Genomic DNA, 55374 nt, shown 5'->3' with positions numbered 1-55374 from the left:
GCTGCCGCAGTATGCCGTGGGCCACGTGGACCTGGTCGCGCAGGTGCGGGAGGCGGTGGCCGAGGTGCCCGGACTGGCGGTCTGCGGCGCCACCTACGACGGCGTCGGGATCCCGGCCTGCATCGCCTCGGCCCGCCGGGCCGTGGCGGACCTGCACCCAGCACAATGAGGGACATGTCCGACTACACCCACCCCACCCCCGAGCAGGCCGAGGAGATCAACGCCTCGATCCGCTATGCCGCCTACTCCGTCTTCCGCGCCGCTGCCCCGCTGCCGCAGGGCAAGGCGCGCGCCGCGCTGGCGACGGAGGTCGGTGAGCTCTTCGCCGCGCTCGAGCAGGACGGTCTGGTCATCCGCGGGGTCTACGACGTGTCCGCCCTGCGGGCGGACGCGGACCTGCTCATCTGGTGGCACGCGGAGCGCGTCGAGACGGTGCAGACGGCATACCAGCGCTTCCGGCAGACCCACCTGGGCCAGCACCTGGAGCCGGTGTGGAGCAACGTGGCCATCCACCGGCCCGCGGAGTTCAACCGGGGCCACGTGCCGGCGTTCCTCTCCGGGGCGGAGCCGAAGGCCTACCTGTGCGTCTACCCCTTCGTGCGGTCCTACGACTGGTATGTCATGGATGCCGGGGAGCGCTCGCGGATGCTGCGGGAGCACGGGATGGCGGCGCGGGACTACAAGGACGTGCTCGCCAACACGCTGGCCAGCTTCGCCCTGGGTGACTACGAGTTCCTCCTGGCCTTCGAGGCCGACGAGCTGCACCGGATCGTGGACCTCATGCGCGAGCTGCGGGCCACCGACGCCAGGCTGCACGTGCGCGAGGAGACCCCCTTCTTCACCGGCCCGCGGGTGAGCCTGGACCAGGTCGTCGCCGCCCTGCCCTGAGGGCACGCGACGGAGCGGGTGGCGCCGCGTGCGAGGCTGACGTCATGACCTCAACCATCGGCATCCTCGGCGTCGGGGCGATCGCCTCCGCGATCGTCACCGGGTTGTGCGAGGGGGTCGACGACCCGCCACCGGTCGTGCTGTCGCCCCGCGGGGCGGAGGCAGGCGAGCGGCTGGCGCGGGCCTACCCCGGTGTCGAGGTCGGCCCGGACAACCAGGCCGTGCTCGACCGCGCCGACGTCGTGCTGGTGTGCCTGCGGCGACAGGATGCCGGTCTGCTCGCGGACCTGTCCTGGCGCCCGGACCAGACGGTGGTGAGCGCTGTGACGGGACTCTCCGCGCCGGACCTGGCCGCTGCGGTCGCGCCCGCCCACCGCACGGCCCGGGCGGTGCCGATGGTCGCCACCGCGGTCCGCGCCTGGTCGACCCCGCTGCGTCCCGACCTGCCGGAGGCGCGCACCGTCTTCGAGCGCACGGGAGGTGTGCTCGCGGTGGGCAGCGACGAGGAGTTCGACGCCGTCGCCACCGGCCTGGGCACCGTCGCGCCCTTCTTCGACTACCTCGGGACCGTCGCGACCTTCCTCACCGACCACGGGATGGCGCGGCCGGATGCGGAGCGGCTGCTCGGGCAGAGCTTCGCGCAGGTCGCGGCGCCCCTGGGGCAGGGCGACGTGGACCTGGGAGAGCTGCTGCGGGGGCACGCGACACCGGGTGGCGGCAACGAGCAGCTCGCCATTTTGATGCGGGAGGCTGGGGTCCCCAAGGCCACGCGCGCGGCGCTGGACGAGGTCTTCCGCCGACAGACCGGTGGGTCCTACGGCTGATTGCTCGATTTCGACCTCTCGAATCGTCGCCATGGCGACGATTCGAGAGGTCGAATTCGGGCAGTGGGGGCTCAGGCCTGCTTGGGGTGCAGCGTCATCGCGATGCTGTTCATGCAGAAACGCTGGTCGGTGGGGGTGTCGTAGCCCTCGCCCTCGAAGACGTGGCCCAGGTGGGACCCGCAGGAGGCGCAGCGCACCTCGGTGCGGGTGCTGCCCATCGAGTCGTCGACGAGGTACTCCACCCGGTCCTCGGCGAGCGGGGAGTAGAAGCTCGGCCACCCGCAGTGGCTCTCGAACTTGGTGTCGCTGCGGAAAAGCTCGGCGCCGCAGGCGCGGCAGGCGTAGACACCCTCGGTCGTGGTGTTGGTGTACTCACCCACGAACGGCCGCTCGGTGCCGGACTCCCGCAGGACGGCATACTCCGCCGGGGTGAGCCGCTCGCGCCACTCCTGCTCGCTCTTCGCGCTCTGGTATGCCGTGGCGTCGGGCTTGGTGGCGTCCGTCGCGGGGGTGCTGTGATGCCTCATGACGGGGACAACGACCGAGGAGCCGTATTGCTTCCTGACCGTCCCTTCTGGACATCGGATCCTGGGACCCGCTCCCCAGAAAGCGATGTCCAGAAGGGGAGGTCGGCGGGGGCGCCGGCACGCTAGATTCGGCGGTATGCCTGCGGACGCCCAGACCCTGACCGCCCCCGGCCCGGAGGGCGAGGAGCGGCAGGTGCGCCTGTCCAGCCCGGACAAGGTGGTGTGGCCGGCCACCGACGCCGGTGCGGAGATCACCAAGGCCGACCTGGCGGCATACCTCCGGGCCGTGGCCGAGCCGATGCTGCGCGGTCTGGCGGACCGTCCGGTGACGTTGCAGCGGGTGCGGGGCGGCATCGAGGGGGAGGAGTTCTACTCCAAGAACCCGCCCAAGGGCGTGCCCGAGTGGTCGCGCACCACCGTCTGCACCTACCCGTCCGGCCGCAGCCACCCGCAGCTGGTCATCGACGGGACCGACCTGGCGACCCTGCTGTGGACCGCGCAGATGGGGACGGTGACCTGGCACCCGTGGCCGGTGCGCTCCGCGGACAACGACCATCCCGACGAGGTGCGGATCGACCTCGACCCGCAGCCGGGCCGCGGCTTCGCCGACGTCGTGCGGGCGGCGCACGGTCTGCGCGAGGTGATGACCGACGTCGGTCTCACCCCCTTCGTCAAGACCACCGGCAACCGTGGCGTCCACGTCTTCGCGGCGATCCAGCCGCGGCTGGAGTTCCTCGAGGTCAGGCACGCCGTCATCGGGATCGCACGGGAGCTGGAGCGGCGGATGCCGGAGCTGGTCACGACGGCGTGGTGGAAGGAGGAGCGTGGCGAGCGCATCTTCGTCGACTTCAACCAGGCCACGCGCGACCGCACGCTGGCCGCGGCCTGGAGCACCCGGATCCTGCCGGGGGCGCCGGTCTCGGTGCCGCTCGCCTGGGAGCAGCTCGACGACGTCGACCCTGCCGCGCTGACCCTGCACACGGTGCCGGACTTCCTGGCCGAGCACGGGGACGCCTGGGCCGGCCTGCACGACGATCCGGGCACGATCGACGGCGCCTACGGGCTGTGGGAGGCCGACCTGGAGCGGGGACTGGGGGAGCTCAACTTCCCACCGGAGCACCCGAAGATGCCATGGGAGCCTCCGCGGGTGCAGCCCTCCAAGAAGGTGGCCGAGCACTGGGACGAGCAGGGCAACCGGGTGGAGGGCACCTGAGCGGACGGCGGCGATGACACCCCGCCGGAGCGTCCCGTGGGAGTCGGCACCGTGCCCCACATCCACGGGACCGTCCGTGCGTGTGGCGGCTCAGGACAGGGTCGTCGCGAGGTAGAGGTCGCCGGAGCCCGTCACCGCGAGCCGGCCGGGACGGTCGACGAAGCAGGCCTCGCCCCGGGACAGCGTGAGCGGGTCCCCGGTCGCGCCCGAGGTCTCCGCCCGGAGCCCGAACTCGCCGCCCAGCACGAGCGCGATCGACGGGCCACCCGTCTCGACCTCCGCCGGACCGGTGACCTGCAGCACCTGCCAGGGCACGTCCGCGCCGCTGGCCTGCGTGCTCGGACGGTATGCCCGCACCCCCGCCGCGACCTCGACCGGGGCCAGGCGCGGTGGTGGGCCCGGCGTGAAGTCCAGCACGCGCAGCAGCTCGGCGACGTCGACGTGCTTGCCGGTCAGGCCGCCGCGGAGCACGTTGTCGCTGGGACCCATGACCTCGACACCGAGCCCGGAGAGGTAGGCGTGCACGTTGCCGGCGGGCAGCCACAGCGCCTCGCCCGGGGCGAGCGTGACCCGGTTGAGCATGAGCGCCACCGCGATCCCCGGGTCGCCGGGGTGGTGCCGCGCCAGCAGCCGGACGAGGTCGGCGTCGCGCTCCGGGAGGGCGGACAGGTCCGTCCCGCCGAGGGTGCGGACCAGCCGCTGGACCGCCGGGTCGCCGGAGAGCAGCCACCCCACGGTGTCGCGCACCGCGGTCGCGGGGTCGCCGGTGTCCGCAGGCCCCGTCAGCCGGGCTCGCCAGCGCTCGAGGGCGGTCTCCTCGACCTGCGCGGCGAGGCCGTCGAGCACGGTCAGGACCTCGCCGACCGGCCGGAAGCCGCAGAGCGCGTCGAAGCCGTCCTCCACCGCGACGACGAGCTCGGGCTTGGCGTGCGGGTCCTTGTAGTTGCGGTGCGGGGCGTCGCCGGGGACCCCCTCGGCCTCCTCGCGGGCGAAGCCCTCGCGTGCCTGCTCCGTGCTCGGGTGGGCCTGCAGCGACAGCGGTGACGCCGCGGCGAGCAGCTTCAGCAGGAAGGGCAGGTGCTGCCCACGGTCCTCCTCCCACCCGGCCAGGTCGGACCACCCCCCGTGCTCGGGGTCGCCCGCGCGCCGGCTGGGCGCGCTGGGATGGGCGCCCAGCCACAGCTCGGCCTCCGGCTCGACGCCGGGCTCCCGGCCCAGGGCGGCGCTCACCCCACCCGGGCGGCCCCAGGCATACGCGCGCAGCTCGCCGGTGATCGGCACCAGCTCGGCCATGCTCACGACTCCTGCCCGGCGTCGTCGTCGTGCAGCCGGACCGTGCCACGGTCACCGTCGATCGTGAGGACGGTGCCGGAGGTGATCCGCTCGGTGGCGGCCCCGGTCCCCATGACGGCCGGTATGCCGTACTCCCGCGCCACGATGGAGCCGTGGGCCAGCGCGCCGCCGACATCGGTGACCAGCCCCGCGGCCTGGGCGAACAGCGGCGTCCAGGCGGGGGTGGTCGTGCGGGCGACGAGGATCGTGCCGGGCCGCATCAGGTGGAAGTCCGCGGTCGAGCCGATGACCGACGCGGGTGCGGTGACCTGCCCCGAGCTGACGGCGAACCCGGTGAGCACGTCGCCGTCCTCGCCGGAGTCCTCCGGGGTCGGGTGGAAGGCGGTGAGGGTGAACGGGCCGACCCTCAGCCCGCCCCGCTCGGGCACCACCGGGGGCGGCGCCAGGCGGGACCGTGCCGCGCGCAGCTCCCGCCGCTCGTGGGCCAGGTCGGCCAGCTCGGCGGCGTCGGGCACGTCCTGGTCCTGCCTGGCCTCGGCACCGCTGCGGGCGTCGTCCTCCGTCCGCGCCGGGAGGCCCAGCGCGGAGCGGATCTCGCCGTCGGTCAGGAAGTAGACGTCGTCGGCCTCGCGCAGGGCCCCGGTCTCGACCAGCCGCCGACCCAGCTCGGCTGCCAGCCGGCGCGCCGCCGGCCAGCCCGACCCGAGGTGGAAGACCACGTGCTCGCGCATGGGTGCATACCGCGCCGTCAGCCGCCACAACCGGTCGAAGACCGCCCGGCCGACCGGCCCCAGACCCTGCCGGGTCTGCTCGAGCAGCTCCTCGCGCCGCGCCGCGATCTCCTCCCGGCGGGCCTGGGCACCCTTCTCGGGCTCGGTGTCGACCAGCGTGCGCAGCGACGAGATCACGAGGGAGGGGTCCTCGCCCATGGTCGGGTCGGCGAAGTCGAGGTTGTAGATCTGGTGGCCGTAGGTCGTCAGGTGCCGGCCCAGCCTGGCCCGCACCGCGGCACCGTCCGGGTGATCGTCCAACGCCCCCAGCAGCTCCTCGGGCGCCGTGTCGAGCACCAGTGCGCGCAGCTCACGGGAGGAGCGGACCTGTGCCGCGAGGTCCTCCAGGTCGGCCTGGGCGTCGAGGGCGGGGGAGCCGAAGCCGCGCAGGAAGGCCGAGCTGCCCAGGCCGGGGTCGGGCAGCGCGCCGCGGAACGGCGGGAGCCGCAGGACCGCTCCGAAGAAGGGGTCGAGGAGCCGGGACATCCCCAGGTCCAGCGCCGAGCCGAACCAGTAGCGCGCGTCCTCGAGGGCCAGCTCGGCCAGGCCCTCCAGCAGCTCCTCGCTCGGTGCGGCGGGCACGTCGAGCTGCGTCCACCGGGCGCGGACCTGCTGGTAGCGGGGCAGCACCACCCCGTGCCAGTCGAAGGCCGGGCTGTGGAAGAGCCGTGGCATCCGGGCATACACGCCGACGATGGCCCGGACCGTGGGCCACCCGTAGTCGAAGCTCACCGTGGTGTAGGCGTAGCCGTTGATCGTCCGGCCGAAGCCGTGCGGCACCATGCGGTCGAAGTCGAACCTCACCCCACCGGCTCGGCCCATCTCCCGGCCGAGCTCGCCGATCGCCACGTGCAGGCCGCGACGCAGGTAGAGCTCCTCGAAGAGCGGCGACAGCGGCTCGGGCATGTGCTCCACCACCTGACGCCGCATCCAGACCGTGTCCGCGACGGGAGGCTCCCAGCGCACGTCGCGCAGCGGCGCCGGCGGCAGCGAGGTGATGGCCCGCGCCTGCAGGATGGCGATCCCCTCCTCCCCGGAGGCCCACTCGACGTCCATCGGTGCGCCGAAGTGCTCGGCGATGCGGACGCCGAGCGCGGCCAGGTCGAGCAGGGTCGACCGGTCCAGGGCGGGCTGGTCCGCCTGCCCGGCCGGGGTGGACTCCTCCTGCGTGCCCGTGCCGGAGGGCACGGTGCGGACGTCCTTGGTGGCGATGTCCTCGCGCACGACGCGTGGCGCGTCCGGGTCCGCGGTGCTCAGCAGGACGGTGTCCGGCGTGACCAGCCCGCCGACGACCGCCTCGCCGAGCCCCCAGGCGGCGTTGACGACCATCTCGTCGCGGGCGCCGGTGGAGGGGTTGGCGGTGAAGAGCACTCCCGCGGCGTGGGCCGGCACGAGGCGCTGGACGACGACGGCCATCGCCACGCCGTCCTCGTCGATGCCCTGCCTCCTGCGGTAGGCGGTCGCCCGCTCCGACCGCAGCCCCGCCCAGCAGTCGCGCACCGCGCGCAGCACCGCGTCGACCCCGATCACGTGCAGGAAGGTGTCCTGCTGCCCGGCGAAGCTCGCCTCCGGGAGGTCCTCGGCGGTGGCCGAGGAGCGGACCGCCACCGCCACGTCCTCGGTGCCGGCCCGCTCGCCCAGCTCCTCGTATGCCGCTGCGACCCGCTCCCGCACCTCGCCCGGCAGGGTCTCGCCCGGCCGGGTGGGGGCATACGCCGCCGTCGTGAGGACGAAGCCGTCCGGCACGGGCAGACCCGCGCGGAGCAGCTCGCCGAGGTTCGCCGCCTTGCCGCCGACCTCGCCCAGCATCGAGGCGTCGACGTCCGCGAGCCAGCGGATGACGTCGTCCGCCATGTCACCGTCCTTCGTCGTGCGGTCGCGGTCTGGCTCGCCAGTATGCCTCTCCGCCCCGACCGTCGTCAGTGCCCCCGGGCGTCTGTCGGTCCGATCAGGCACACTGGCGGCGTGGACCTGCCCGTGATGCCTCCGGTCAAGCCGATGCTGGCCAAGCCTGCCGCGACCCTGCCCGAGGGCTGGCGCTACGACCCGAAGTGGGACGGCTTCCGCTCGATCGTCTTCCGGGACGGCGAGGAGGTGGAGCTCGGCTCGCGCAACGAGAAGCCGATGACGCGCTACTTCCCCGAGCTCGTGGTGGCCGCCCGGGCCGAGCTGCCGCAGCGGTGCGTGGTCGACGGTGAGATCGTCGTCGCCTCCGCGGACGGCTCGCGGTTGGACTTCGAGGCGCTCGGGCAGCGGATCCACCCTGCCGAGTCGCGGGTGCGCATGCTGAGCGAGGCCACCCCGGCGGCCTTCGTCGCCTTCGACCTGCTGGCCCTGGGCGACGAGGACCTCACCGGTCAGCCGTTCCGCGTGCGGCGCGAGCGGCTGGAGTCGATCCTCCCGGCCGTCTCCGCGGGCTCGGTGCACCTGTCTCCGCTGACCGAGGACGCCGAGCTGGCGATGCGCTGGTTCCGGGACTTCGAGGGGGCCGGCCTGGACGGCATCATCGGCAAGGACCCGGAGGCCACCTACCAGCCGAACAAACGGGTCCTCACCAAGCTCAAGCACACCCGGACCGCCGACTGCGTGGTCGCCGGCTACCGCACGCACAAGTCGGGCGAGGACGCGATCGGGTCGCTGCTGCTGGGGATCTACACCGACGAGGGTCGGCTGGCGCACGTGGGGGTGTCCTCCTCGTTCACGATGGCCCGGCGCCGGGAGCTCTTCACCGAGCTGCAGCCACTGGTGACCGGGTTCGAGGGCCACCCGTGGGACTGGGCGGCCCAGCTGCAGGCGGACACCCCGCGCAAGAGCGAGGGGTCGCGGTGGGCGGCGGGCAAGGACCTGTCGTTCACGCCGCTGCGGCCCGAGCGGGTGGTCGAGGTGAAGTACGACTACCTCGAGGGCGACCGGTTCCGGCATACCGCGCAGTTCCTGCGGTGGCGGGAGGACCGCGAGCCGGGCAGCTGCACCTACGACCAGCTGGACCAGCCGGTCGACTACCCGCTGGCCGAGGTGCTCGGGGCACCGGTGACGGGGGACTGAGGGGGCCTGCGATGACGCGGATGACCAGCACGGCGAGCCGCGCGGCGGCGGTGGGCTCGGCCGTGGCCGGGGGAGCGGCCCTCGGCGGTGCGGTGTCGATGGGCACCGCGACCTACTTCGCGCACCGGATCATCACCCCCGAGCACGAGAAGAAGGACGACGTCACGGTCGTCGCCGTCGACCGGGAGGCCGGGACGGTGACCCTGCGGGCAGACCCGCAGACGACGTCGGCGGGGAGGTACGGCCTGTGGCTGGAGCGCGGGGCCGGGCACGCCCGGCTCGGGGAGATCGTCCCCGGCGACGACCACGACGCGGACGATCCCGCCCGCGGCGCCCGGCGGCAGGAGGTGGTGACCCGCCGGCTGCTGGGGGTCGACGAGGGTGACCTCGCGCCGGGTCCCGCGCGGTGGAACAAGTACTTCTACTGCGGCGACCCCACGAGCTCCCTGGGCCTGCAGCACGAGGACGTCGTCGTCACCTCCGACGTCGGCGACCTGCCGGCGTGGCGGGTGCCGGGGGACCCGCAGGCCCCGGCGCACCACGACGACTGGGCCATCCTGGTGCACGGTCGCAGCGCCCAGCGCGGCGAGACCCTGCGTGCCGTCCCGGTGCTGCACCGACTCGGCTACACCTGCCTGATTCCGATGTACCGCAACGACATCGGCGCGCCACCCTCCTCGGACGGGCGCTACAGCCTCGGGCTGTCCGAGTGGCGCGACATCGACGCCGCGATGCGGTATGCCCTCGCCCACGGCGCCCGGCGGATCGTCCTGCTCGGCTGGTCGATGGGCGGGGCGATCGTGCTGCAGGCGTTGAACCGCTCGGACGTCGCGCACCGGGTGCAGCGGGTCGTGCTCAACGGCCCGGTCATCGACTGGGGCTCGGTCCTCGCGCACCAGGCGGACCTGCACTTCATCCCGCGACCGATCGAGCAGCTGGCCCGGAGCCTGCTGCGCAGCAAGGCGTCCCGGCATCTGCTCCGGATCGCGGAGCCGGTCGACGTGGCCGCCACCAACTGGGTGGACCGGGCCGACGAGGTGAGCCACCGCATGTTCATCATCCACTCCGCGACCGACGAGACGGTGCCCTTCGGGCCCTCTCAGGACCTGGCCCGGCGCCGGCCGGGGCTGGTGCAGACCTTCGTCTGGCCGCAGGCCCGGCACTGCCAGGAGTGGAACACCAACGCCTCGCTGTGGGAGGACCTCGTGGCCTCCTTCCTGCGCTGAACCGCCCGATAAGCATGGAGATCTCCCGTGGTCCGGTGTCCGAGGCCGAGCTCGCCCGCTGGTATGCCCCGCCGGACGGGGTCGCGGACGACGCGGTGTGGGTGCGGGGGAGCTTCATCACCACCCTGGACGGCCGGGTGACCGGTCCCGGGGGGCGCAGCGGTGGGCTCAACGCCGGGTCGGAGGGCGACCACGCCGCCTTCGCCCACCTGCGCCGCTGGGCTGACGTGGTGGTGGTCGCGGCCGGGACGGCGCGGGCCGAGGGCTACGGCCCGCTCCAGGACTGCGCCCTGCTCGTGGTGACCCGGTCGGGGGACGTCCCGCCGCAGCTGCGCTCCGACCCGGGGGTGCTGGTCCTGGGCGGTGACGGGCAGGACGTCCCTCCTGACGCCGTGCTCGAGGTCTGCGCACGACGGGGGTGGCGGCGGGTCGTGGTCGAGGGTGGCCCGGAGCTGTTCGGGCCGTGGGTGGCGCAGGGGGCGGTGGACGAGCTGTGCCTCACCGTGCGTCCGGTGCTGACCGGAGGAGCAGGCCCGCTGGTGGTGCCCGCGGAGGTGGAGCTGGGTGGCCTGGTCGGCGAGGCCTCGCACCTGCTGGAGTGGGGCGGTGATCTGCTGCTGCGCGTCCGGCTGGACCCGTGACAGACTGCGGCGATGGGAAAGAAGTCGAAGAAGTCCGCAGGCACGAAGGACAAGGTCAAGGGGAAGGACAAGAGCAGGGACAAGGCCAAGAAGGCCTCGCCCGAGACCTCGGCATCGTCCTGGACCGAGGCCCTGCGGGCCAAGGACGGCTTCGTCCTGGCGGACCTGGATCCGCGGGCCACCCCGCACTTCGGCGGTGACAAGCAGGAGGGCAAGGACGCGCTGGCGGCCGCGGACGAGGAGCTGGACACGCTGCAGGAGCAGCTGTATGCCGAGTCCAAGGCGGGCGGGCGCAAGCGCGTGCTCCTCGTCGTCCAGGGGATGGACACCTCGGGCAAGGGCGGCATCATGCGGCACGTCGTCGGAGCGGTCGACCCTCAGGGGGTGGAGCTGACCGCGTTCAAGGCTCCGACGGCGGAGGAGAAGAAGCACCCGTTCCTGTGGCGCATCCGCAAGGCTCTACCCGGTCCGGGGATGATCGGCGTCTTCGACCGTTCGCACTACGAGGACGTGCTCATCGTCCGGGTGCACGACCTCGTCCCGCCCGGCCAGTGGAAGCGCCGCTACGCCACCATCAACGCCTTCGAGGAGAAGCTCGCGGCCGACGACGTCACGGTCATCAAGGTGATGCTGCACATCTCCGCGGAGGAGCAGAAGGAGCGGCTGGCCGAGCGCCTCGAGCGGCCCGACAAGCACTGGAAGTTCAACCCCGGCGATCTCGACGAGCGCGCCTACTGGGACGACTACCAGGAGGCATACCAGGCGCTGCTGGAGCGGTGCAGCACCGAGCACGCGCCGTGGTTCGTCGTGCCGGCGGACCGCAAGTGGTATGCCCGGCTCGCCGTCCAGCAGCTGCTGCTGGAGCACCTGCGCGGTCTCGACCTCGCCTGGCCGGAGGCCGACTTCGACGTCGCCGAGCAGCAGGAGCGGCTGGCCGACCTCTGAGACCTGCCGTTCTGGACATAACTTTCTGGGGGACGGGCCCCAGAAAGCTATGTCCAGAACGTCAGTCGGCGGCGAGCTCCGGCCGGGGCGTGGCCTGCAGGACCACCACCGCCCGCGCCGGCATCTGGTGCGTGCCGCCGGTCTCCCACGGCACGTCGTCGTCGAGGTCGTCGCCGCTGGTGTCGACGACCACCTGCCAGGTCGGGGTGTTCATCCCGCCCGGCACGGTGAAGTCGACCGCCTCGTGGTGGCCGTTGAAGAGCAGCAGGAAGTGGTCGTCGGTGACCGGCCGGCCGCGGTCGTCCCGCTCGCTGATCGCTTCGCCGTTGAGGAAGACCATGACGGCCTGCTCCCGGCTGTGCCACCGCTCCTCGTTCATCACCTCGCCGCCGGGGGAGTACCACTGGATGTCGCCGAGGTCGCTCTGCCCACCGTGGTCGGCGTCGCCGGCGTAGAAGCGGCGGCGACCGAAGGCGGGGTGCTCGCGGCGCAGCGCGATCAGCCGGGAGGTGAAGTCGAGCAGCTCGAGCTGGTGCGGGTCCAGGTCCCAGTCCATCCAGGCCAGCTCGTTGTCCTGGGCGTAGACGTTGTTGTTGCCCTGCTGGCTGCGGCCCATCTCGTCACCGTGCGCCAGCATCGGGACACCCTGGCTGAGCATGAGGGTGGCCAGGAAGTTCTTCTGCTGCCGCAGCCGCAACGCTTGGATCTCCGGGTCGTCGGTCGGGCCCTCGACGCCGCCGTTCCACGACCGGTTGTGGTCCTCCCCGTCTGCGCCGCCCTCGCCGTTCGCCTCGTTGTGCTTCTCGTTGTAGGACACGAGGTCGGCCAGGGTGAATCCGTCGTGCGCGACGACGAAGTTGATCGAGGCATACGGTCGGCGCCCGCTCTGCTCGTAGAGGTCGCTGGAGCCGGTGATGCGGGAGGCGAACTCGCCCATCGTGGCCGGGGCGCCGCGCCAGTAGTCGCGGACCGTGTCGCGGTACTTGCCGTTCCACTCGGTCCACAGCGGGGGGAAGTTGCCGACCTGGTAGCCGCCGTCGCCGAGGTCCCAGGGCTCGGCGATGAGCTTGACCTGGGAGATGACCGGGTCCTGCTGGACGATGTCGAAGAAGGCGGAGAGCTTGTCCACCTCGTGGAACTGCCGGGCCAGGGTCGCCGCGAGGTCGAAGCGGAAGCCGTCGACGTGCATCTCGGTGACCCAGTAGCGCAGGCTGTCCATGATGAGCTGCAGCACGTGCGGGCTGCGCATGAGCAGGCTGTTGCCGGTGCCCGTGGTGTCGTAGTAGTGCGCCCGGTCGAAGTCGACGAGGCGGTAGTAGCTCACGTTGTCGATGCCGCGGAAGGACAGCGTCGGCCCCAGGTGGTTGCCCTCGGCCGTGTGGTTGTAGACCACGTCGAGGATGACCTCGATGTCGGCCTCGTGCAGGGTCTTGACCATCGACTTGAACTCGGTGACCTGCTGGCCGCGGTGGCCGTAGGCGGAGTAGCCGTTGTGCGGGGCGAGGAAGCCGATCGTGTTGTAGCCCCAGTAGTTCGACATCCCGGCGTCCTGCAGGTGCGGGTCGTTGACGAACTGGTGCACGGGGAGCAGCTCGAGCGCGGTCACGCCGAGGCTGGTCAGGTGCTCGACCACCGCGGGGTGCGCGACGCCCGCGTAGGTGCCACGGATCTCCGGCGGGACGTCCGGGTGGTTCATCGTCAGGCCCTTGACGTGCGCCTCGTAGATGACGCTGTCGTGGTACTCGTGCCGGGGCGGCCGGTCGTGCCCCCAGTCGAAGAACGGGTTGACCACCACCGAGGTCATCGTGTGCAGGGCCGAGTCGTCGGTGTTGTATGACGTGGGGTCGCCGAAGTCGTAGGCGAACAGGCCCTGGTGCCCGCGGATCTGGCCGGCGATCGCCTTGGCGTAGGGGTCCAGCAGCAGCTTGTGCGGGTTGAAGCGGTGTCCGCGGGAGGGTTCGTAGGGGCCGTGCACCCGGAAGCCGTAGCGCTGGCCGGGCTGGCAGTTGGGCACGTAGCCGTGCCACACGTAGGCGTCGACCTCGGTCAACGGCAGCACGGTCTCGATAGCCCGGTCGTTGATGAGGCAGAGGTCGACGGCGGTCGCGTGCTCGGAGAACAGCGCGAAGTTGGTGCCGCTGCCGTCGAAGGTGGCGCCCAGGGGGTAGGCCGATCCGGGCCAGAGTTCCATCGGGTGGTCGGTGCCTTTCTGTCGCGGGTCCACGGAAGGGGCTGACCGCGTTGTCACCAGCACTCCAGTGTAGGCCCGAGGGGTGCAGCTCCCGCGCGCTGGGGCTCCTCGGCCCGCCTCCACGGGTTCTGGTATGCCTGGGGCTAACGTGACGGGTGTGATGACGGTCCCCACGACGTTCCGACGTCGCCTGCGCCGGGTCATCGCCCCGATCCCCGGGGCCGTCGCCTTCGTGCGGCTCACCGCCGAGACCGCCGTGGTGGCCTTCCGCTACCGGGCGACCGGGCTCGCCGCCGAGGCGGCCTTCTTCACCCTGCTGTCCCTGCCGCCGCTGCTCGTGGCCCTGGTCGCCGGGGCGGGCTTCGCCTCCGAGTGGCTCGGCCCGGAGACCCTGATGCGCATGAGCAGCGCGCTGGAGCGCTGGTCGCTGACCTTCCTCACGCCGGAGGCGGTGGAGGACGTCATCATGCCGACGTTCCAGCAGACCCTGACCGCCCGGCGCGGCGACTACCTGTCGGTGGGCTTCCTCATCGCGCTCTGGTCGGGGTCCCGGGCGCTGCACATCTTCCTCGACGCGATCTCGATCATGTATGGGCAGGGCGGCGACCGCGGTCCGGTGGGCGCCCGCGTGCTCTCGCTCACGGCATACCTCGCCTCGATCGTGGTCATGGGCCTGACCCTCCCGCTGCTGCTCATCGGGCCGGGCTATCTGCTGCGCTGGCTGCCGGACCAGATGGACATGCTCGTCGAGCTCTACTGGCCGCTCGTCGGTGTCCTCGGCGTGGTGAGCCTCACCGGGCTGTTCCACGTCGCGACCCCGGCGCGCTCGCCCTTCTGGCGCGACCTGCCCGGTGCCCTGCTCACCATCGCGTTCTGGGTGATCAGCTCCATCCTCATCCGCCGGTGGGCCGAGCTCGCGGCGGGCGGCTTCTCCGTCTTCGGCCCGCTGACAGCGCCGATCATCCTCATGGTCTACCTCTACTTCCTGTCCTTCGCCGTCCTGGTCGGGGCCTCGCTCAACGCGGCGATCCGCCGGCTCTGGCCGCCGCCGGAGTACCGCGGCCCCACGGCGCGGGTCAACGAGTGGTGGGAGGAGCGGCGCGCGAGCTGGGAGCTGCGCCGGGAGGAGCGGGCGCGGATGCGCGCGCAGGACGACGAGTCGGACGAGGACGAGCAGCGCCGGCTGGCGCAGCTGGACGGCATACCCGGACCTCGCTGAGCGGCCGGTGACGCGCCGCGTCGGTGATTTGGAATCGCCTGCCGCCGTCGGCTAATGTTTTCTCTCGCGCCGCTGGTGTCAGCGGCGCACGCGGATGTAGCTCAGTTGGTAGAGCGCAACCTTGCCAAGGTTGAGGTCGCCGGTTCGAGGCCGGTCATCCGCTCGGAGGCACGAACACCACCAGATGCCTCACGGTGGAGTGGCCGAGAGGCGAGGCAGCGGCCTGCAAAGCCGTATACACGGGTTCGAATCCCGTCTCCACCTCGCACTCGCGGTCTTCACCGCGCAGGGACGATTGGCGCAGCGGTAGCGCGCTTCCTTGACACGGAAGAGGTCACTGGTTCGATCCCAGTATCGTCCACCAGCACAGCAGGCCCCTGACCAGCGGAAACGCCAGTCAGGGGCGCTTTCGTCCTCGAAACGAGCAGGATACGTGCAGGATGGCCCGCCACCAAGAGGATCTGATCCGAGAGGGGCACGACGATCAGCGAGGCCTCCGGACCCCTACTACCTCGCCCGCGGTGACAGCCAAAGCAACGTGAGGGTGGTCAACCGTCTGTCCTGACGGTGTGAATCGCCCCGGGTCTGGTGGAGGCTCTCAATCCATGGAAGATGAGAGTTATGGCAGCACCCAGGAAGTACCCCGACGAGCTGCGTGAGCGTGCTACCCGTATGGCGGTGGAGCTGCGCCCAGACCCGGCGACGAAGCCGGGGGCGATCGCTCGGGTAGCCGAGCAGCTCGGGATGCACCGTGAGACCTTGCGCAACTGGGTCCGGCAGGCTGAGATCGATGGCGGTGCCCGGCCGGGCACTACCACCAGCGACTCGCAGCGCGTGGCCGAGCTCGAGCGGGAGGTCCGCGAGTTGCGGCGCGCGAATCACATCCTGAAGACGGCCTCGGCCTTCTTCGCGGCGGAGCTCGACCGCCCCACCAGCAGGTAGTGGCCTACCTTGACGCCCATCGCCACGACGTGGTCGATGGGCGTCAGGTCGGGGTCGAGCCGATCTGCGCCGTGTTGAAAGACGCCGGCGTGCAGATCGCCCCGAGCAGCTACTACGCGTCCAAGACCAGGCCGCCATCGGCGCGGGCGATTCGTGACGCCGAGCTCATCGTCGACATCAAGACCGCGCACCAGGCGAACCTGGGTGTCTACGGCGCGAGGAAGGTCCACGCCGAGCTCAACCGCGAAGGTATCCGCGTCGCACGGTGCACCGTGGAGCGGCTGATGCGCGCCGAGGGCCTGCGCGGCATCGCGCGGGACAAGACGCGCCGCACCACCTTCGGCGACGGTGCGCAGATCGAGCGGCCTGAGGACCTCGTCATGCGCACGTTCACCGCCACGGCTCCCAACCAGCTGTGGGTCGCCGACCTGACCTACGTCCGCACGCACGCCGGGTGGACCTACGTCGCGTTCGTCCTCGATGTCTTCTCCCGCAGGATCGTGGGGGCTGGCAGGTATCGACATCGCTGCGCACCGACCTCGCGTTGGACGCTCTCGACATGGGTCTGTGGACCCGCCATCGGTCCGGACAAGACCTCACCGGGCTCATTCATCACAGCGATCGCGGAGTCCAGTATCGAGCGATTCGCTACACCGAGCGGCTCGCCGAAGCCGACGCCGTCGCGTCCGTCGGATCGCGAGGGGAGATTCCTATGACAATGCCATGGCAGAGGCGCTGAACGCGCTGTTCAAGGCCGAGTGCATCCGCAACCCGGTCATGCGCCCCGGCCCCTACTCCGCTTGGTTCATGGGGGGATACCGTGCGTCGATCAGGTGAAGCACTGCCGAGACGAGTTCAGCCTCTTCCGTCCCGACTCCGATACCGTCGGGGCCGTACTGGAACGTGGCCGGGCCCACCCGCTCGAAGTCGACATCGAGTGCAGCGAGAACGGCTTCGACACGGTCGCCACGCTCCTTGATCGTGAGCCCATACCCCAGCATGGGTACTGATATGTCGCGCATCTTGCCCTCTGGCGGGCGCTGTGCACTGGTTGGCGTCGTCGGCATCTCTACGGGGCTTCCGCGACCATCGCCGCGCTCACCGTGCTGTCGACCTGACTGCTGTGCTCCCGGCCCGACTCCCGGTCCCGGGTCCGGTCCAGGCCAAATACGACCGGCAAGGGTCTCATCCGCACGGTGCCGGGTCTCAGGTCGCCGATGGGGGTCATGGGGGCGTCCTGCGTCATCCAAGCCTGCTTCCGTGGTGGTGATCCGAGACCACAGGAAGAACGTCATCTAGCCGGTTACGCAACTCGTCACATCTGTGGTTGGAGCCGTGGCCAGCTTGCCGGGCGAGGGGGACTGCTGGAGATCTCGCTGGACATGACTGGCGGGCTTGGGCTAGTGGGCGGCGTCGTAGGCGTTGACCACGGCCTGGGCGACGCGACCGCGGTCGCTGTGACCTGGTACCCGTTCTCTCGGCCCACTGCCGGACCTGGGCCAGGTCGTTGCGGCCGGACGAGTTGTTGGGCCGGCGATGAGTCTGCCGTCGGCCACCCGCCTGACGGGCATGCTCGATCCACTCGTCGAAGTCGTGGCGTAGCTGGGTGGCGTGCTGGTCGTGCAGGTCGATCTCGTAGGACACGCCGTCCAATGCGAATTCGACGGTCTGTTGCGCCTCGGTGCCGTCGAGGTCATCGACGAGCACCAGTTTCACGTTCTGCACCATCAGTGACTCTTCTTCCTGGGGTGCTGGGCTCCGTTGACCCGGTAGGGGGTTTGGTCGGGTTCGGTGGTGTCCCCGCCGCTGCGGCGCAGGGCGCGGGCTTTGTCCTGGTCCTCCAGCTCCTTCTCCTGCGCCGCGCGGATCTTGGCGTCGTCGCGCGGGGGCAGCTGGATGTCCTCCTCGGCCTCGATGCCGGCGATCAGCTGGCGGGACCGCTCCAGCTCGGCGTCGACCTCCGCCCCGAGCAGCAGGGCGAGGTTGGTGATCCACAGGTAGAGCAGGAAGATGATCACCCCGGCGAACGACCCGTAGGTGGCGCCGTAGCTGGAGAAGTTGGCGATGTAGAAGCCGAACGCGACCGAGATGAGGATCCACACGAGGATCGCGATCGCGGCACCGATGCTCAGCCACCGGAACTTGGGCTGCTGGACGTTCGGCGTGCTGTAGTACAGCAGCGCCACGAGCAGCATGACCAGCAGCAGCACGACCGGCCACTTGGCGATCTGCCAGACGGTGACCACGGTCGACCCGAGGCCGATGGCCTCGCCGAGCGCCGTCGCCACCGGTCCGGACACGATGAGCATCAGGGCGATGAGCACCACCATGAGCACCATGACCAGGGTGATGAGGAGCATGACCGGGCGCAGCTTCCACACCGGCCGACCCTCCTCGATCTCGTAGACCCGGTTCATCGCGCGGCTGAACGCGGTGACGTAGCCCGAGGCAGACCACAGCGCGGTGGCCAGACCGATGACCAGGGCCAGCCCGGCACCCGGGGAGGTGGCCAACGACTGCACCACCGGCTCGAGGGTGGAGGACCCGGACTCACCGAGCACGCCCTCCAGGACGGGCATCACGGTGTCGACCACCTGCTGGCTCTGCCCGACCAGTCCCAGCAGGGAGAAGATCGCGATGAGCGCCGGGAAGATGGCGAGCACGGCGTAGTAGGTCAGCGCCGCAGCCAGGTCGGTGCACTCGTCGTCCAGGAACTCCCGTAACGCCTTGCCCGCGGTGTACTTCCACGCCGGCCCGGTCATCTGCGCCGGCGAGTCCGGCTTGTCCTCCCGCTCCGGGTCCGGCGCGTCCACCTGCTCGGCCTTGCCGCCGGTTTCCTTACGGTTGGCTGCGCTGGAGCTCACCGGCGCGCCCGCCGGGCGACCCCGATGATCAGCACCACGGCGGCCACGGCACCCAGCGCCGGGGCGAGCACGCTGAGTACGTCCCGGTGGTCCTCACTGTTCAACCTGGCCTTGACCTCACCCACGCCAGCATTGGCGCGCGTCTGGGCCCACTCGACCTTGTTCGTGGCCTGCTTCTTGACCGCCTCGATTTTGTGCTGGGCCTGCTTCTTCACATCCAGACGCTCGGTGAGCTCGTCGACAGTCTCACCCAGCTCCGCGCGGTGACGGGCGATGTCGGCCTCGATCTGTGCCGGGTCGCCGCTGGCCTCGTCCTGGGTGTTTTCGCTGTCGGGAGTCTCGTGCGGTGTGGTGCTCATGACTGGGCGGCCCCTTTCACCTCGGCGATGTCCTGCTTGACGTTGTCCATCGCGCGTTCGGGCTTGGCCGGGGTGGCCTCCTGAACGCGCTTCTTGCCCACGAGCGACACCACCGCCGCCGCGGCGAGCAGCAGCAGGGTCACGATGCCCGCGGCGGCCCACGGGGGCAGCACCAGGGCGAGCACCAGGATGACCGTCGTGATGAGGGTGGCGATGCCGAAGAAGGCGAGCAGGCCACCGGCACCGAACATGCCGATGCCCACGCCCGCGTTCTTGGCCTTGGCGCTCAGCTCGGCCTGCGCCAGGCGCATCTCGTCCCGGATGAGGGTGCTCGTCTGCTCGCTCATCCGCGCGATGAGCTCACCCGTGGACGCGTGGTCGGTGTCCGGGGTGAACCGCTCAGCCACGGGGGTCCTCCAGGTCATCACCCGCGAGGGCGCTGTCCGTGTCGACGTCCCAAGGGCCGTCCATGCTGCCCTGGTCGCCGTCCTTGGCATCCTTCAACCGGCCCTTGGCCTGCTCGGTCACCCTCCCGGCCTGCTCCTTGGCCTTGTACGCCTGCTCCTGCACCTTCGGGTGCCCCCACAGTTCCTGCGCCTTCGCGCTCAGCTGCTCGTACCGCTCACGGCCCGCCTTGGCTCCTAGGACGTATCCGGCCCCGAACGCGGCGGCCATCATGATCTTGCTCATCGTCTGCTCCTGACTGCAGAGGTGTCTTGCGCGGACCCGGCTGGGTCAGCGTCGCCTTGCTGTGATGCTCAGCATGCGAATACGGTGTAAACGTACGGCGTAGTCCATGTCCGTGCAAGCGTGTCCTCGGGCGGGTCCGGGGCCCAGACGAGGAAGCGGTGAGCTCAGTGAGCGACAAGATGTGGAGCCTGGCGACGACGGTGGCGGCGATCGGCGGGGGAGTGCTAGCCAAGAATGTCACCGAGACGACATGGAAGTTCGTCACCGGCAGCAACTCCCCGAGCAACCCCGAGGACCCCGAGGTGGACTGGGGTGAAGCCATGGCCTTCGCGCTGGTCTCTGGGGCGATCGTGCAACTGGTGCGGGTGTGGATCAACCACAAGTCCACCGAGGCCTACACCAAGCGCAAGGGCCACCTGCCCGAGTCAGTCGCGGGTTGAAGCCGAGGGTGACAAGGAGCCAGCGCAGAGGGCGTGTGACACAGTGGGTACCCAGGAGGTGCCCTGATGAGCCCAGACGAGCGGGCGGGTACGCGCCGCTCGCGGCGACGCTTGAGCCGTGAGCGCATCGTGGATGCCGCCCTTGCCAGCATCGAGACACGGGGCGTTGAGCACACGACGATGCGCAGGCTTGGCCCTGATCTGCAAGTCGAAGCGATGGCGCTGTACCGGTACGTGTCTGGACGTGAGGACCTGCTGGAGGCGGTCGTGGTGAGACTGCTCGAGGGCCTGGTAGGTCGGGTGGACGCCGCCCGGCCGACGAGTTGGCAGCAGTACTTACAGCTGCTGGCTCACGAGATCCGCGATGTATCCCTTAGGCACCCGGCTGCTTTCCCGCTCGTGGTATCCCGCCACCCGGCTACCCCTTGGCTACGTCCGCCCCTGCGGGACATCGAGACGGTCGAGCACCTTCTCGCCACGCTGACCGACCACGGCTTTGACGATGGGCGCGCGGTCGACGCTTACAAGGCGTTCACCAGCTTTCTCGTCGGCTATCTTCTGCTAGAGGTATCCATGCGCGTCGAGAACGTCGCTGCCGTCGAAGAGCCCATGAACGAAGGAAGCGCCGACATCCCCGAGCAGGACGACCCGGACACCGGGCTGTATACGGCTCCGCACGTGCTGCGCATGCGCGAACTGCTCAGCCAGGACCGCGGTGAGGAAGAGTTCGAAATCGGACTTGAGATGCTGCTGAATCGCATCGAACAGTCCGTCTCCCACTAGCCAGACATCACCTCGCCCCCCGGGGCACCAGAGGCTTCCCGGAGGTGCATCACTCGCATACGGCCGGTGCCATCCGCGCTAGACGCGGTCACCGCCGCAGGCGGCCGGGCGATCCCAGTGCTCCACGACGTCGCGCCAACGGCAATGCCCCCAGTGCACATCGGCTGTGCTGCGCCTCCCGGTCATCTACCCCGTATGGGCGTTGCTGGCCGGCCACTGCAGCCGCCTCCCAGGTGCCGCCCCGGGGGCACGCCAGTCCGGGTTGCGGGCCACCAGTCGTAGATCTACCTTTACGGTGTAAGCGGACGGTGCATCAGGGCACCGTCCACCCACCACAGGAGTTCCCGCATGATGAACGAGGAACAGATCCAGTCCCTGCGGAACGACGGCGTAGTCGTCGACCAGGATGGGGAAAAGATCGGCAAGGTCGGCCAGGTCTATCTGGAGGACTCGACCGGAGAGCCCGCCTGGGTCACCATCAAGACCGGGCTCTTCGGGACCTCGGAGTCGTTCGTGCCCTTGCAGGGCGCGACCGTGCAACTCGACGAGATCCGTGTGCCCTACACCAAGGACCAGGTCAAGGACGCCCCGCGGGTGGAAGAGGACGGCCACATCTCGGTGGAGGAGGAGCGCGAGCTGTACTCCTACTATGGCGGCCGGGACGGGCAGCAGCACGCGAACAACGGTGCACCGGCGTCCCGCGACCGAGCCGACACCCGCACCACTCACGGGACCGTCGCCGGCACGGGCTCCCCAGGCAACAGGCGTCAGACCAGTGACCACGAGGCGGACGCGAGCATGGTCCGCTCCGAGGAGCAGCTCCAGGTCGGCACCGAGAAGGTAGACGCCGGCAGGGCCCGGCTGCGCAAGTACGTCGTCACCGAGAACGTGACCAAGACCGTTCCCGTCGAGCGGGAGGAAGTCCGCATCGAACGGGAACCGCTCGACGAGCAGGACAGGGCACGCCTGTCCGGGACTGACCTCGGCGAGGACGAGCAGGAAGTCACCCTCACCGAGGACCAGGTCCTCGTCGACAAGGAGACCGTGCCAGTCGAAGAGGTCCGCCTCGACACCGACACCGTCGCCGAGGAGCAGCAGGTGACCGACGAGGTTCACAAGGAGCAGATCGACACCGACCTGCCCGAGGAGCATCGCGGCCGCTGACCGATCACCGATCACCACCTACCCTCGGCCCCACCCATGTCCCGGGTGGGGCCGAGACTGTCCAAACCCTTGGGGGCTGCCCGTGCCGACAAGGCAGCCACGGACTGCGCCAAAGCGTCCATCACCAACGGCGCAGGCAGCTCACGGCAGACCTTTCGCAGGGCCCGACCAGACCCCACGCCAGTGGGGCGATCCCCAGTTCCGCGGCCAGTTGTCGGACCGGTGGCAGCTTCTCGTCGGCGACCAGGTCGCCGCCACGCACCCCTGGGGACCACTGGTCCCCGATCTGCTCGAAGACCGGCATGCTCGCCCCGGCGTCGATCCGGATCAGCATGCCTGCTCCCTCACGCGCACGCGGGGTCTGACGCTGTCCCTGCTGCTCATGCTCCACCGTCCGGAGACGGCTCGAGGTGTCCTTGAGGTGCGCCTTCGCGTGCTACTGCGTGGCGTAATACTACATATAGTAGTATATTGGGTGTGTTCGAAAAGGATCCGATGAGACAGGAGCGTGCCGACATGACGACCCACACGAGCACTGGCCAGAACCGGACGACAGGTTCGGTGGGGACCGGACGCCGAGAGCTGCCCGTCCTCGGTGGGATTGCCCTCGGGGTGATGCGACTGGCCTTCGGGTTCTACTTCTTGTGGGCTTTCCTGGACAAGACCTTCGGCCTCGGCTTCGCGACCCCGGCGGAGGGTTCGTGGCTGGGCGGGGGCAGCCCGACGACGGGCTACCTGTCTGGGGTCGAGGGCCCACTCGCTGTCTTCTACCAGGGGATGGCGGGCATCGTCGTCATCGACTGGCTGTTCATGCTCGGATTGCTGGGCATCGGGGTGACCTTGATGACCGGCATGGGCGCTCGGGTCGGTGCGTTGTGCGGCACGCTGATGTACCTGTTCATGTACGGAGCAGCGATCCCCACAAGCACCAACCCCTTCCTCGACGACCACCTCACCGGTGCAATTGTGCTGCTAGTGATCGCTGCTATCCCGGCATCCTGGTCCTACCTCGGACTCGGCGATCTCTGGCGCAAAGTGACGCCCTCGCCCGTGCTGCGCTGAGAGGCTCTGAGCTGGCCTGCTGGTCGGCGGGGTCGAGTAGTCGGCATTTTCGCCACCAGGGCCGGCTTGGTTATCGGGGGTCGGAACCGCTGGCGGTCAACCGCAGGTCGGCCATCTTCACCTATGGCGCCGGCGGTCAGCTCGTCCACCGGCGATTGCCTCGACGCGCGACGTCGTACTGACGGAACCTTGAGATCAGCAAGGACACGAGTGGCATCGTCAGGACAGGGCAGGTCAGCAACCCCTCGCTTCGACGGATCAGAGTCATCGACCACGTCCTCGTGATCTCCGAGAACGAGAAGCGACCCCGGGGTGGGAGAATCACACAGTTGGCCATCCGTCTGCGCGCATCCGGTGCAGCAGCCACAGGAAGTAGCGGGTGCCGAGCAGCGAGACCACGAGCCCAGCCAAGACTGACGCACCGACGGGCACGTGCAGGTCTCGTGCTGTCGATGCGTCAGCAGCGATAGCCGTGGCACGCTGCCTGGGTGATGCCGGCCACGTGCAGGAGCACCTCGACCGGGCCGAGCTCGGCCTCCACCTGGCGCACCACGTCCCGCACGGCCTGCCGGTCCGACACGTCGCACCGGGTGGCGACGATCCTCCCTGCCGCAGGCTCGCCCGCGGCGGCCCGCTGCTGGGCGACCTCGGCACCCTGGCGTGCCTGGTCCAGATGGCGCGAGCAGATCGCGACGTCGTAGCCGCGGCCAGCCAGCTCGGCGGCGACCAAGAGGTCGAGACCGCGCGAGCCGCCCGCGACGAGGGCGACGGGACGGGCAGGGGAGGAGTCTATCTGTCAACGGTAGGAGCCGATGACACGCTGCGCGAGCGCAAGGGCCACGAACTCACGGCGGCACCGCCACCCGACGTCGAGCGGACACCTCGCACGTAGTCGTGGGTGAGGATCGGGCGCGTAAGGGGCTTCCTCGACCGGCGGCGGATGACCAGGCGCCGATCGAGGTCGATCGGCAGACCTCTCATCTGTTCACTCATCCGTCCTGGGGTTGGTCGACGTGGTGACGACCGCAAGGTCTCAGCCCCCGAGGCAGCGGTCACAGGCCTGTCACAGGCGCGCTGCCTGAGGTGCCGGCGCAGGTCAGGAGGATGGGTAGGGAGGTTCCCGCCACTTCTCCCCACAGGCACCCACCAGCAGTGCCGACGCACCTAATCATCCAGGGTTGCCCTGTGCCATGGCGGAAAGAGCTGCAGCGATCTGGGCGTCTCGACCCTTCGCAGCATGTTGGTAGCGCATCGCTGCGGCTGGTGTGGAGTGCCCAAGCCGTCCCATGAGTTCGGCTAGCGTGGCGCCAGTCTGCGCTGCCAGCACCGCCCCGGTGTGGCGTAGGTCGTGCCACCTCAGGTCCGGGCGGTCGGCGGCCTCTCGGGCACGATAGAACGCGCCGTAAAGGGAGGCCGGGGCCAGGTGCTTCGCCGGATCCCCAGCCGAGGGGAACAGCAGGCCGTCCCTCCCGGTCATATTCGCGGCCAGGTGCTCGCGGACGGCAGGGACCAGGTGCGGGGGGATAGCGACGTCGCGGATTCCGGCGGCGCTCTTGGGTGTGCCGACCACGAACTGTCCTCTCACGCGGGTAACGGCACGTCGGACTTTGATCACACCGTTGGTGAGGTCGATGTCCTTGCGGCGCAGCTCGGTCAGCTCCCCGAACCGAAGGCCACACCACGCGGCCAGAAGAGTCATGACCTTGTAACGCTCGGGCATGGCATCGACCAGAGTGGCGAGTTGGTCCAGCGTCGCGGGCTCGGTTCGTGTCGCGCGCTTGGCGTTGCCCGCGCCGCGAATGTGCACGGGGTTCGCCGCGATCTTCTCGTCGAGCACTGCGCTGCCCAGGATCGTGCGCAGCAGCCCGTAAGCGTGAGACCGGATTGTTGGTTTTTGGGGATCGAGCTCGGCGTACCAGTTTCCGACCACCTCACTCGTGAGGGCGCGAAGGGGGAGAGCGCCGAGCGCTGGGAGGATGTGCCGGTCGAGAAGCTGCAAGTAGTGCTCGCGGGTGCGCGGCTTGAGGTCGCGATGCTTCATCCATCGCTCGACGTAAGCCGCGAGGGTGGTGGCCTCGCGCTGACGCTGGGTGCTCATGCGCTCCCTTGGGGTGGACCACTGATCTCCTGTCGTGAGTCGCCGCTCGGCGGCCAACCATGCTTCGGCGTCCTCGGCGGTCTCAAAGGTGGTGGGGGCGTAGTGCAAGTTGGAGTCTGGCCCCGTGTAGAACGCCTGCCACCGCTTGCTGGGGAGGCGACGCAGCTGACCGAAGCCGCGCTTCTTGCGAGCTGGCATGGGATGCCTTCCGTGCAGGATACGTGCAGGATCAGAGTACCTGTCTGTCCAGTTCTGGTACCATATGACACGCGATACTGTTCAACGTATACGCAGTTCAGAGTCCTTTAGTGCAGGCGAACCTCAGTATCGCAGCATCGTGCTCAAACTGGGTCGATCCCAGTATCGTCCACCAACGCAGCAGGCCCCTGACCAGCGAAAACGCCAGTCAGGGGCTGTGTTGTTACCAGCTGCGTGTGACCTACGTGTCACCTGGACCCGTGAGCACCAGCTCGACGGGTCAGATGTGCACGTGGCAGTACACCCGCACCGCCTTGGAGTTCATCCACTCCCCGGCCTGGCCGACCCGCTTCCAGTCGAAGTGGGCGCGGGCACGCACGAGCACATAGCCGTTCCCGTGGCAGCCGTGCAGGAGGTAGGTCCGAGACTTGTCCACGGACCGGTGCCAGCCGTCGTAGTCTCTGTCGGTCTGCAGGGTCACCCACTTGCCTCCGCTGCGCCGCTGCAGCTGGACGTCAGTAACGCGGACCTTGAAATCCAGCCCGTCGCCTTTCACGTCCCGGATGATGGCTCTAGCCCGGACGTCGTTGCCAGGCAACGCGACAGAGACACAGGTCCGCACCTGGCTGCCGTCGCAGCGTTGACCGGCCGCCGAGGCCGGCGCGGCCGTCATCATGCTCCCGGCCACGGCCAGTGCGGCAGCGGCGGACAGGACTCGCTTGGCGATGCTCATCTTCAATTCCTCCCGCGGACCGGCGGCTCTCGCCGGTCCGTGGCCGGACGAAGTCCGTTCCCCGCCCTGACCCGGATCCAACCGTAGCAGCGCCTCTCCCCCCGCCCCAGGACAGAGCAGCCACGTCGAGCCGACCTCGCAGCCTCGCGTATCTGAGGGCATACCAGCGGCTCCTACTCCTCGACGCACCGGCGCAGGGGCCGGTGCGCGCACACGAGGAGAGACACCATGTCGCACGACACCACGAACCCGCACGAGCCGGTGGCGCCGGAGCCGGAGCCGACCGACGAGGTCGGCACCGAGGAGCTCACCGAGGACCCGCAGACGGGGGACAACGCCCAGAAGCAGAGCGTCGAGGGGCTCGACCTCGAGCCGGTCGCGGCCGCCATGGCCGAGGCGCTCAGCGCGGAGGAGACCGCACCCGACACGTCGGGCCTGCGGCCGATCGGTGAGGCCACCTACGGCCCGCCGGACCCCTCGACCGAGTCGGTCCAGGGTCCGGACAACCGGGTGCAGATCACCGGCACCAGCAGCTACCCGTGGCGGGTGCACTGCTCGCTGCTCATCACCGCCAACGACGGCTCGCGCTGGATCGGCACCGGCTGGTTCAACGGCCCGAAGAGCGTCATCACCGCGGGCCACTGCGTGTTCATCCACGCCCCCGGGACCCAGCGGCACGGCTGGGTCCGCAGCGTCGAGGTCATGCCCGGGCGCAACGGCGCGAGCCTGCCCTACGGCAAGGTCGTCGTGCCCCGCGCGCAGCTGCGCAGCGTGCACGGCTGGACCAGCAGCCCGAACCACGAGTACGACTACGGCGCGATGCTGCTCAGCGAGCCCAAGGGCAACGAGACCGGCTGGCTCGGCTTCGCCAACTGGTCCGACGCCACGCTGAACGGCAAGACCCTCAACCTGTCGGGCTACCCGGGCGACAAGCCCAGCGGCACGCAGTGGTACCACTGGAGCGGCGTCGCCTCGCTCAGTGCCCGCAAGGTCTACTACACGCTCGACACGGCCGGAGGCCAGAGCGGCAGCGGGGTCTACGTCATCGAGAACGGCGGCCGGTATGCCGTGGCGATCCACGCCTACGGTGGCTCCAGCAGCAACAGCGGGACCCGGATCAACAAGCCGGTGTTCGACAACCTCAAGCTCTGGAAGGGCTGAGCCCACCATCATGACCGGACGGATCCGCGGCATCGTCCTCGATGCGAGCGGCAGCCCCGTCCCCGACGCCCGGGTGGCGTTGGAGGCGGGGCCCGTCCCGGTGCCCGACGTCGCGCTGCTCAGCGACGGCGACGGGCAGTTCTGGCTCGACGTGCCGCAGCCGGGGGAGTATGTCGTCGCCGCGCACGCCGACGACGGCTCGGGGCGGTGCACGGTGACCGTGCCCGGCGGAGGAGTCGTGCGGATCGTCCTCGGCCGGTGACCGCGGGGCGGGCCGTGGGCTCACCTGCGGTGCGTGCGGTCGCCTCCGGCGAGGTCGTCGGTGCCCTGGTGGGTGTCCGCCCGAGCCCGGCGCCGGCCCCGGGCATCGCCCGCCGCACGCACGCGCGGAGCCAGCCGCACGGCGAGCACCACGGCGCCGGGGAGCGTGGAGAGCAGGGCCATGATGCCGTAGCCGATGGACACGGTGACGCCGGTCCCGGCGTCGAGGCCGACCACGGTGAAGATCCAGCCGGCGGCCGCCTCCCGGGTGCCCCACCCGCCCACGGCGATCGGCACCGACATGCCCGCGATGGAGACCGCCGCGACACCTGGGGCCAGGGTCGGGTCGACCTCCGGTGCCACCACCGCCACGGCGAGGACGAACATCCCGACGAAGGCCGCCCACCCCGCGACCGACAGCAGCACCACCGCGCCCAGGTCCACCCGGGGCAGGACACGGAGCCAGCGCCACGCCACCACGGCGGTGACCACCGCGACGACCAGGCAGGCGAGCGCGGCGAGCGAGGCCAGGGGCACCAGAGCCACCGCCGCCGCCGCGAAGACCACCGTGGTGCCCGCGAGACGCTCCGCGGTGACCGCGGCGAATCCGCTGGCGAGGGCGCGCCGACCGGCGCTCACCTCGGCGTCACTGCTGTCGTCGGCGGCCCGCAGCACGTCGCCGGCGAGTCCTCCGGGCAGCAGGCTGTTGAGGAAGGCCGCCTGCCAGCACCGGGCGAGCGCCGGGCCCACCGGCATACGGATGTGGTGGTGCCGCGCCACCAGCCGCCAGCGCAACGCCTGGGCGAGCACCCCCACGGCGCCGAGCAGGATGCCGAGGGCGATGGCCCACCACGGCAGCGACCGAGCCGCCGTCGTGAAGGGCCTCAGGCCCCACTGGGAGACGATGAGGCCGAGCACCACCACCGTGACCAGGACCTGCAGGGTCGCGAGGACCACCAGGCGGGTCCGACCGGGTGCCGACCCGCCACCGTCGTGAGGCGGGGTCACCGGCCCGTCCGGGTCTGCTGCGGGGCGTCCGACGGCAGACTGAGCAGGTCCACGTGCCCGACGCGCACGGTGAGCGCACCGGCCTGCAGCTGCCACTCGCGCTCGGCACGCCAGGCGCGCGCGAGGGAGTCCAGGTCAGGACGCTCCTCGACGACGACCGCCGCACGGTCGTCGAGGTAGCGGCGGAGCAGGACCTCATCGGCGGGGCCGAGGACCCAGTCGGTCGCGGCCAGCTCGACGTGGGCCCCGCGACGTCGGAGCGCCGCCGCCATGGTGGTCGCCGCATCAGGGCCGAGCAGGCCGTCGCGTCGCTGATGGGCGTCGAAGGCGGCCGCGACCGTCGCGTCGTCGGGGTGCCCGGGGTCGAGCGCGACCTCCCCGGTGACGGTGAGGCTGAGCAGCGCCGGGACGCCGGGTCGACCGGCCGGGGCGATCACCTCGGCGAGCGCGTCGAGCTCGGCGGGCCGGAGCAGGTCCAGCAGGGCCGCGCAGGTCAGCACCACGTCGCGGTCGGGAGGCAGCACCTCAGCGAGGTCGCCCACCGTCGCGACCGCACGCTCGGTCTCGATCTCCCCGGAGACGCCGTCGGCCTCGACCGACCCCAGGAGGGCGGGGTCGTGGTCGACGAGGATCCAGTGCTGTGGTCCGGGCAGGCGAGGGGCCAGCCAGGCCTGGTTCGAGCCGGTGCCCGCGCCGACGTCGACGACGAGGAGCTCGTCCCGGTCCCTCAGGTGCCCGGTGAGCTCGTCCAGCAGGCCCTGCGCCCCCGCGCGGGCCTGGTGGTCGGCGGCCCGTCGCAGAGCCAGCCACTCGGGCGCGACCGGACGGGCTACCACCCCAGCACCGCCCGGAACTCGCTCGCGGCCGTGCCCCATCGTCGCAGTCTAGCCCGGTGGTCCAGGGCCGCCGCCCGCCACCGTCCGCGCAGGTCAGGGTGGTCGAGCCACCGTCCGAGGGCCTCGCCCCACGCTGCCGGCAGGTCGATGTCCACCACCGCACCGGCGTCGGGCAGCCCGTCCCGCTCGCCCGAGCCGCGGAGGGCCTCCACCGCCCCGGTTCCGCTCGCGACGACCCCGGGGACACCGTGGGCCAACGCCTCGCTCACCACCATGCCGTAGGTCTCGGCCGTCGAGGGGAGGACGAGCAGATCGGCGGTGCGCCACACCGCTTCGAGCTCGCCGTCGCTGCGGGTGCCGAGCACCCGGACCCGCTCCCTCAGGGCGGCCGCTGCGTCGCGGACGGCGTCGACGTAGGCCCGGTCGGCGCCGGCCGGCCCGACGAGTGACGCGGTCCAGGAGCGGTCGCGGACTCCTGCGAGTGCGTCGACGAGGGCGAGGGGGTTCTTCCGCCGGGTGAGGGCCCCGACGAAGAGCAGGTGAGGTGGGCTGCTGCCGCGGGACACCGGCGCGACGTCCACGCCTGGGGGCACGGCGTGCACGTGGCGGAGGTCGTACCGGCGCGCCAGATCCTCGCGCGCCCACCTGCTCGTCGCGACCACGGTGTCAGCGACGCGCAGCGCCTCGTGCTCGGAGGCCGAGATCCGGGCCTGCTCCCGGGCCCCTGCCCCGTTCTCGACGGGGAGCGGCAGGTGCACCAGCACGTGGACTCGGACGCCGCGTGCGCGGGCCGAGGCGAGCTCGGCCGGTGCAGCCGACCCGATGAGCCCGTCCACCACGACGTCGCCGTGCCTCGTCAGCGCCTGGTCCAGGGCGCGCCGGTCGTCCTCCGTCGCTCGCGGCCAGTCGCCGGGGATCCGCTCCTCGACGACCGCCACCCCCATCGCGGCCAGCTCGGCCAGCACGCGGGCGTTGTAGCGGTTGCCGCCGCTCGGCCCGACGAGGTCACCGGGCACGAGGATGGCACGAGACGGGCCGCGCTCAGGTCCGGAGGTCGAGGTCATAGGTCACCCACGCGTCGGGGTGCTCCCGCACCACCACGCCGATCCCGTCGATCCCGGTGTCGTCGCGCTCGGCCAGCGCGTGGGCCACGTGCGCCGCCACGGCCTCGGTGGTGCTGAGCCGGTCGGCGAAGGCGGGGTGGTCGTCCAGGTTGGTGTAGCGCAGCGACTCCAGCACCTCGGACAGGCTCTGCCCCGCCGCCCCGATGTCCACGACCACGCCGTGGGAGTCGAGCTCCCGTCGGCGCCAGGTGGCCTCGATCACGTAGGTCGCGCCGTGCAGCGCCTGCGCCGGACCGAAGAAGGGATCGGGCAGGCTGTGGGCGACCATGACGTGATCGCGGACGGTGAGTCCGAACATGGGGCTCCTTCGGAGTCAGGTGTGGTGCGGCCGGTCAGGTCCGGCCGGCGGAGTCGGCTGTGGATAGGTCAGGACGGGGCACCCGGCTGGTGCCCGGTGGTGGTCCAGGTCGTCGAACACGGCGGTGATGTCGCCGAACGGATGCTCGGCCCCGAGGAGTATGTCGAAGGCGGGGTCGGCGAGGAGCTCCAGGGCGGTCCGGAGCCTGGAGGCGGTGTCCCGGCGGCTCCGCCGGGCGGCGCCGACGCGGGAGACCTGGCTCGCCGTCAGGCTCAGCCGTCTCGCGTGGAAGTCCTCACCGAGGGGCACGCGCGGCGACGGCGACCCGAACCAGGACAGCTCCACGACCGTGCCGTCGTCACCGGCGATCGACAGTGCCAGGGCGAGGCCCGGCTCGCTGGCCGAGGCGTGGAAGACCAGGTCGCAGTCGGGGAGCGCCTCCGGGGGCGGCACCGCGTCCAGACCCACGGCGGCCAGCTGCGCCCGCCGCTCAGGGTCGTCCTCCACCACTTGCAGCCGGGCCAGCGGGAAGCGGCCGAGCAAGAGGGCGACGGCGCCCCCGACCAGCCCGCCACCCACCACGGCGATGCGGTCGCCAGCACAGGGCGGTGCGTCCCAGAGCGCGTTGAGGGCGGTCTCCGCGGTCCCGGCGAGCACCGCCCTTCCGGAAGGGACGTCGTCGGGGACCCGGGCCAGGGCGCTCACGGGCACGACATACAGGTCCTGGTGCGGGTGCAGGCAGAACACGCGCGCGCCCAGCCAGTCGTCCGGGCCGCGCTCGACCACGCCGACCGACAGGTAGCCGTACTTCACCGGGAAGGGGAAGGTGCCCGACTGGAAGGGCGCCCGCATCCGGTCCACCTGCGACGCCGGGACACCCCCTCGCCGCACGAGCATCTCGGTGCCCCTGCTCACGCCGCTCACCACGGTGCGGACGAGGGCCTCGTCCGGCCCGGGCTCGGGCAGGGTCTCGGTGCGCAGCTCGCCCGACCCCGGCCCGGTGGCCCAGTAGGCGAGCGCCGTCGCAGCGTCGGCGCTCACGTCCTCGCCTCCAGCGCCACCACGTCCCGGGCGAACGAACCGGCCAGCGCGACCAGGGCGAGAGCCGCCGCGACGGTCGCCAGCGGGACGGGCACGACCGGCACGAGGACGATGAGCAGCGCGACCCCCTGCAGCGCCGCGACGACCCGACGCAGCTCGCTGTAGGTCAGGTCCGCCTGCAGGGCCGGACGCACCCACGAGGCCAGGACGAACAGGTAGCGCATCGCCCCGATGCCCAGCACCCACCAGCTCACCGTGGGGACGGCGAGGAGGGACAGCACGAGGAGCAGCGCCGCATCCGACTCCATGTCCAGACGCGCACCCGCCAGCGTCGCGCTGCTGGTGCGTCGGGCGACCCATCCGTCCACGGCGTCCATGAGCAGCGCCAGCCCCACGACCGCGGCCACGGTCCAGGTGCGCTCGGCCAGCTCGTCGGCGAGGACGAGCACGGCCGCCGCCGAGAGGGCACCGGTCAGCACGACGCGCCCCAGGGTGATCGCGTCCGGTGCGCTGACCGCCCGGCGACGCAGCAGCGTGACCGCGACCGCGGCCGGCACCACGAGGGACGCGGCGACCGCCGCGGCACCGACCGCCGGAGAGGGCGCGACCAGCAGGACCAGGGCGAGGGCGAGGACGAGAGGGGTCAGGACGACGGCGCCCTCCACCGCGCCGAAGCCCACGGGGCGTGCTCCCGCGCGGTCCACCGGGGGTGCTGGCCTCATGCGGTCATCCTCGGTGCTGCGCCGACGTCAGCTCGCGTCGGGGACGTCGGCGGCCAGGGTCGAGCAGGTGGCGGGGCGGGGCGTGAGCTCGAGCTCGGTGACGACGTCCTCCCCGAGCTGGTAGCGCCGGGCCGGCGGGCGCAGCGCGTCGGTCAGCCGGTCCTGGCCCTCGACGCGCAGCCCGGGGACCCCGTCGCCGATGAGCACCGGGGCGGTGGTGAGGTAGAGCCGGTGCACGACCTCGGCGCGGACGAAGGCCGAGACCAGCCGCCCTCCGCCCTCGACGAGGACACGGCGCAGGTCCCGGGCGGCCAGCAGGTCGACCACCGCCCGGGGGTCCATCGGCCCGTCCGTCGGCCAGCGGACCACGTCGACGTGGTCGCCGGGCGCTCCGGCCTCGACCTCCGGCCCCACGACCCAGAGGGTCGGGGCGGCGCCGTCGGTCAGCACCGAGGCCGTCCGGGGGGTGACCCCCCGCGGGTCCAGGACCACCCTGGTGGGGTGCCGGCCGGTCACCGCCCGGACGGTGAGCCGCGGGTCGTCGCAGGCGACCGTCGCGCCACCCACGACGACCGCGTCGACCAGGGCACGCAGCCGGTGCAGGTGCTCGCGGTCCAGCTCGCCGGTGACGAAGGTCGCGTCGCCCGTCCGGGTCGCGATGAAGCCGTCCAGGCTCTGACCGAGCTGGGCCACCACGAGGGGACCCTCGCCCTGGGCCAGGTCGCCGTAGCGCTGCGCCAGCACCCCGGTCGCCGGCACCCTCCCGGCCAGCAGCTCCTCCCACTCGGGCGGGGCGGTCCGGTCGTGGCCCATCCGGGTGCGCTTGGTCGCAAGGTAGGCGGCATTCTCGTCCCGGTGGGGGACGACGATGGGGATCCGTTCGGACACCTGGATGCCCAGCGCCCGCAGCGCGATCTGCTTCGCCGGGTTGGACGAGAGCAGGCGGACCCGGTCGACACCCAGGTCGAGCAGCATGGCGGCGCAGTGGGCGTAGGTGCGGGCGTCCGCCGGGTGACCGAGGGCGAGATTGGCGTCGACGGTGTCCGCGCCGCGGTCCTGCAGGGCGTAGGCGCGCAGCTTCTCGCCGAGGCCGATGGCACGACCCTCGTGGTCCCGCACGTAGATCACCACGCCCCGTCCGGTCCGCCCCAGCAGGTGCAGGGAGGCCTGCAGCTGCTCGCCGCAGTCGCACCGCCGCGATCCCAGCGCGTCGCCGGTCAGGCACTCGGAGTGGATCCGCACCAGGGGCGGGTCGGCGTCGGGGCCGTCGTCGTCGCTCACGCCCTGGCTGAGGGCGACGTGGTCGGTGCCCCGGTCGTCCCGGTATGCCGTCATCCGGAAGGTGCCGTGGTCCGTCGGGAGCCAGGTGTCGGCCACCCGCTCGACCCGCTGCGGTGCGGTGCGTTCGTCATCGGCCACCCTTCCGAGTATGCCAGTCCGGCGCGGGTTCTCCCCGGTGAGGCAGCCAGGGCTACAGCTCCGGGGGCACCTCGAAGAGGTCGACCCGGGGACGGGCCAGGATCGAGCGGGAGACGTTCTTGAAGTCGAAGCGGTCCAGGATCCGCGCCGCGTCCTCGTCGCTCAGGTCGTAGGCGTGCGCGAGCATCCGCACGTGCTCGGTGTAGAACGCGTGCAGCTTGTCGACGCCCTTGATGAAGTCCAGCTCCTTGGCCACCGGGCGACGGTAGCGAGGCCGGATGGCCGCAGAGTAGACACCACGTGAACGGCGGGATCAGGGCAGGAACAGGGCGGAGTCGCCGAACTCGTGCCAGGCATACCCCTCCCGCAGCGCCGCGTCGTAGGCACGCTGAGCGAGCCGGGCGCCCGCCACCGCCTCGACCAGCAGCAGGTGCGAGGCACCGTCGTCGTGCCACCCGGTGACCAGGCCGCCCACCACGGCGGGCGGGTCCGAGGGCGTGATCACCCGCTCGGTCCAGCCGGAGGCCGGGACCACCCGGCCGTCGATCACCGCCGACTCGACCGCCCGGGTGGCGGTGGTGCCGACCGCGACGACCCGGCCGCGTGCCCGTGTCACGTGGTTGAGCAGCTCGGCGGTGCTGGCGGGGACCTCGAACCGCTCCGGCTGGGGCGGCTCACCCGCCTCCTGCGAGGACAGGCCGGTGTGGAGCACCACCGGCGCGAGGTGGACTCCGTGCGCGACGAGCCGCAGGGCCAGGTCCGGGGTGAAGGGTCGTCCGGCGGAGGCCATCTCGGCACTCCCGGGCACGGTGGAGAAGACCGTCTGGTAGGTGGACAGCGGCCAGGGCCGCTCGAGGTAGCCGTAGGCGATCGGCCGGCCGGCCCGGTCGAGGACGCCCCGGACGTCGCCCTCCGCGCGGGCTCGCCAGAGCCGGTTGCCCGTCGCCGTCGGCGAGCCGTGGTGCGGGTATGCCCCCAGCAGGGTGAGCGCGAAGCCGTCGGCCCGCACGCGGTCACCCTCGGTGGCGTCGAGGACCGCGCGGGCGGCGTCGGGAGCGGTGCGCAGCTCCACCACCCACTCGTCCTCACCGAGCGGGCTGGCGACGTGCAGCACCACCTCACGCGCCGGTGCCTGCACCTCCGGCCCACCGGGTCGCCACAGGTCGGCGTCGATCTCGCCCGCCACCGTGGCCGAGGTGTTGACCACGAGCGCGTCGCCGGGGTCCAGCTGGTCCGCGATGTCGCCGAAGGCGTGGTGCTCGATGCCGCTCGGCCGCGCCACGAGCAGGCGCACCGCGTCCCGTCCCGCACCGCGCTCCTCGGCGGGTCTCCCGGCGAAGGTCGGGACGGTCCCGTGGAAGGTCGTGCTCGGTCGCTCGGCGAGCCTGGTGACGGCGTGCGATGTCGTCATGCCCGGACCTCGCTCTCGGCGATCAGCTCGGCGGCGCGGTAGCGGCCGCTGTCCGGCCGGTCCCGCAGCAGGGCGAGGATGCCGGGGACGGCCAGGTCCTCCGGCAGGGGGCGGGCGGAGATGTCCTCGTTCGGGAAGGCGGCCTGGTGCATCGCGGTGCGCATGTCGCCCGGGTCGACGGCGTAGACGCGCAGCCCGGGGTGCTCGGCGCCCAGCGTGCCGGCGAGGTGGTCCAGGGCGGCCTTGCTCGCGCCGTAGCCGCCCCAGCTCTCGTAGTGCTCGACGGCGGCGTCCGAGGAGAGGGTGAGGACCGTCCCACCGGCCCGCTGCAGCTGGTCCAGCACAGCGGTGGTGAGGGCGTGCGGGGCGACCAGGTTGACCTCGAGCACGGCCCGCAGGGTGGTGTGGTCGAGCTGGGCCAGGTGGGGGAGGGGTGACCGGCCCAGGGTGCTGGCGTTGTGCACCAGCAGGTCCAGCCCGCGCCCGCCGACGGCGTCCACGAGCGCCTGACGGTGCTCGGGGTCCGTGACGTCGCCACCGATGACGGTGGCCCGCGGGAGGTCCGCCCGCAGCTCGTCCAGGCGTGCGGGGTCGCGACCGTCGAGGACGAGGTCGTGCCCGGCATCGTCCAGGGCGACGGCGAGCGCGCGCCCGAGGCCTGCGGTGGCTCCGGTGATGAGGCTGAGTGGCATGAGATGTCCTTTCGTGTGGTGCACCCAGCCTTCAACTTCACCTTAAGTTGAAGTCAAGCGTCGGGTGCGGCACGCTGACGTCAAGGGCGAGGAGCTGACCGTGACCCAGGTGTCGCGACGCGCGGGCGTGAGTGCGTCGGCGCTGCGCTTCTACGAGGCGCGCGGCCTGATCGAGGCGCACCGCACGCCCGGCAACCAGCGCCGCTACCCACGCCACGTGCTGCGCCGCCTCGCCGTCATCCGGGCGGCCCAGGCGGTCGGGCTGTCGCTCGCGGAGGTGTCGGAGGCGCTGGCGACGGTGCCGCTGGACCGGCCGGTGACCCGGGAGGAGTGGGCGCGCCTGTCCAGGTCGTGGCACGACACGCTCGACCTGCGCATCCGTGCCCTGCAGCAGCTGCGGGACGGGCTGACCGGCTGCATCGGGTGCGGATGCCTGTCGCAGCAGACCTGCCCGCTGCGCAACGCGGAGGACCGGTTGGCCGCCCAGGGCGCCGGCCCGCGCTTCCTGGACGCCGTGGTCGAGCTGGAGGAGCGTGACCGGGCCGGCGGCTGAGGGCTGTGCCCGGCCCGCAGCTCCTTCCGGGCCGCCCGCCGTCCTACTACGCTCTCGACATGGTGACCGCAGCCTTCGTCGCGCCGTTCCTGCTCGAGGCGACCCGACGCTTCGTGCTGGCCGCGGCCCGCGTCCCGGACGTGCGGCTCGCGGTGATCACGGCCTCGCCGCTGGACGACCTCGACCCCGAGCTGCGTGCCGCCGTCGCCGCGCACTGGCAGGTCACCGACGCGCTGGACCCGCAGCAGCTGGCCGACGCGGTGCGCGGACTGGGCCACCAGCTCGGCCCGGTGGAGCGGCTGATCGGGATCCTGGAGCAGCTCCAGGTGCCGCTGGGTCAGGTGAGGGACGCGCTGGGGATCCCCGGGATGGGGGAGCAGAGCGCCCGCAACGTGCGCGACAAGGCGCGGATGAAGACCGTCCTGGAGCAGGCGGGCCTGCCGTGCGCACGGCACCAGCGGGTGAGCCGGACCCAGCAGGCCGAGGACTTCCTCGAGCTCGTGGGGCTGCCGGTCGTGGCCAAACCGCCGGACGGCGCCGGCGCCACCGCCACCTACCGCCTGGACACCCGCGGGGACGTCGACGCCTGGCTCGAGCTGGCGCGCCGGGAGTCCGGCCAGGAGTGGCTGCTGGAGGAGTTCCTCACCGGCCGGGAGCACACCTTCGACTCGGTGACCGTGGGTGGCCAGACCGTGTTCTCCTCGGTCGCCGACTACCACCCCACCCCGCTGGAGGTGCTGCGCAACCCGTGGATGCAGTGGCAGGTGGTGCTGCCCCAGCGCGTCGACGGGCCGGAGTATGCCGAGATCCACCGGATCGGCCCGCAGGCGCTGGCCGCGCTCGGGGTGGACAACTCGGTGTCGCACATGGAGTGGTTCGCCCGCCCGGACGGCTCGGTCGCGATCTCCGAGGTCGGTGCCCGCCCGCCGGGCGCGCAGCTGGCCTCGATGATCGGGCTGGCCCACGACGTCGACTTCTTCGACCTGTGGTCGCGGCTGGTGCTGCGGGAGGAGTTCGTCCGCCCCGAGCGCGTGTATGCCTGCGGCACGGCATACCTGCGCGGGATGGGGCACGGACGGGTCCGCGGCGTCACCGGGCTGGAGGAGATCAACCGGGAGCTGGGCGAGCTCGTGGTGGACCACCGGCTGCCGCACCGGGGGCAGCAGGCGTCCAGCTCCTACGAGGGAGAAGGGTTCATCACCGTCCGGCACCACGACACCGGCGTGGTGCGTGAGGCGCTGGAACGCATCGTCTCCACGGTCCAGGTCACGCTGGTCGAGGCGGGATAGGAGGCACCCGTGAACATCGTCATGCTCAGCCCGGGCTTCCCGTTGGAGCAGGGCTACTTCACCCGGGCCCTGGCCCGGACCGGCGCGCGCGTGATCGGCGTCGGCGACCAGCCCGTCTCGGCCCTGCCGCACGAGGCGCGGGCGCACCTGGCGCACTACGAGCACGTGCCGCTCGCCGACACCGAGGCCGTGCTCGCAGCGCTCACCGGTCTGGCCCGGCACGTGGGCATCGACCAGGTCGAGTGCCTGTGGGAGCCCTACGTCGTGCTGGCCGCCACCATCCGGGAGCACCTGGGCCTGCCCGGGATGAGCGTCGAGCAGGCCACCTGGTTCCGCGACAAGGAGTCGATGAAGCAGGTGCTGGACGCCGCCGGCATCCGCACGCCGCGGCACGCCGCTGCCACCACCACGGCCCAGGTGTGGGAGGCCGCGGAGATGGTCGGCTACCCGCTCATCGTCAAGCCGATCGCCGGCGCGGGCTCGGCGGACACCTACCGGGTGGACTCCGCGACGCGGCTCGCCGAGGTGCAGCCGATGATCCGGCACGTCCCCAAGGTGAGCGTCGAGGAGTTCATCGAGGGCGAGGAGTTCACCTACGACACCATCTGCGGCGACGGCCAGGTGCACGTGGAGAACATCAGCTGGTATCTCCCGCGGCCGCTGGAGCAGCGCAGCCACGAGTGGGTCAGCCCGATGACCATCGCGTTGAAGGACACCGAGGCGCCCGAGCTCGCGGGCGGCCTGGCCATGGGCCGCGCGGTGCTCACCGCGCTGCAGTTCACCCACGGCTTCACCCACATGGAGTGGTACCGCAAGGCCGACGGCGAGGTGGTGTTCGGCGAGATCGGTGCCCGCCCGCCGGGGGCACGGACGGTGGACGTCATGAACTACGCCTGCGACGCGGACCTCTTCCGCACCTGGGCGGAGGCCGTCACGACCGGATCGCCGGAGCCGGTCACGCACCGCTACAACGCCGCCAGCATCTTCAAGCGGGCCCAGGGCTCGGGCCGGATCAGCCGGGTCGAGGGCCTCGAGCGGCTGGTCCGCGAGGAGGGGGAGCACGTCCGGGTCATCGACCTGCTCCCCGTCGGCTCGATGCGGCGGGACTGGCGGGCGACCCTGCTGTCCGACGGGATGGTGATCGTCCGGCACCCGGAGCTGCCCGAGCTGCTGCGCATCGGCCGCCGGTTCGCCGAGGAGCTGCAGATCTTCGCCGCCTGAGGAGGCCACCGGCCCGACTGGACACCGGGCCCGCCGGTGCAGTGGGGTGGTGGGGTGAGCACACTGCTGCACCTGCGCGCCGCAGGGACCTCCCTCGTCCTGGACCTCGCCGACCAGCTGCTGCCCGTGGTGCGCCACTGGGGCGCCGACCTCGGGGAGTTGGGCGAGGACGAGCTGCAGGCGCTCGCGCTGGCCGGCTGGGTGGCCCGGGGCGACAGCCCGTTCGACCGCGCCGACCAGGTGAGCATGCTCCCCGAGCACGCCCGGGGCTGGCTCGGGCGACCGGGGGTCGAGGGGTCCCGTGCGGGACGCGACTGGTCCCCGGCGTTCCGCACCAGCGGCGAGGCACCTGCGACCGTGACCACGGAGGCGGACGGCACCCGGCGGGTGGTCGTCCGCGGAGGCGACGCATGCGCATACCTCGAGGTCGAGCTGGAGCTCGAGCTGCACCCGGGCGGGCTGCTGCGCACCCGGACCACCCTGACCAACACCGGCGAGGAGGTCTATGACCTGGGCGCGCTCCGCACCACCCTGCCGGTGCCCGAGCGCGCCACCGAGCTGCTCGACTTCGCCGGCCGGCACACGATGGAGCGCGTCCCGCAGCGGCAGCCGTTCGACATCGGCGCGCACAGCCGCGAGGTGCGCACCGGCCGCACCGGCCTGGACGCCGTGCACCTGCTCTGCGCCGGTGAGCCGGGTTTCGGCTTCGGGAGCGGGCAGGTGTGGGCGGTGCACCTGGGCTGGAGCGGCAACCAGACGACCTATGCCGAGCGGCTGTTCAACGGCTCGCGGGTGCTCGGGTCCGGCGAGCGGCTGGAGCACGGCGAGGTGAGGATCGGTGCGGGCGAGCGCGTGACCACTCCCTGGCTGTATGCCGCGCACGGCACCGGGCTGGACGAGGTCGCCGGACGCTTCCACGCCTGGCTGCGCAGCCGCCCGCAGCACCCGGCGCGCCCGCGCCCGGTGACGATCAACAACTGGGAGGCGACCTACTTCGACCACGACCTGGCCCGGCTCACGGACCTGGTGGACCGCGGTGCCCGGGTCGGTGCGGAGCGCTTCGTGCTCGACGACGGGTGGTTCGGCGGCCGGCGTGACGACACCACCAGCCTCGGTGACTGGGTGGTCTCCGAGGACGCCTGGCCGGACGGTCTGGACCCGCTGATCGAGCACGTGCACGCGGCCGGGATGGAGTTCGGCCTCTGGGTGGAGCCGGAGATGGTCAGCCTGGACTCCGACCTCGCGCGTGCCCACCCGGAGTGGATCTTCGCCGCCGGGGGCCGTCGCGGCCTCGAGTCCCGGCAGCAGCACGTCCTGGACCTCGGTCACCCGGGGGCCTACGCGCACGTCCGGGACCAGCTGACGGCCCTGCTGGACCGGTATGCCATCGCCTACCTCAAGTGGGACCACAACCGCTACCTCAACGACGCCGGGCACACACCCGGTGGGGAGCCCGGGGTGCGGGCGCACACGCTCGCCGTCTACCGACTCATGGACGAGCTGCTCGCCGCGCACCCCGGGCTGGAGATCGAGTCCTGCTCGGCCGGTGGCGGTCGGGTCGACCTCGGGGTGCTGGAGCGGACCGTCCGGGTGTGGGCCTCGGACTGCATCGACCCCCTGGAGCGGCAGCAGATCCAGCGCGGGACGATGCTGCTCGTGCCGCCGGAGCTCGTCGGCACGCACGTCGCCTCGCGGGAGTCGCACACCACCGGTCGGCGGCACGACCTCGACTTCCGCGCGGGCACCGCCCTGTGGGGCCACCTCGGGATCGAGTGGGACCTGGCCACCTGCTCCGAGGAGGAGCTGACCGAGCTGAGCCACTGGGTGGCCTTCCACACCTCGCACCGCGAGCTGCTGCATACCGGCCGGGTCGTGAACGGCGACCACCACGACGACGCGACCTGGGTCCACGGGACCGTCGCCCAGGACCGGTCCGAGGCGCTCTACCAGGTCGCCTCGCTCCGCCGCCCCGACACCACCGGGCCGCACCGGGTGCGGCTGCCCGGGCTGGACCCGGCGGTGCGCTACCGGGTCACCCTCGAGAGTCCGGGCCAGGACCCGCTGCCGGCCGGTCTGGGCGTCGTGCCGTGGGCGGTGGACGGGATCACGCTGACCGGTCGCCTCCTCGCCGAGGCCGGCCTCCCGGTGCAGCCGACGGACCCCGAGCACAGCCAGATCTGGCGGGCCGTCGCGGTCGGCGGCTCCGGTGGTGCGACGCCTAGGATGACGGCATGACCGCTGCGGGGAGCACCTGGGCCAAGAACTACGCCTACTCGGCTCGCGAGCTGGTCGAGCCCGCCAGCCTCGACGAGCTCGCCGAGGTGATGGCGTCCGCGGACGCGGTGCGCCTGCTGGGCTCGCGCCACTCGTTCAACCGGATCGCGGACACGACCGGGACCATGGTCGGCCTGGGCCGGCTGCCCGTGGACGTGAGCGTCGACGGGGACCGGCGGCTCGCGCGGGTCGAGGGCGGCGCCGCCTACGGCGTCGTGGCGCAGCGGCTGGCCGCGCTGGGCTGGGGCCTGCATGCGATGGCCTCGCTGCCGCACATCACCGTCGCGGGCGCGGTGGCGACCGACACGCACGGCTCGGGCGACGGCATACCGTCCCTGGCGGAGGGGGTCGCGGCGGTCGAGCTGGTGACGACCGAGGGGGAGCAGGTCCGCCTCGAGCGGGGCGAGGACGACTTCGGCGGGGCGGTCGTCTCGCTCGGGACCCTCGGTGCGGTGACCGCGCTGGAGCTGGACGTGGAGCCGAGCTATGACGTCGCGCAGACGGTCTACGAAGGCCTGACCTGGGACGCGGTCGCCGCCGACCTGGACGCCGTGACCGGGCTCGGCACCAGCGTGTCCGTCTTCACCTGGTGGAAGGACGCGGACCGGGTCGACCAGGTCTGGGTCAAGCAGCGCACCGACACCGAGGGAGGTGACCCCGCCGCGCTGGGTCTGGTGGCCGCGGACGGGCAGCGTCACATGCTGCCGGGCGGGCCGGGGGAGCGGTGCACCCGGCAGGGCGGGGTGCCGGGGCCCTGGCTGGACCGGCTGCCGCACTTCCGGATGGACTTCACGCCCTCCAACGGCGCGGAAGTGCAGTCCGAGTGGTTGCTGCCGAGGGAGCGTGCCGGCGAGGCGATCGACGCCCTGCGAGGGCTCGCGGCGCGGATGGAGCCGGTGCTCCAGGTGTGCGAGATGCGCGCCGTCGCGGCGGGTCGGCAGTGGCTGGGGCTCACGCAGGGCGTGGACTGCGTCGCCTTCCACTTCACCTGGGGGCCGGACCAGGGCGCCGTGGAGCGGCTGATCCCGCACATCGAGGAGGGGCTCACGCCCCTGGGGGCGCGGCCGCACTGGGGCAAGCTCTTCGGCGAGGACGCGCTCGCCGGGCGGGTCGACGAGGCCTATCCGCACCGGCACCGGCTAGGCTCGCTGCGGCGCCGACTCGACCCCCGCGGCGCGCTGCGCAACGACTTCCTCGACCGCCTGGGGATCTGATCCGCCCGCCGACCACCCGCAGGAGAGCGTCCCGGCCATGAGCGAGCTGATCTGGACCCCCACGGCCGACGACGAGCAGGTGGCGGAGGCGTTGACCGAGGAGGCCGCGGGTCTGCTCGGCGGGCCCGTGCAGGGTGTGTGGGCCGCCCCCGGTCGGGTCAACCTCATCGGCGAGCACACCGACTACAACGGTGGCTGGTGCCTGCCGTTCGCGCTGTCCCACCGGACCTATGTCGCGGTGCGCCGGCGGGACGACGGGCGCCTGCGGATCGCCTCCCGGCAGGCCAGCGGACAGGCGTGGGAGGGGTCCGTGGCCGAGGTTGGGCCGGCGACCCCCGGGGGGTGGGCGTCCTACGTCGCAGGAGTGGCCTCGGTCCTGGCCGAGCGCGTCGGGGCGCAGGCGCTCGGCGCCGACGTCCTCGTCGACGGGCACGTGCCGCTCGGGGCGGGGCTGTCGTCCTCGGCGGCGCTGTCCTGCTCGGTCGCTCTCGCGCTGCACGACCTGGTGCCGGAGCTGTCCGGGCTGGACCGGGCCGACCTGGCGTCGACGTGCGTGCGGGCCGAGAACGAGGTGGCCGGGGCCGCGACCGGCGGGATGGACCAGAGTGTCTCCCTGCGGGCCGTGGACGGGCACGCGCTGCTCATCGACTGCCGTGACTTCTCCCTCACGCCGGTGGCCTGGACGCTGCCCGACCACGACGTCCTGGTCATCGACACCCGGGCGCACCACAGCCTCGCCGACGGGCAGTACGCCTCCCGCCGGGCCGCGTGCGAGCGCGCCTGCTCGGTGCTCGGCGTGGCCAGCCTGCGGGAGGTCGACGGGGTCGACCTGGAGGAGGTGCTGGGCCGGCTGGCCGACGACCCGGAGGTGGCGCGGCGGGTCCGGCACGTGCTCACCGAGAACGCCAGGGTGCTCGACCTCGTCGCGGCCCTGGCCGAGCGCGAGGCGGCGGAGGTCGGCCGGCTGATGGGCGCCTCGCACGACTCCCTGCGGGACGACTACGAGGTGTCCTGCCCCGAGCTCGACCTGGCCGTGGAGTCCGCGGTCGCCGGCGGCGCGGTGGGGGCGCGGATGACCGGCGGCGGCTTCGGGGGGTCGGCGATCGCGCTGGTCCCGCGTGGGCAGGAGGAGGGGGTGGCCGGGTCGGTGGCCACGGCCTTCGCCGACCGGGGCTGGGAGGCGCCGCACTTCCTCACCGCCACCCCCAGCGCCCCGGCATGCCGCGTCCGCTGACCCCTCCCCAACCCCGACCGAGCGTCGCCTGTGGTCACCCCTGGGGCGACCGAGCGTCGCCTGTGGTCACTCCTGGGGTGACCGAGCGTCGCCTGTGGTGAGGGGGCAACCAGAGGCGACGCCCGGTGGGGCGTGAGGGAACCACAAGCGACGCTCGGTGGGGCGTGAGGGAACCACAAGCGACGCCCGGTGGGGCGTGGGGCAACCACAAGCGACGCCCGGTGGTCAGGTGACGAGGGCGGCGGCCTGCCGGGCGATCTCCCACTCCTCGTTGGTCGGTATGACGTAGGCCGCCACCGGGCTGTCCGCGGTGGTGATGAGGGTCTCGCCGGCCGTGGTCGCGTTGGCGTCGGGGTCCAGCAGGACGCCGAGGCCGCTCAGCCGCTCCAGCACCGCGGCCCGCAGCTCGGCGTTGTTCTCGCCCACCCCGGCGGTGAAGGCGATGGCGTCGACCCGGCCGAGCACGGCGGTGAAGGCACCGACATACCGCAGCAGGCGGTGCACGACGACGTCGAAGGCGAGCACGGCGGCCTCCTCGCCCTCCGCGCGCCGGGCCATGACGCCGCGGAAGTCGGCCGAGCCGGTGAGCCCGAGCAGGCCGGACTCCTTGGACAGCGCGCGCTCCACCTCCTCCGCCGACAGGCCGGAGACCCGCCCCACGTGCCCGGCGACGCCGGGGTCCAGGTCGCCCGGCCGGGTGCCCATGACCAGCCCCTCCAACGGGGTCAGGCCCATCGAGGTGTCCACGCTGGCGCCGCCGGCCACCGCGGTCGCACTGGCCCCGTTGCCGAGGTGCAGCACGATCGAGTGGACCTCCGCGAGCGGTCGGCCGAGCAGCTCGGCGACCCGGCGGGAGACGTAGGCGTGCGAGGTCCCGTGGAAGCCGTAGCGGCGGACCAGGTGCTCGTCGCGCCAGGCCCGCGGCACGGCGTAGGTGGACGCGGCCGCCGGCATGGTCTGGTGGAAGGCGGTGTCGAAGACCGCGACCTGCGGCACGTCGGGGAAGGCCTCCTGGGTCGCGGCGATGCCCTGCAGGTTGCCCGGGTTGTGCAGCGGCGCCAGCGGGACCAGCCGCTCCACCGCCGCCACGACCTCGGGGGTGATGAGTGTGGGGTCGGCGAAGTCGGGGCCTCCGTGCACGACCCGGTGGCCGACGGCGAGCAGGTCGACGTCCTCGAGCACGGGGCCGTGCTCGGCGAAGGCCTCGGTCGCGAGGGCGATGGCGGTGGCGTGGTCCGGGATGTCCCGGACCAGCTCGTGCGTGCTGCCGCCCACCGTGTGGTGGACGACCCCGTCGGCGAGCCCGATCCGCTCGATCAGGCCGGTGGCGTGGGACTCGCCGGTCTCCGGGTCGACCAGCTGGTACTTCACCGAGGAGGAGCCGGCGTTGACGACCAGGACGACGGGCGAGCCGGTGCCGGGGGTGCTCATGGCGTCAGCCCTTCGCCTGGATGCCGGTGATCGCGACCGTGTTGATGATGTCGCGGACCGTCGCACCGCGGGACAGGTCGTTGACCGGTGCGTTCAGCCCCTGGAGCACCGGCCCGATCGCGACGGCCGACGCGCTGCGCTGGACCGCCTTGTAGGTGTTGTTGCCGGTGTTGAGGTCCGGGAAGACGAGCACCGTGGCCCGGCCGGCGACGGGGGAGTCCTTGAGCTTGGTGGCGGCCACGCTCGGGTCGACGGCGGCGTCGTACTGGATCGGCCCCTCGACCTGCAGATCCGGCTGCCGCTCCCGCACGATCTCGGTCGCCGTCCGCACCTTGTCGACGTCGGCCCCGCTGCCCGAGCCGCCGGTGCTGTAGGACAGCATCGCGACCCGGGGCTCGACGCCGAACTGCGCTGCCGTCCCCGCCGAGGAGATCGCGATGTCGGCGAGCTGCTCCGCGCTGGGGTCCGGGTTGATCGCGCAGTCGCCGTAGACGAGCACCTTGTCCGCGAGGCACATGAAGAAGACGCTGCTGACCACGGACACGCCCGCCGAGGTGCGGATCACCTCCAGCGCGGGCCGGATGGTGTGGGCCGTCGTCGTGATCGACCCGGACACCATGCCGTCGGCCGCCCCGGCCTTGACCATGAGGGTGCCGAAGTATGCCGGGTCCACCACGATGTCGTGCGCCTGCTCGGCGGTGACGCCCTTGTGCGCCCGCAGCTCGGCATACGTCGCCGCGAACTGCTCCCGCAGCTCGCTGGTCTGCGGGTCGACCACCTGCGCGTCGTCGATCCGCAGCCCCAGGCTGCCGGCGCGGTCGCGCACCTGCGCCTCGTCGCCGAGCAGGGTGAGCCGGGCGACCTTGCGCGCGAGCAGCGTGTCCGCGGCCCGCAGGATGCGGTCCTCGCCACCCTCGGGGAGCACGATGTGGGCATCGGCCGCACGCGAGCGCGCCATGATCTGGTGCTCGAACATCAGCGGGGTCACGACCGTGGACCGGGACCGGCCCGTCGCCCCGTCGGAGGGGAGCAGCCGCTCCGTGTCGACGTGGGTATGCACGAGCGCCCGCGCGTGCTCGATCTTGCGGGTGGAGGCGGGCGAGATCCGGCCGACCACGTCGTGCATGGTCATGGCGGTGCTCATGGTGCCGCCCTGGCAGGCGACCACGGGCAGCTCCACGGCGATGCCCTCGATCAGGCGGGACACCTGGGTGCTCGGCTGGAGCCCGCCGTTGAGCACGATCGCCGCGAGGGAGGGGAAGGTGGACGAGCGGTGCGCGAGGATCGCCGCCAGCAGCACTTCCTCCCGGTCGCCGGGGCAGATGAGCACGTTGCCCTCGCGGAGCCGGTCGAGCACGTTGGGCATGGTCATGCCGGCGACGATGAGGTCGGTCACCTCGCGCTCCAGCAGCTCCTCCTGCCCGGCCTGGAGCGTCCCGTCGGTGGCGAGCATGAGGTCGCGCACGGTCGGCGCGGCGAGCAGCGGATCGGCGGGCACACCGATCACCTGGGGGGTGGCGTCGGGGACGTCCTGCGCCAACCTGTCGCGCACCGCGTCGGCGACCTCCTCGACCTGTTCCTGGGTGACGCGGTTGGCCAGGACCGCGACGACGGAGGCGTGCCGACTGACGGCCTCCTGGACCGAGATGAGCGCCGCGGTCGCGGTGTCCTCGGCGGGTCGGTCGGCGCCGGGGACGATGAGGACCATCGGTGCCCCGAGGTGGGCGGCGATGCTGGCGTTGGTGGAGAACTCGGTGGGCGTGGGCACCCCGGTGAAGTCGGAGCCGACCACCAGCACGGTGTCGTGCTGCGCGGCATACCGGTGGAAGCGGTCGACGACCTCGTTGATCGCCTCGTCGCGACGGGTGTTGACGTCGTCGTAGGTGACGCCCACCGCCTCCTCGGGGCTCGCGGTCGAGGTCGACAGCGGGTGCAGCAGCTCGATCAGCGGGTCCTGGGCCGCCTCGATGACGACCGGTCGGAAGACCCCGACGCGCCCGCCCCGGGCGCACAGCTCGGCGAGCAGACCGACGGCGACGGCCGACTTGCCTGATCGGGACTCGGCGGAGGCGACATACAGGCTGGTGCTCACGGGGCCACGATAGCGACGGCATACGCTGCGTCCATGGAAACTTCGAGCTCGCTCACCGCTGCCGGGGGACTGGCGGCGGTGCGTGTCTGGGTGGACGGTGCCCTGGTCGGTCCGGAGGGCGCGGTGCGTGCGCTGGACCACGGCCTCACGGTGGGCGACGGTGTCTTCGAGACCTGCAAGGTGGTCGACGACGCGACCTTCGCGCTGACCCGGCACCACGATCGGATGGATCGCTCGCTGGCGGCGCTGGGGCTGGCGCCGTTGAACCGGGAGCGCATCGGCGAGGGGATCCAGGCGGTCCTCGCCGAGGGAGGTATGCCGTTCGGCCGGTTGCGCTACACGGTGACCGCGGGGCTGGGGCCGCTGGGCAGTGACCGGGTCGAGGGGGCGGCGACCTACGTCGTCACCGCGGTGCCGCAGGAGCCGATGGGGCCCACGACGAGCGTGCTGGTGGTGCCCTGGACACGCAACGAGCGGGGGGCCCTGACCGGGGTGAAGTCGACGTCCTACGCGGAGAACGTCGTCGCCCTCGGGGCGGCCAAGGCGGCGGGGCACTCCGAGGCGATCCTGGCCAACTCGTCCGGCCTGCTGTGCGAGGGGACGGGCACCAACGTCTTCGTCGTGACCGACGGGGTGGTCCGCACCCCCGACCTGGCCTCCGGGCCGCTGGCCGGGGTCACCCGCGGGCTGGCGATCGAGTGGTTGCGGCAGGAGGGGCTGGAGGTGCTGGAGGAGCCGCTGCCCCTGTCCGTGCTGGATGAGGCGGATGAGGTCTGGATCACGAGCAGCATCCGCGACCTCACCGCCGTGACGAGGCTCGACGTGGCCGACGGCGTCGAGCTGACCTCCGGGCGGTCGCTGGAGAGGCCGCAGGTGAGCCCGCGAGTCGTCAGCGAGGGGGCGGGTGAGGTGACGGCCCGTGCCCAGGAGATCTTCGCCCGGCGGGCCGCTGAGCGGCGCGATCCTTGACGCTGCGTCACTTGACCCGGGCCTGACCCAACTTTTGCCAAAGGCTTGTCCACGACTGGGTCGATCTTGACCCAGATCCGCCTAGCGTCAAGTGTCGGGCGCCGAAAGACGGTGCTCGAGACCTAAGGAGAATGTGGATGCGTCCAGTTCGCACGAAGGCCCTGTCCCTGGCCGGCGCCGCAGCGCTGACCATGTCCGTCATCGGTGCCACCGGCGCCGGAGCCGTCCCCGAGGTCGGTGAGGGTGAGAGCGACGTGGTGGTGACGCACTCGCTCGCCACGACGATGGCCCAGCAGAGCTCGGTGGAGCAGTACTGGACGCCGGAGCGGATGAAGGAGGCCACGCCGCGCGAGCTGACCGGCACTGGCAAGGGTGAGGCCTCGACCTCCTCGTCCATGGCACCGATGCAGCAGGCCGTCCGGGTCAACCCGCAGCCGCGCTTCGGCAAGGTCTTCTTCACCATCGCCGGCAGCGACTACGTCTGCTCCGGCACCGCGACCCAGAGTGTGAACCGCGACGTCGTGACCACGGCGGGGCACTGCCTCAACGACGGTCCGGGCAACTGGGCCACCAACTTCGCCTTCGTGCCGGCATACGACAACGGGTCGGCTCCCTACGGCACCTGGGTGGCGGAGAACCTGGTCGCTCCCTCGCAGTGGGTCAACAGCGGCGACTTCAACTACGACGTCGCGTTCGCCGTGATGGGCGAGCAGGGCGGCGAGAGCCTGGTCGACGCGGTCGGCTCCTACCCGATCGGGTTCAACATGGGCTACAACCGCAACTTCAGCGCCTTCGGCTACCCCGCGGCCAGCCCCTACAACGGGCAGTACCTCTACCGCTGCTCCGGCACCGCCGGGCGCGACACCCGCGGCACCAACGACCACCGGCTGCCCTGCTCGATGACCGGTGGCTCCAGCGGTGGCGGCTGGATCACGAACGGCACCCTCAACTCGGTGAACTCCTTCGGCTACCGGGACGAGAGCAACGTGATGTACGGCCCGTACTTCGGCAACGTCGCGCAGCAGGTCTACGACGCCGCGCAGAACGACTGACACCACGGATCGCGCTGCGATTTCGCCGCTCGGGCACGGGGAGGATACACTTCCTCCCCGTGCCCGAGGGCATGTTCCGGACGTGTAGCTCAGCTGGTTAGAGCGTTCGCTTCACACGCGAGAGGTCAGGGGTTCGAGTCCCTTCACGTCCACCCTTCTCCGCTGAGGACGGAGCCCGCTGCCTGTGCAGGTGGCGGGCTCTCGCCGTTCAGGTCCCACTCTCAGGCCGACCAGGGTGTCGCCGTTCCTCGGCGTCGGTGAGCATGTCATCCAACGACCTGAGGATGAGGGCCCGGTTCTTGGCGGACTTCATCCATGCCGGTAGGCGTGACAGATAGCTCCGGTTGCGCCAGGTCGGCGCGGCGATACGTGACCGTTGGGGGGCGGCGACGAAGGCGCGGAGATCCTCGAGGTGGAGCCGGTGGTAGGCCCACACCGTTCCCTTGGCCGTCTCCTTCCGGAACCAGAGCGGGTAGCCGAAGCACGGGTCTCGCCCGTCGTCGGCGAAGGAGAGGACGATCCCGTCGTGGTGGCGGGCGAAGCCGCACGCCGAGCAGGTGAGCCTGCGCGGCGTGCTGGTGCCCTCGGCCGGGGTGCCAGGCGCCAGCCGGGCCCGGTGGTCGCACCGGGGGCAACGGACGTCGACCGGCTCCTGGACGAGGTCGTGGAGCGAGTGCCCTCGATCGGTATGCCGTGACGTCATCTCGGTGGACGTGAGGCGGGTTCGGGTGCGGTCGGGGGTGTCACGTGGTCCGGTCCGCGAGCTCGACCTCCACGTCGTCGACCACCCGGGCCAGCGCGTTGCGCCACTCGTTCGGCTCGCCCGTGCCGAAGAATGCCCACTCCGACGTGCGGACCGGGTCGTGCGACGCACGCTGGTGGTGCAGCACGATCGTCCCCAGCTCCTCGCACCGGTCCCCGGGGTCGTCGGCCGGTCCCCAGCCGACACCGCCCTGGAAGCTGGCCACGACAGCGACGTCGAGCGTCGACCCGTCCGGCAGGGCGACGACGCGGGGCGAGATCGCCAGGCCGACCACGTCGACGGGAAACACATTCAGCTGGGTCGTCTGCGGGGGGACTGTGGAGGAGTCGACATCCACGAGATCGACGTTGAGGGGGCCGTCGTACTCGACGTCCACGAGGTCGTCGAAACTGCCCTGAGCCAAGCCATCATCGCCACGACCGTAGAGCGTCAGGACGCCGTCCTGTCCCAACGTCTCCGAGGTGATGAACTCATACCCCTGGAAGAAGTTCTGGAAGTACGGACTGTCGCCGTCAGCGAACAGGAGCTCGGCCTGCTCCTGGTAGAACCGCGTCAGGGCGGTGACGTCACCGGCATCGAAGGCCTCCAGGTGCTGATTGGCAGCATCACCTCCACCGGCGGCCCCCTGGCGGCCGAAGCTGAGACCGGACGATCCGCCACCGGGGACCGCGATGCCGAGCGAGATGCTCAGGGGGTCCGCCGAGGGGCACGGGCCGATCGGCAGCTCCAGCCGGCAACCGTCGTCGAGCACGCTCTCCCCTGTGCCGGCGGTCACGGTGAAGGTCAGGAAGGTGCTGCCGTCGAAGGTGATCTCCTGGCACTGGACTGCGGTGGCGTCCGCGTCGAGGTTCCACCGCTCGGTGTCGAACTGGCCGTCGCCGTCGGAGTCGACCAGCTCCACGTCCTCGACGCCATCACCGTCGCGGTCGCGCGTGAACCGGTCGAACTCGCCGTCGCCGTCGAGGTCGTACTTCCAGGCATCGATCACCCCGTCGCCGTCGGAGTCGTAGGCGATGGTCGTCGTGCCGTCCGGAGAGCGGGTCTCGACCAGGGACGGTGTGCCGTCGTCGTCGAACTCGGCGCGGACCTCGTCCCAGGACCCGTCGCCATCAGAGTCGACCCATTCCTCGGCCACCGAGCCGTCGTCGTTGAGCAGACGCACGCGCCGTTCCTCTCCGGGGTCGGGTCGTCCGTTGCCGTTCTCGTCGACGACGATCTGTTCCTCGTGGACCCCGGGATACCTGATCTCGTTGATCCGGCCGTCACCGTCGACGTCCTCCAAGGTGAAGGTGACCTCGCCGCTGCTGTCGAGGTGGGAGATCGTCAGGATCGTCCCGTCCGGCGCGAGGGTGTACCTCACGTCCAGCCCTGGCACACCGTCGATGTCCTTGCCGATCTCGTCCCACTGCTGGTCTCCGTCGTGGTCGAACCGCACGATCTCGCCGGCGCCCCCGATGTCGGTCCAGTGGACGTGAGACTCCCCAGGGTCCCGCCGACCGTTGGGAGGTGGGAGCTCCGCGACGATGTGGCTGCCCGAGGAGCCGTCGTTCCAGGCGAGCAGCGTCGGCCACTCACCATCTGTCTCGCGGCGCTCCGAGCGGGCGTCGAAGGAACCGTCGCCGTCGGTGTCCCAGTCGATCGACTCGCGCTGGTATCCCCCCTGCGCGTCCGGGGTCCAGCTGATGGACTCCTCGGGGTTGCCGTCGAGGTCTCGATCATGGTCGAGGCGCTCGTAGAAGGAGTCGCCGTCGGAGTCGTACTGGGTCGTCCGGTAGCCCCCGACACCGTCCTGCCCGAACCTGACCTCGACAGGCTCGCCGGGCTCCCGCAGGATCCCATCTCCGTCGGAGTCGGTCATTCGCAGCTGGGTCGGCTCGCCGTCCACGTCTCGGATGGAGGTCCACGTGTCCAGCTGCTGGTCGCCATCGGTGTCCTCGCCCACGGCATCGTCCGGCACCGGGACCTGCGCGTGTGCGACCTGGGCGGCCAGCAGACATGCTGCGGTACCGACCCCCAGCGCCGTCCGCGAGACGGTCCGAAGCCTCACGGGTCGACCTCGATCGGTGCCAGCTCTGGCACGGGTGGCGCGTCACCGGACGGCGCGATCTGCGGGGGTATGGTCAAAGTGAGGTCCTCCTCACCCAGGTCCACCCCGTCGAAAATGCTGGCGTCGAAAGACGGTGCGGAGAGCCGAGCACGCATCCGGTCGATCTCCGCGCTGACCGCCTGATCCTCAGCCAGCTGTTCCGGGTCCGCCTCGGCGTCGGGTTCGTCCTCGGCTATCGGTTCGATCTCGGGCTCGACCGACGGTGACTCTGTCCTGGTGAGGACCGAGTCGTCGTCGCCTGTGCAGGCCGCCAGAACCATCACGACGGCAACTCCTAGCCCGACGGCGCGCAGGCATAACCTCAGACCTGAAGCGGTGCCGCCGACACTGCCAGCACGGTCGTCCGAGAGTTCGAGCAACGACATCGGGCTCACCTCGTCACGCTCACGGGCCGGGGTGACGCCACCGTAGAGGCCTTCACGGGCTTCCTGAGGGCTGGGCGCTGATGGCTTCGTACCTCGACCTCGCTCCGCCGCAGGATAGCAGTCGGGGCGCCGGGCAGGGGTGGAGTTTTTCCTGACGCCGCCAAGAGCACGAGTGATCGGACATTTGGCTGGGTGTCACGTGATCGGACGCAGGATCACCAGGCCGCTGCTGCGGTGGCTTCTCTGACATGCTCTGGTCCATGCTTCTGGGTGCGCACCGGCAGGTGGTCGAGGACTTGCTGGCCCGGGTCGATGAGGTGTCCGGGGGTGACACGTCGAGGCCTCGGATCGTGGTGCTGACGGGGGAGTCCGGGGTGGGGAAGTCGAGGGTCGTGCAGGAGCTGTACGGGAGGTTGCAGGGTCGGCAGCCGGAACCCGCGTACTGGCCGTTGCTGCTTGGACCCGTGCGCGAAGATCACGGGGGTGGGGCTGACCCGATGCCGGGCCGGAAGGTGTTGGGTCCGGATCCCGGGACGTTCGTGCGGGCCGGGGGTGCTCTGCCGACGTTCGGGTGGTGGTCGTTCGGGTGTGAGCGGCTGCAGACGGGGTCGAGCATGGATGTGGTGGCCGCCGCGTACCCGCAGCTGGCAGCCCATGTGCAGGGGCTGGCGCATGCCAAGCTCGAGGCGACGGGCGCGCTTCAGCGGTGGGGTGAGCGCGCGAAGCAGGTCACCAAGGCCCTGAGCGTCGACCTAGCCGGTGAAGGTGTGGACATGCTGGCCGATGTGGCGGGGATCGTGCCCGGGGCCAACCTGGTGGTGAAGTGGTCTGTCCGCGGTGCGCGGCAGGCTCAGCAGCACCTGCAGACCCGGGCCGAGCTCGCCGACACCATGGATATGGGCCGGCGGGTCGATCAGACCCGTGTCTCCGCGGCGGAGGAGTTGGCGGGCACCATACGTGACCTGGCCCACCCCGGCATACCGCAGATCGTGGTGATCGAGGATCTGCACCGGATGGGACCGGACCTCACGCAGCTGCTCCAGGCGTTGGCGCCCGCCGTGCCGGATCGTCCGGTCCTGGTCGTCGGCACGGCCTGGCCAGAGGGCGCCCACAACCGTGAGTACCGCGAATGGATGGAGTCCGCCAGCAGCGCCGGGCACCTGGAGCTGGTCGCGATCGCCCCACTGGTCGAGGCCGATCTCGTGAAGCTCGTCCTCGAGCACGCGCCCGCGACAGACATGGAGGCGGCTCGGGTGCTGGCTGCGCGTATGCCCAGTCCGCACCTGGTCAAGCTGTGGCTCACCTCGGCACAGGTGCAACGTCGTATCGCCCGAACGGGCGGGAGGATCGACCTTGCACCTGGGGAGCTCGATCGGCTGCCTGCGTCGGCCCGGGACGTCGTGCAGATGCGCTGGAACGAGCTCCCGGCATCGGTGAGAAGCGCGCTCATCCGGGCCGTGGCGAGCCGCATCGGGGACGCGACCTCTGACAGCGGGACCGCTGCGATCCCTGCCTACGACCCCTTGACTGTCGCGAGGGCAGCGGAGCTGGCGGGGGTGGGCCACGACGAGCTGATGGACTCCTTGCAGCACGCGGTGGCTCCGCTGTCGTGGTGCCTCAACGAGGACGACAGCCACTGGCTTCGTGAGCACCTCTTGCTCGACACCGTCCGCGAGTCGCTCGAGGATGACGAGCTCGGCCTCGCCCGTGACGAGATTGCGGACCTCACCGATGCAGCACGACAGGTTCTGGACGAGGAGATCACTCGGCGTGCCGACGGTCAACCGGCGATGCCGACGACGCCACACAACCTGACCCTGGCGCAGTGGCTCCTGGACCTCGCTCCACCGCGCGAGGAGGGTCCAACTGCGGTGCAAGCTGCGGCGTTCACCATCGCATTGCAGCGAGGTGCACAGTATCGCTACGTGGAGGCGCTTGACCTGGTTCAGGAACGTTTTCCCCACCCGTCGGATGTCCTGTTTCCGGTTCGCTACAAGGTGGCGGAGTGGCTCGGGGAAACAGGGCGCGTGAACGAGGCGGTCACTCATTTCACAGAGTTGCTGTCTGAGTGCACCCGTGTCGTCGGACCGGACCACCCGAGCACTCTGGACATCCGAGGAAAGTTGGCGTCTGGGTTCGGCGAACTGGGGCGGGTGCAGGAGGCGGTCGCTCAGTTCGAGAGCCTGTTGGCGGATTGCGTTCGAGTTCTGGGTGCGGACCATCTGAAGACGCTGTCCGTCCGCAACAACCTCGCGATCTGGCTAGGTCGTGCGGGGCGGATGCAGGAGTCGGTCGCCCAACTCGAGCAGCTGCTCGCCGACCACGGCAGACTGCTCGGTCTGAGTCACCCGGGCACGCTGTCGATGCGGAGCAACGTGGCGTCGGGGCTTGCTCGCGTGGGTCGGGTGGGCGAAGCCCTCGCGCGGTCCGAGGAGTTGCTCATCGATCGCAGCCGGATTCTGGGCTCGGAACACCCCGACACCCTTGCCACGCGTGACGACTTGGCGATCTTGACTGGTGAGGTGGGTCGGGTGGGAGAGGCGGTCGCCCGTCTCGAGGAGTTGCTGGTCGACCGCGTTCGCGTCCTGGGTTCGGACCACCCCCTTACGCTCATCACCCGGAACAATCTCGCGTACTGGTGTGGTCAGGCGGGTCGGGTGGGAGAGGCGGTTGTGCAGTTCGAGCAGTTGCTGGTCGACCGCACTCGCGTCCTGGGTTCGGA

55 protein-coding genes and 4 tRNA genes (1 of these 59 cut by a window edge) are annotated in these 55374 nt (G+C 71.4%); 30 read left to right on the top strand and 29 right to left on the bottom strand.

Going from position 1 to position 55374, the window contains the following annotated elements; translation table 11 throughout:
* The 3 genes in view from hemG to FXF60_RS01835 are tightly spaced (at most 44 nt apart) and all read left to right on the top strand, a layout consistent with a single transcriptional unit that may run on beyond the window.
* Nucleotides 1-169: the final stretch of a protoporphyrinogen oxidase gene (hemG, locus tag FXF60_RS01845; protein ID WP_151523523.1), read on the top strand. The gene continues 1247 nt to the left of window position 1, outside the view; 169 of the gene's 1416 nt are visible here — the last part of the coding sequence; its start codon lies beyond the left edge, outside the window; its stop codon occupies nucleotides 167-169.
* Between the two features lie 5 nt (nucleotides 170-174).
* Nucleotides 175-888, top strand: coding sequence for a hydrogen peroxide-dependent heme synthase (gene hemQ, locus FXF60_RS01840; RefSeq protein ID WP_151523522.1), 714 nt, complete (start codon nucleotides 175-177; stop codon nucleotides 886-888).
* A gap of 44 nt (nucleotides 889-932) precedes the next feature.
* Nucleotides 933-1712, top strand: a complete 780-nt coding sequence (locus FXF60_RS01835; RefSeq protein ID WP_151523521.1) for an NAD(P)-binding domain-containing protein — start codon at nucleotides 933-935, stop codon at nucleotides 1710-1712.
* A 71-nt stretch (nucleotides 1713-1783) separates the two neighbouring features.
* On the opposite strand, the gene msrB is transcribed toward FXF60_RS01835, so the two are convergent.
* On the bottom strand, nucleotides 1784-2239 hold the full coding sequence (msrB, locus tag FXF60_RS01830) for a peptide-methionine (R)-S-oxide reductase MsrB (RefSeq protein ID WP_151523520.1): 456 nt from the start codon (nucleotides 2237-2239) through the stop codon (nucleotides 1784-1786).
* 136 nt (nucleotides 2240-2375) lie between these two features.
* On the opposite strand from msrB, the gene ligD reads away from it, so the two are divergent.
* Nucleotides 2376-3452: a non-homologous end-joining DNA ligase gene (ligD, locus tag FXF60_RS01825; protein ID WP_151523519.1), complete on the top strand. Its 1077-nt coding sequence runs from the start codon at nucleotides 2376-2378 to the stop codon at nucleotides 3450-3452.
* Between the two features lie 90 nt (nucleotides 3453-3542).
* On the opposite strand, the gene manA is transcribed toward ligD, so the two are convergent.
* Both manA and FXF60_RS01815 read right to left on the bottom strand, forming a co-directional pair.
* Nucleotides 3543-4745: a mannose-6-phosphate isomerase, class I gene (gene manA / locus FXF60_RS01820; protein WP_151523518.1), complete on the bottom strand. Its 1203-nt coding sequence runs from the start codon at nucleotides 4743-4745 to the stop codon at nucleotides 3543-3545.
* Nucleotides 4746-4747: 2 nt separating this feature from the next.
* The gene (locus tag FXF60_RS01815) at nucleotides 4748-7369 is read right to left on the bottom strand and encodes a PEP/pyruvate-binding domain-containing protein (RefSeq protein ID WP_151523517.1); all 2622 of its coding nucleotides are present in this window, start codon (nucleotides 7367-7369) and stop codon (nucleotides 4748-4750) included.
* Nucleotides 7370-7480: 111 nt separating this feature from the next.
* On the opposite strand from FXF60_RS01815, the gene FXF60_RS01810 reads away from it, so the two are divergent.
* The 4 genes from FXF60_RS01810 to FXF60_RS01795 are packed head-to-tail and all read left to right on the top strand — an operon-like array spanning nucleotide 7481 to nucleotide 11372.
* Complete coding sequence (locus FXF60_RS01810; RefSeq protein WP_151523516.1) at nucleotides 7481-8560, top strand: ATP-dependent DNA ligase; 1080 nt, start codon at nucleotides 7481-7483, stop codon at nucleotides 8558-8560.
* A gap of 20 nt (nucleotides 8561-8580) precedes the next feature.
* The gene (locus FXF60_RS01805) at nucleotides 8581-9786 is read left to right on the top strand and encodes an alpha/beta hydrolase (protein ID WP_151523614.1); all 1206 of its coding nucleotides are present in this window, start codon (nucleotides 8581-8583) and stop codon (nucleotides 9784-9786) included.
* A gap of 35 nt (nucleotides 9787-9821) precedes the next feature.
* On the top strand, nucleotides 9822-10427 hold the full coding sequence (locus FXF60_RS01800; protein ID WP_202879516.1) for a dihydrofolate reductase family protein: 606 nt from the start codon (nucleotides 9822-9824) through the stop codon (nucleotides 10425-10427).
* A 12-nt stretch (nucleotides 10428-10439) separates the two neighbouring features.
* Entirely contained in the window at nucleotides 10440-11372 is a 933-nt protein-coding gene (locus tag FXF60_RS01795; protein ID WP_151523514.1) for a polyphosphate kinase 2 family protein, read from the top strand.
* Between the two features lie 61 nt (nucleotides 11373-11433).
* On the opposite strand, the gene glgX is transcribed toward FXF60_RS01795, so the two are convergent.
* Nucleotides 11434-13563 carry a glycogen debranching protein GlgX gene (gene glgX, locus FXF60_RS01790; RefSeq protein WP_151523513.1) on the bottom strand — a complete coding sequence of 710 codons (2130 nt, stop codon included), beginning with the start codon at nucleotides 13561-13563 and terminating at the stop codon, nucleotides 11434-11436.
* A 160-nt stretch (nucleotides 13564-13723) separates the two neighbouring features.
* On the opposite strand from glgX, the gene FXF60_RS01785 reads away from it, so the two are divergent.
* From FXF60_RS01785 to FXF60_RS01760, 6 genes are all read left to right on the top strand, one after another.
* Nucleotides 13724-14782: a YihY/virulence factor BrkB family protein gene (locus tag FXF60_RS01785; protein WP_238335654.1), complete on the top strand. Its 1059-nt coding sequence runs from the start codon at nucleotides 13724-13726 to the stop codon at nucleotides 14780-14782.
* A gap of 90 nt (nucleotides 14783-14872) precedes the next feature.
* Nucleotides 14873-14945 (top strand) — tRNA-Gly (locus FXF60_RS01780).
* A gap of 30 nt (nucleotides 14946-14975) precedes the next feature.
* Nucleotides 14976-15046, top strand: a tRNA-Cys gene (locus FXF60_RS01775).
* Between the two features lie 25 nt (nucleotides 15047-15071).
* Nucleotides 15072-15146, top strand: a tRNA-Val gene (locus tag FXF60_RS01770).
* 257 nt (nucleotides 15147-15403) lie between these two features.
* Nucleotides 15404-15724 (top strand): transposase, encoded by a 321-nt coding sequence (locus FXF60_RS01765; RefSeq protein WP_192796552.1) that lies wholly within the window; start codon nucleotides 15404-15406, stop codon nucleotides 15722-15724.
* Entirely contained in the window at nucleotides 15724-16440 is a 717-nt protein-coding gene (locus tag FXF60_RS01760; protein WP_151523510.1) for an IS3 family transposase, read from the top strand. The genes FXF60_RS01765 and FXF60_RS01760 overlap by 1 nt, the downstream gene beginning before the upstream one ends.
* A 75-nt stretch (nucleotides 16441-16515) precedes the next feature.
* On the opposite strand, the gene FXF60_RS01755 is transcribed toward FXF60_RS01760, so the two are convergent.
* The 6 genes from FXF60_RS01755 to FXF60_RS01730 form a co-directional block, all read right to left on the bottom strand.
* A complete protein-coding gene (locus FXF60_RS01755) occupies nucleotides 16516-16791 on the bottom strand; it encodes a hypothetical protein (RefSeq protein ID WP_151523509.1) in 276 nt (91 codons plus the stop codon).
* Between the two features lie 175 nt (nucleotides 16792-16966).
* A complete protein-coding gene (locus tag FXF60_RS01750; protein ID WP_238335641.1) occupies nucleotides 16967-17452 on the bottom strand; it encodes a histone-like nucleoid-structuring protein Lsr2 in 486 nt (161 codons plus the stop codon).
* A complete protein-coding gene (locus tag FXF60_RS01745; protein ID WP_238335640.1) occupies nucleotides 17452-18588 on the bottom strand; it encodes a YihY/virulence factor BrkB family protein in 1137 nt (378 codons plus the stop codon). Before FXF60_RS01745 ends, FXF60_RS01750 begins: the two co-directional genes overlap by 1 nt.
* On the bottom strand, nucleotides 18585-18947 hold the full coding sequence (locus FXF60_RS01740; RefSeq protein ID WP_151523508.1) for a DUF3618 domain-containing protein: 363 nt from the start codon (nucleotides 18945-18947) through the stop codon (nucleotides 18585-18587). The genes FXF60_RS01745 and FXF60_RS01740 overlap by 4 nt, the downstream gene beginning before the upstream one ends.
* On the bottom strand, nucleotides 18944-19354 hold the full coding sequence (locus FXF60_RS01735) for a phage holin family protein (protein WP_238335639.1): 411 nt from the start codon (nucleotides 19352-19354) through the stop codon (nucleotides 18944-18946). The genes FXF60_RS01740 and FXF60_RS01735 overlap by 4 nt, the downstream gene beginning before the upstream one ends.
* Nucleotides 19347-19637 (bottom strand): YtxH domain-containing protein, encoded by a 291-nt coding sequence (locus FXF60_RS01730; RefSeq protein ID WP_151523506.1) that lies wholly within the window; start codon nucleotides 19635-19637, stop codon nucleotides 19347-19349. The genes FXF60_RS01735 and FXF60_RS01730 overlap by 8 nt, the downstream gene beginning before the upstream one ends.
* A 158-nt stretch (nucleotides 19638-19795) precedes the next feature.
* Here FXF60_RS01730 and FXF60_RS01725 point away from each other — a divergent pair, with 158 nt between their 5' ends.
* The 3 genes from FXF60_RS01725 (at nucleotide 19796) to FXF60_RS01715 (ending at nucleotide 22024) form a co-directional block, all read left to right on the top strand.
* On the top strand, nucleotides 19796-20077 hold the full coding sequence (locus FXF60_RS01725) for a DUF4235 domain-containing protein (protein WP_238335638.1): 282 nt from the start codon (nucleotides 19796-19798) through the stop codon (nucleotides 20075-20077).
* 66 nt (nucleotides 20078-20143) lie between these two features.
* A complete protein-coding gene (locus tag FXF60_RS01720; RefSeq protein WP_151523505.1) occupies nucleotides 20144-20860 on the top strand; it encodes a TetR/AcrR family transcriptional regulator C-terminal domain-containing protein in 717 nt (238 codons plus the stop codon).
* A 348-nt stretch (nucleotides 20861-21208) separates the two neighbouring features.
* On the top strand, nucleotides 21209-22024 hold the full coding sequence (locus tag FXF60_RS01715; protein ID WP_151523504.1) for a DUF2382 domain-containing protein: 816 nt from the start codon (nucleotides 21209-21211) through the stop codon (nucleotides 22022-22024).
* Between the two features lie 121 nt (nucleotides 22025-22145).
* On the opposite strand, the gene FXF60_RS01710 is transcribed toward FXF60_RS01715, so the two are convergent.
* Nucleotides 22146-22358 (bottom strand): GntR family transcriptional regulator, encoded by a 213-nt coding sequence (locus tag FXF60_RS01710; protein WP_151523503.1) that lies wholly within the window; start codon nucleotides 22356-22358, stop codon nucleotides 22146-22148.
* Nucleotides 22359-22540: 182 nt separating this feature from the next.
* Here FXF60_RS01710 and FXF60_RS01705 point away from each other — a divergent pair, with 182 nt between their 5' ends.
* Nucleotides 22541-23086 carry a hypothetical protein gene (locus FXF60_RS01705; protein ID WP_151523611.1) on the top strand — a complete coding sequence of 182 codons (546 nt, stop codon included), beginning with the start codon at nucleotides 22541-22543 and terminating at the stop codon, nucleotides 23084-23086.
* Nucleotides 23087-23543: 457 nt separating this feature from the next.
* Here the strand turns inward: FXF60_RS01705 and FXF60_RS01700 are convergent, their stop codons facing one another.
* The 3 genes from FXF60_RS01700 to FXF60_RS01690 form a co-directional block, all read right to left on the bottom strand.
* Nucleotides 23544-23879, bottom strand: a complete 336-nt coding sequence (locus FXF60_RS01700) for an SDR family NAD(P)-dependent oxidoreductase (RefSeq protein ID WP_151523502.1) — start codon at nucleotides 23877-23879, stop codon at nucleotides 23544-23546.
* 375 nt (nucleotides 23880-24254) lie between these two features.
* Nucleotides 24255-25382, bottom strand: coding sequence for a tyrosine-type recombinase/integrase (locus FXF60_RS01695; protein WP_151523501.1), 1128 nt, complete (start codon nucleotides 25380-25382; stop codon nucleotides 24255-24257).
* A 280-nt stretch (nucleotides 25383-25662) separates the two neighbouring features.
* Nucleotides 25663-26115 carry a hypothetical protein gene (locus FXF60_RS01690; RefSeq protein ID WP_151523500.1) on the bottom strand — a complete coding sequence of 151 codons (453 nt, stop codon included), beginning with the start codon at nucleotides 26113-26115 and terminating at the stop codon, nucleotides 25663-25665.
* A 228-nt stretch (nucleotides 26116-26343) separates the two neighbouring features.
* Here FXF60_RS01690 and FXF60_RS01685 point away from each other — a divergent pair, with 228 nt between their 5' ends.
* Nucleotides 26344-27276, top strand: a complete 933-nt coding sequence (locus tag FXF60_RS01685) for a trypsin-like serine peptidase (protein ID WP_151523499.1) — start codon at nucleotides 26344-26346, stop codon at nucleotides 27274-27276.
* A 10-nt stretch (nucleotides 27277-27286) separates the two neighbouring features.
* Nucleotides 27287-27538 (top strand): carboxypeptidase-like regulatory domain-containing protein, encoded by a 252-nt coding sequence (locus FXF60_RS01680; RefSeq protein WP_202879515.1) that lies wholly within the window; start codon nucleotides 27287-27289, stop codon nucleotides 27536-27538.
* 20 nt (nucleotides 27539-27558) lie between these two features.
* On the opposite strand, the gene FXF60_RS01675 is transcribed toward FXF60_RS01680, so the two are convergent.
* From FXF60_RS01675 to FXF60_RS01630, 10 genes are read right to left on the bottom strand one after another with little or no spacing between them, the layout of a single operon-like run.
* Nucleotides 27559-28545 (bottom strand): lysylphosphatidylglycerol synthase transmembrane domain-containing protein, encoded by a 987-nt coding sequence (locus FXF60_RS01675; protein ID WP_192796550.1) that lies wholly within the window; start codon nucleotides 28543-28545, stop codon nucleotides 27559-27561.
* Nucleotides 28542-29381, bottom strand: coding sequence for a class I SAM-dependent methyltransferase (locus tag FXF60_RS01670; protein ID WP_151523496.1), 840 nt, complete (start codon nucleotides 29379-29381; stop codon nucleotides 28542-28544). The genes FXF60_RS01675 and FXF60_RS01670 overlap by 4 nt, the downstream gene beginning before the upstream one ends.
* The gene (locus tag FXF60_RS01665; protein ID WP_192796549.1) at nucleotides 29375-30397 is read right to left on the bottom strand and encodes a glycosyltransferase family 4 protein; all 1023 of its coding nucleotides are present in this window, start codon (nucleotides 30395-30397) and stop codon (nucleotides 29375-29377) included. Before FXF60_RS01665 ends, FXF60_RS01670 begins: the two co-directional genes overlap by 7 nt.
* A gap of 25 nt (nucleotides 30398-30422) precedes the next feature.
* Nucleotides 30423-30803: a 6-pyruvoyl trahydropterin synthase family protein gene (locus FXF60_RS01660; RefSeq protein WP_151523494.1), complete on the bottom strand. Its 381-nt coding sequence runs from the start codon at nucleotides 30801-30803 to the stop codon at nucleotides 30423-30425.
* Between the two features lie 15 nt (nucleotides 30804-30818).
* Nucleotides 30819-31844, bottom strand: coding sequence for a zinc-dependent alcohol dehydrogenase (locus FXF60_RS01655; RefSeq protein ID WP_151523493.1), 1026 nt, complete (start codon nucleotides 31842-31844; stop codon nucleotides 30819-30821).
* On the bottom strand, nucleotides 31841-32566 hold the full coding sequence (locus FXF60_RS01650) for a CDP-alcohol phosphatidyltransferase family protein (RefSeq protein WP_151523492.1): 726 nt from the start codon (nucleotides 32564-32566) through the stop codon (nucleotides 31841-31843). Before FXF60_RS01650 ends, FXF60_RS01655 begins: the two co-directional genes overlap by 4 nt.
* Nucleotides 32567-32593: 27 nt before the next feature.
* Nucleotides 32594-33985, bottom strand: a complete 1392-nt coding sequence (gene ribA / locus FXF60_RS01645; RefSeq protein ID WP_238335637.1) for a GTP cyclohydrolase II — start codon at nucleotides 33983-33985, stop codon at nucleotides 32594-32596.
* 52 nt (nucleotides 33986-34037) lie between these two features.
* A complete protein-coding gene (locus FXF60_RS01640) occupies nucleotides 34038-34241 on the bottom strand; it encodes a hypothetical protein (RefSeq protein WP_151523491.1) in 204 nt (67 codons plus the stop codon).
* 57 nt (nucleotides 34242-34298) lie between these two features.
* Entirely contained in the window at nucleotides 34299-35396 is a 1098-nt protein-coding gene (locus FXF60_RS01635) for an S-adenosylmethionine:tRNA ribosyltransferase-isomerase (protein ID WP_151523490.1), read from the bottom strand.
* A complete protein-coding gene (locus tag FXF60_RS01630; RefSeq protein ID WP_151523489.1) occupies nucleotides 35393-36088 on the bottom strand; it encodes an SDR family NAD(P)-dependent oxidoreductase in 696 nt (231 codons plus the stop codon). Before FXF60_RS01630 ends, FXF60_RS01635 begins: the two co-directional genes overlap by 4 nt.
* A 64-nt stretch (nucleotides 36089-36152) precedes the next feature.
* On the opposite strand from FXF60_RS01630, the gene soxR reads away from it, so the two are divergent.
* Genes soxR through galK form a run of 6 tightly spaced genes read left to right on the top strand, consistent with a single transcriptional unit; the run spans nucleotide 36153 to nucleotide 43873 of the window.
* Nucleotides 36153-36641 carry a redox-sensitive transcriptional activator SoxR gene (gene soxR, locus FXF60_RS01625; RefSeq protein ID WP_151523488.1) on the top strand — a complete coding sequence of 163 codons (489 nt, stop codon included), beginning with the start codon at nucleotides 36153-36155 and terminating at the stop codon, nucleotides 36639-36641.
* A gap of 59 nt (nucleotides 36642-36700) precedes the next feature.
* Entirely contained in the window at nucleotides 36701-37930 is a 1230-nt protein-coding gene (locus FXF60_RS01620; protein ID WP_151523487.1) for an ATP-grasp domain-containing protein, read from the top strand.
* A gap of 9 nt (nucleotides 37931-37939) precedes the next feature.
* Entirely contained in the window at nucleotides 37940-39151 is a 1212-nt protein-coding gene (locus FXF60_RS01615; protein WP_151523486.1) for an ATP-grasp domain-containing protein, read from the top strand.
* A 54-nt stretch (nucleotides 39152-39205) separates the two neighbouring features.
* Nucleotides 39206-41386 (top strand): alpha-galactosidase, encoded by a 2181-nt coding sequence (locus FXF60_RS01610; RefSeq protein ID WP_151523485.1) that lies wholly within the window; start codon nucleotides 39206-39208, stop codon nucleotides 41384-41386.
* Complete coding sequence (locus FXF60_RS01605) at nucleotides 41383-42639, top strand: FAD-binding protein (protein WP_151523484.1); 1257 nt, start codon at nucleotides 41383-41385, stop codon at nucleotides 42637-42639. Before FXF60_RS01610 ends, FXF60_RS01605 begins: the two co-directional genes overlap by 4 nt.
* A 37-nt stretch (nucleotides 42640-42676) precedes the next feature.
* The gene (gene galK, locus FXF60_RS01600) at nucleotides 42677-43873 is read left to right on the top strand and encodes a galactokinase (RefSeq protein WP_151523483.1); all 1197 of its coding nucleotides are present in this window, start codon (nucleotides 42677-42679) and stop codon (nucleotides 43871-43873) included.
* A gap of 225 nt (nucleotides 43874-44098) precedes the next feature.
* On the opposite strand, the gene FXF60_RS01595 is transcribed toward galK, so the two are convergent.
* Both FXF60_RS01595 and pta read right to left on the bottom strand, forming a co-directional pair.
* The gene (locus FXF60_RS01595; RefSeq protein ID WP_151523482.1) at nucleotides 44099-45304 is read right to left on the bottom strand and encodes an acetate/propionate family kinase; all 1206 of its coding nucleotides are present in this window, start codon (nucleotides 45302-45304) and stop codon (nucleotides 44099-44101) included.
* A 4-nt stretch (nucleotides 45305-45308) separates the two neighbouring features.
* A complete protein-coding gene (pta, locus tag FXF60_RS01590; protein WP_151523481.1) occupies nucleotides 45309-47396 on the bottom strand; it encodes a phosphate acetyltransferase in 2088 nt (695 codons plus the stop codon).
* A 33-nt stretch (nucleotides 47397-47429) separates the two neighbouring features.
* On the opposite strand from pta, the gene FXF60_RS01585 reads away from it, so the two are divergent.
* The 3 genes from FXF60_RS01585 (at nucleotide 47430) to FXF60_RS01575 (ending at nucleotide 49569) form a co-directional block, all read left to right on the top strand.
* Entirely contained in the window at nucleotides 47430-48365 is a 936-nt protein-coding gene (locus FXF60_RS01585) for an aminotransferase class IV (protein ID WP_238335636.1), read from the top strand.
* 137 nt (nucleotides 48366-48502) lie between these two features.
* Nucleotides 48503-49417: a trypsin-like serine peptidase gene (locus FXF60_RS01580; RefSeq protein WP_238335635.1), complete on the top strand. Its 915-nt coding sequence runs from the start codon at nucleotides 48503-48505 to the stop codon at nucleotides 49415-49417.
* A gap of 78 nt (nucleotides 49418-49495) precedes the next feature.
* Nucleotides 49496-49569 (top strand) — tRNA-Val (locus FXF60_RS01575).
* 56 nt (nucleotides 49570-49625) lie between these two features.
* On the opposite strand, the gene FXF60_RS01570 is transcribed toward FXF60_RS01575, so the two are convergent.
* From FXF60_RS01570 to FXF60_RS01560, 3 genes are read right to left on the bottom strand one after another with little or no spacing between them, the layout of a single operon-like run.
* Nucleotides 49626-50120, bottom strand: a complete 495-nt coding sequence (locus FXF60_RS01570) for a hypothetical protein (protein ID WP_151523479.1) — start codon at nucleotides 50118-50120, stop codon at nucleotides 49626-49628.
* Between the two features lie 40 nt (nucleotides 50121-50160).
* Nucleotides 50161-52227: a hypothetical protein gene (locus FXF60_RS01565; protein ID WP_192796548.1), complete on the bottom strand. Its 2067-nt coding sequence runs from the start codon at nucleotides 52225-52227 to the stop codon at nucleotides 50161-50163.
* A complete protein-coding gene (locus FXF60_RS01560) occupies nucleotides 52224-52652 on the bottom strand; it encodes a hypothetical protein (RefSeq protein ID WP_151523477.1) in 429 nt (142 codons plus the stop codon). The genes FXF60_RS01565 and FXF60_RS01560 overlap by 4 nt, the downstream gene beginning before the upstream one ends.
* Before the next feature lie 614 nt (nucleotides 52653-53266).
* Here FXF60_RS01560 and FXF60_RS01555 point away from each other — a divergent pair.
* The coding region (locus tag FXF60_RS01555) for a tetratricopeptide repeat protein (RefSeq protein WP_367889949.1) at nucleotides 53267-55374 on the top strand (2108 nt) is incomplete at its 3' end.

Source organism: Serinicoccus kebangsaanensis, assembly GCF_008919445.1.
Lineage (GTDB): Bacteria > Actinomycetota > Actinomycetes > Actinomycetales > Dermatophilaceae > Ornithinicoccus > Ornithinicoccus kebangsaanensis.
This window is presented reverse-complemented; position numbering and strand designations above follow the sequence as displayed.

What these genes read in the sequence shown, in the direction of transcription:
- FXF60_RS01805 (WP_151523614.1), top strand. Translation starts at nt 8,581, where the DNA reads ATGACCAGCACGGCGAGCCGCGCGGCGGCGGTGGGCTCGGCCGTGGCC.
- glgX (WP_151523513.1), bottom strand. Translation starts at nt 13,563, where the DNA reads ATGGAACTCTGGCCCGGATCGGCCTACCCCCTGGGCGCCACCTTCGAC.
- FXF60_RS01635 (WP_151523490.1), bottom strand. Translation starts at nt 35,396, where the DNA reads ATGACGACATCGCACGCCGTCACCAGGCTCGCCGAGCGACCGAGCACG.
- FXF60_RS01620 (WP_151523487.1), top strand. Translation starts at nt 36,701, where the DNA reads ATGGTGACCGCAGCCTTCGTCGCGCCGTTCCTGCTCGAGGCGACCCGA.
- FXF60_RS01730 (WP_151523506.1), bottom strand. Translation starts at nt 19,637, where the DNA reads ATGAGCAAGATCATGATGGCCGCCGCGTTCGGGGCCGGATACGTCCTA.
- FXF60_RS01560 (WP_151523477.1), bottom strand. Translation starts at nt 52,652, where the DNA reads ATGTCGTTGCTCGAACTCTCGGACGACCGTGCTGGCAGTGTCGGCGGC.
- FXF60_RS01595 (WP_151523482.1), bottom strand. Translation starts at nt 45,304, where the DNA reads ATGAGCACCCCCGGCACCGGCTCGCCCGTCGTCCTGGTCGTCAACGCC.
- FXF60_RS01585 (WP_238335636.1), top strand. Translation starts at nt 47,430, where the DNA reads ATGGAAACTTCGAGCTCGCTCACCGCTGCCGGGGGACTGGCGGCGGTG.
- FXF60_RS01570 (WP_151523479.1), bottom strand. Translation starts at nt 50,120, where the DNA reads ATGACGTCACGGCATACCGATCGAGGGCACTCGCTCCACGACCTCGTC.
- FXF60_RS01715 (WP_151523504.1), top strand. Translation starts at nt 21,209, where the DNA reads ATGATGAACGAGGAACAGATCCAGTCCCTGCGGAACGACGGCGTAGTC.
- FXF60_RS01785 (WP_238335654.1), top strand. Translation starts at nt 13,724, where the DNA reads ATGACGGTCCCCACGACGTTCCGACGTCGCCTGCGCCGGGTCATCGCC.
- FXF60_RS01765 (WP_192796552.1), top strand. Translation starts at nt 15,404, where the DNA reads ATGGCAGCACCCAGGAAGTACCCCGACGAGCTGCGTGAGCGTGCTACC.
- FXF60_RS01690 (WP_151523500.1), bottom strand. Translation starts at nt 26,115, where the DNA reads ATGAGCATCGCCAAGCGAGTCCTGTCCGCCGCTGCCGCACTGGCCGTG.
- FXF60_RS01680 (WP_202879515.1), top strand. Translation starts at nt 27,287, where the DNA reads ATGACCGGACGGATCCGCGGCATCGTCCTCGATGCGAGCGGCAGCCCC.
- FXF60_RS01750 (WP_238335641.1), bottom strand. Translation starts at nt 17,452, where the DNA reads ATGGTGCAGAACGTGAAACTGGTGCTCGTCGATGACCTCGACGGCACC.
- manA (WP_151523518.1), bottom strand. Translation starts at nt 4,745, where the DNA reads ATGGCCGAGCTGGTGCCGATCACCGGCGAGCTGCGCGCGTATGCCTGG.
- FXF60_RS01630 (WP_151523489.1), bottom strand. Translation starts at nt 36,088, where the DNA reads ATGCCACTCAGCCTCATCACCGGAGCCACCGCAGGCCTCGGGCGCGCG.
- msrB (WP_151523520.1), bottom strand. Translation starts at nt 2,239, where the DNA reads ATGAGGCATCACAGCACCCCCGCGACGGACGCCACCAAGCCCGACGCC.
- FXF60_RS01605 (WP_151523484.1), top strand. Translation starts at nt 41,383, where the DNA reads ATGACCGCTGCGGGGAGCACCTGGGCCAAGAACTACGCCTACTCGGCT.
- galK (WP_151523483.1), top strand. Translation starts at nt 42,677, where the DNA reads ATGAGCGAGCTGATCTGGACCCCCACGGCCGACGACGAGCAGGTGGCG.
- FXF60_RS01660 (WP_151523494.1), bottom strand. Translation starts at nt 30,803, where the DNA reads ATGTTCGGACTCACCGTCCGCGATCACGTCATGGTCGCCCACAGCCTG.
- FXF60_RS01695 (WP_151523501.1), bottom strand. Translation starts at nt 25,382, where the DNA reads ATGCCAGCTCGCAAGAAGCGCGGCTTCGGTCAGCTGCGTCGCCTCCCC.
- FXF60_RS01705 (WP_151523611.1), top strand. Translation starts at nt 22,541, where the DNA reads ATGACGACCCACACGAGCACTGGCCAGAACCGGACGACAGGTTCGGTG.
- FXF60_RS01815 (WP_151523517.1), bottom strand. Translation starts at nt 7,369, where the DNA reads ATGGCGGACGACGTCATCCGCTGGCTCGCGGACGTCGACGCCTCGATG.
- FXF60_RS01580 (WP_238335635.1), top strand. Translation starts at nt 48,503, where the DNA reads ATGCGTCCAGTTCGCACGAAGGCCCTGTCCCTGGCCGGCGCCGCAGCG.
- FXF60_RS01710 (WP_151523503.1), bottom strand. Translation starts at nt 22,358, where the DNA reads ATGCTGATCCGGATCGACGCCGGGGCGAGCATGCCGGTCTTCGAGCAG.
- FXF60_RS01720 (WP_151523505.1), top strand. Translation starts at nt 20,144, where the DNA reads ATGAGCCCAGACGAGCGGGCGGGTACGCGCCGCTCGCGGCGACGCTTG.
- FXF60_RS01685 (WP_151523499.1), top strand. Translation starts at nt 26,344, where the DNA reads ATGTCGCACGACACCACGAACCCGCACGAGCCGGTGGCGCCGGAGCCG.
- FXF60_RS01740 (WP_151523508.1), bottom strand. Translation starts at nt 18,947, where the DNA reads ATGAGCACCACACCGCACGAGACTCCCGACAGCGAAAACACCCAGGAC.
- FXF60_RS01755 (WP_151523509.1), bottom strand. Translation starts at nt 16,791, where the DNA reads ATGCCGACGACGCCAACCAGTGCACAGCGCCCGCCAGAGGGCAAGATG.
- FXF60_RS01650 (WP_151523492.1), bottom strand. Translation starts at nt 32,566, where the DNA reads ATGAGGCCAGCACCCCCGGTGGACCGCGCGGGAGCACGCCCCGTGGGC.
- ligD (WP_151523519.1), top strand. Translation starts at nt 2,376, where the DNA reads ATGCCTGCGGACGCCCAGACCCTGACCGCCCCCGGCCCGGAGGGCGAG.
- FXF60_RS01835 (WP_151523521.1), top strand. Translation starts at nt 933, where the DNA reads ATGACCTCAACCATCGGCATCCTCGGCGTCGGGGCGATCGCCTCCGCG.
- FXF60_RS01795 (WP_151523514.1), top strand. Translation starts at nt 10,440, where the DNA reads ATGGGAAAGAAGTCGAAGAAGTCCGCAGGCACGAAGGACAAGGTCAAG.
- hemQ (WP_151523522.1), top strand. Translation starts at nt 175, where the DNA reads ATGTCCGACTACACCCACCCCACCCCCGAGCAGGCCGAGGAGATCAAC.